General features: G+C 19.1%; 50 protein-coding genes and 1 other RNA gene (2 of these 51 only partly in view). 32 read left to right on the forward strand and 19 right to left on the reverse strand.

The window, feature by feature from the left end:
* From tyrA to GJT85_RS01980, 5 genes are all read left to right on the forward strand, one after another.
* On the forward strand, nucleotides 1-1021 hold the 3' portion of the coding sequence (tyrA, locus tag GJT85_RS01960) for a bifunctional chorismate mutase/prephenate dehydrogenase (RefSeq protein ID WP_208754537.1). Its footprint begins 98 nt before the window's first position; the window shows 1021 of its 1119 coding nt (coding positions 99-1119); its start codon lies beyond the left edge, outside the window; it ends in the stop codon at nucleotides 1019-1021.
* A gap of 114 nt (nucleotides 1022-1135) precedes the next feature.
* Complete coding sequence (locus GJT85_RS01965) at nucleotides 1136-1345, forward strand: S4 domain-containing protein (protein ID WP_208754538.1); 210 nt, start codon at nucleotides 1136-1138, stop codon at nucleotides 1343-1345.
* Between the two features lie 14 nt (nucleotides 1346-1359).
* Nucleotides 1360-2070, forward strand: coding sequence for an RluA family pseudouridine synthase (locus GJT85_RS01970; protein ID WP_246212342.1), 711 nt, complete (start codon nucleotides 1360-1362; stop codon nucleotides 2068-2070).
* 202 nt (nucleotides 2071-2272) lie between these two features.
* On the forward strand, nucleotides 2273-2908 hold the full coding sequence (locus GJT85_RS01975; protein WP_208754539.1) for a thioredoxin domain-containing protein: 636 nt from the start codon (nucleotides 2273-2275) through the stop codon (nucleotides 2906-2908).
* Nucleotides 2909-2939: 31 nt separating this feature from the next.
* On the forward strand, nucleotides 2940-3728 hold the full coding sequence (locus tag GJT85_RS01980) for a 5'-3' exonuclease (protein WP_208754540.1): 789 nt from the start codon (nucleotides 2940-2942) through the stop codon (nucleotides 3726-3728).
* Nucleotides 3729-3750: 22 nt separating this feature from the next.
* Here the strand turns inward: GJT85_RS01980 and yihA are convergent, their stop codons facing one another.
* Nucleotides 3751-4350 carry a ribosome biogenesis GTP-binding protein YihA/YsxC gene (gene yihA, locus GJT85_RS01985; protein WP_208754541.1) on the reverse strand — a complete coding sequence of 200 codons (600 nt, stop codon included), beginning with the start codon at nucleotides 4348-4350 and terminating at the stop codon, nucleotides 3751-3753.
* 84 nt (nucleotides 4351-4434) lie between these two features.
* Here yihA and typA point away from each other — a divergent pair, with 84 nt between their 5' ends.
* Entirely contained in the window at nucleotides 4435-6267 is a 1833-nt protein-coding gene (typA, locus tag GJT85_RS01990) for a translational GTPase TypA (protein ID WP_208754542.1), read from the forward strand.
* A 53-nt stretch (nucleotides 6268-6320) separates the two neighbouring features.
* Here the strand turns inward: typA and ssrA are convergent.
* Together ssrA and smpB are read right to left on the reverse strand one after the other, a co-directional pair.
* Nucleotides 6321-6682: a transfer-messenger RNA gene (ssrA, locus tag GJT85_RS01995) on the reverse strand.
* A gap of 9 nt (nucleotides 6683-6691) precedes the next feature.
* Nucleotides 6692-7159: an SsrA-binding protein SmpB gene (gene smpB, locus GJT85_RS02320; protein ID WP_208754611.1), complete on the reverse strand. Its 468-nt coding sequence runs from the start codon at nucleotides 7157-7159 to the stop codon at nucleotides 6692-6694.
* A 218-nt stretch (nucleotides 7160-7377) separates the two neighbouring features.
* Here smpB and grpE point away from each other — a divergent pair, with 218 nt between their 5' ends.
* The 3 genes from grpE (at nucleotide 7378) to rpmG (ending at nucleotide 8517) form a co-directional block, all read left to right on the forward strand.
* Nucleotides 7378-8016: a nucleotide exchange factor GrpE gene (grpE, locus tag GJT85_RS02005; protein ID WP_208754543.1), complete on the forward strand. Its 639-nt coding sequence runs from the start codon at nucleotides 7378-7380 to the stop codon at nucleotides 8014-8016.
* A gap of 84 nt (nucleotides 8017-8100) precedes the next feature.
* On the forward strand, nucleotides 8101-8313 hold the full coding sequence (rpmB, locus tag GJT85_RS02010; RefSeq protein ID WP_208754544.1) for a 50S ribosomal protein L28: 213 nt from the start codon (nucleotides 8101-8103) through the stop codon (nucleotides 8311-8313).
* 36 nt (nucleotides 8314-8349) lie between these two features.
* Nucleotides 8350-8517, forward strand: coding sequence for a 50S ribosomal protein L33 (rpmG, locus tag GJT85_RS02015; protein ID WP_208754545.1), 168 nt, complete (start codon nucleotides 8350-8352; stop codon nucleotides 8515-8517).
* Between the two features lie 94 nt (nucleotides 8518-8611).
* Here the strand turns inward: rpmG and rpmE are convergent, their stop codons facing one another.
* Nucleotides 8612-8827, reverse strand: coding sequence for a 50S ribosomal protein L31 (rpmE, locus tag GJT85_RS02020; RefSeq protein WP_208754546.1), 216 nt, complete (start codon nucleotides 8825-8827; stop codon nucleotides 8612-8614).
* Between the two features lie 111 nt (nucleotides 8828-8938).
* On the opposite strand from rpmE, the gene priA reads away from it, so the two are divergent.
* The 4 genes from priA (at nucleotide 8939) to nrdB (ending at nucleotide 16867) form a co-directional block, all read left to right on the forward strand.
* Nucleotides 8939-11065 (forward strand): replication restart helicase PriA, encoded by a 2127-nt coding sequence (gene priA / locus GJT85_RS02025; protein ID WP_208754547.1) that lies wholly within the window; start codon nucleotides 8939-8941, stop codon nucleotides 11063-11065.
* A gap of 37 nt (nucleotides 11066-11102) precedes the next feature.
* Nucleotides 11103-12986 (forward strand): tRNA uridine-5-carboxymethylaminomethyl(34) synthesis enzyme MnmG, encoded by a 1884-nt coding sequence (mnmG, locus tag GJT85_RS02030; RefSeq protein WP_208754548.1) that lies wholly within the window; start codon nucleotides 11103-11105, stop codon nucleotides 12984-12986.
* Between the two features lie 424 nt (nucleotides 12987-13410).
* On the forward strand, nucleotides 13411-15696 hold the full coding sequence (gene nrdA, locus GJT85_RS02035) for a class 1a ribonucleoside-diphosphate reductase subunit alpha (protein ID WP_208754549.1): 2286 nt from the start codon (nucleotides 13411-13413) through the stop codon (nucleotides 15694-15696).
* Between the two features lie 40 nt (nucleotides 15697-15736).
* The gene (nrdB, locus tag GJT85_RS02040; RefSeq protein WP_208754550.1) at nucleotides 15737-16867 is read left to right on the forward strand and encodes a class Ia ribonucleoside-diphosphate reductase subunit beta; all 1131 of its coding nucleotides are present in this window, start codon (nucleotides 15737-15739) and stop codon (nucleotides 16865-16867) included.
* Nucleotides 16868-16946: 79 nt separating this feature from the next.
* Here the strand turns inward: nrdB and GJT85_RS02045 are convergent, their stop codons facing one another.
* Both GJT85_RS02045 and GJT85_RS02050 read right to left on the reverse strand, forming a co-directional pair.
* Nucleotides 16947-18341, reverse strand: a complete 1395-nt coding sequence (locus GJT85_RS02045) for a basic amino acid/polyamine antiporter (RefSeq protein ID WP_208754551.1) — start codon at nucleotides 18339-18341, stop codon at nucleotides 16947-16949.
* Between the two features lie 52 nt (nucleotides 18342-18393).
* A complete protein-coding gene (locus tag GJT85_RS02050; RefSeq protein WP_208754612.1) occupies nucleotides 18394-19137 on the reverse strand; it encodes a Nif3-like dinuclear metal center hexameric protein in 744 nt (247 codons plus the stop codon).
* Between the two features lie 182 nt (nucleotides 19138-19319).
* Here GJT85_RS02050 and GJT85_RS02055 point away from each other — a divergent pair, with 182 nt between their 5' ends.
* From GJT85_RS02055 to rplS, 5 genes are read left to right on the forward strand one after another with little or no spacing between them, the layout of a single operon-like run.
* The gene (locus GJT85_RS02055) at nucleotides 19320-20690 is read left to right on the forward strand and encodes a signal recognition particle protein (protein ID WP_208754552.1); all 1371 of its coding nucleotides are present in this window, start codon (nucleotides 19320-19322) and stop codon (nucleotides 20688-20690) included.
* A 37-nt stretch (nucleotides 20691-20727) separates the two neighbouring features.
* The gene (rpsP, locus tag GJT85_RS02060) at nucleotides 20728-20952 is read left to right on the forward strand and encodes a 30S ribosomal protein S16 (RefSeq protein WP_208754553.1); all 225 of its coding nucleotides are present in this window, start codon (nucleotides 20728-20730) and stop codon (nucleotides 20950-20952) included.
* A gap of 6 nt (nucleotides 20953-20958) precedes the next feature.
* Nucleotides 20959-21477: a ribosome maturation factor RimM gene (gene rimM / locus GJT85_RS02065; RefSeq protein WP_208754554.1), complete on the forward strand. Its 519-nt coding sequence runs from the start codon at nucleotides 20959-20961 to the stop codon at nucleotides 21475-21477.
* Between the two features lie 32 nt (nucleotides 21478-21509).
* The gene (trmD, locus tag GJT85_RS02070; RefSeq protein ID WP_208754613.1) at nucleotides 21510-22253 is read left to right on the forward strand and encodes a tRNA (guanosine(37)-N1)-methyltransferase TrmD; all 744 of its coding nucleotides are present in this window, start codon (nucleotides 21510-21512) and stop codon (nucleotides 22251-22253) included.
* Between the two features lie 18 nt (nucleotides 22254-22271).
* Entirely contained in the window at nucleotides 22272-22622 is a 351-nt protein-coding gene (gene rplS, locus GJT85_RS02075; protein WP_425482946.1) for a 50S ribosomal protein L19, read from the forward strand.
* 21 nt (nucleotides 22623-22643) lie between these two features.
* Here the strand turns inward: rplS and recD are convergent, their stop codons facing one another.
* The 3 genes from recD to GJT85_RS02090 are packed head-to-tail and all read right to left on the reverse strand — an operon-like array spanning nucleotide 22644 to nucleotide 31140.
* A complete protein-coding gene (gene recD / locus GJT85_RS02080; RefSeq protein WP_208754556.1) occupies nucleotides 22644-24491 on the reverse strand; it encodes an exodeoxyribonuclease V subunit alpha in 1848 nt (615 codons plus the stop codon).
* Between the two features lie 9 nt (nucleotides 24492-24500).
* On the reverse strand, nucleotides 24501-28016 hold the full coding sequence (recB, locus tag GJT85_RS02085) for an exodeoxyribonuclease V subunit beta (protein ID WP_208754557.1): 3516 nt from the start codon (nucleotides 28014-28016) through the stop codon (nucleotides 24501-24503).
* 13 nt (nucleotides 28017-28029) lie between these two features.
* On the reverse strand, nucleotides 28030-31140 hold the full coding sequence (locus tag GJT85_RS02090; RefSeq protein WP_208754558.1) for an exodeoxyribonuclease V subunit gamma: 3111 nt from the start codon (nucleotides 31138-31140) through the stop codon (nucleotides 28030-28032).
* A 177-nt stretch (nucleotides 31141-31317) separates the two neighbouring features.
* Here GJT85_RS02090 and GJT85_RS02095 point away from each other — a divergent pair, with 177 nt between their 5' ends.
* Nucleotides 31318-31980 (forward strand): MutH/Sau3AI family endonuclease, encoded by a 663-nt coding sequence (locus tag GJT85_RS02095; protein ID WP_208754559.1) that lies wholly within the window; start codon nucleotides 31318-31320, stop codon nucleotides 31978-31980.
* 10 nt (nucleotides 31981-31990) lie between these two features.
* Here the strand turns inward: GJT85_RS02095 and lysA are convergent, their stop codons facing one another.
* On the reverse strand, nucleotides 31991-33259 hold the full coding sequence (lysA, locus tag GJT85_RS02100) for a diaminopimelate decarboxylase (RefSeq protein WP_208754560.1): 1269 nt from the start codon (nucleotides 33257-33259) through the stop codon (nucleotides 31991-31993).
* Nucleotides 33260-33686: 427 nt separating this feature from the next.
* Between lysA and GJT85_RS02105 the strand changes: the two genes are divergently transcribed.
* The 3 genes from GJT85_RS02105 to GJT85_RS02115 all read left to right on the forward strand — a co-directional run bounded on the left by GJT85_RS02105 (nucleotide 33687) and on the right by GJT85_RS02115 (nucleotide 36348).
* Nucleotides 33687-33941, forward strand: coding sequence for an HPr family phosphocarrier protein (locus GJT85_RS02105; protein WP_208754561.1), 255 nt, complete (start codon nucleotides 33687-33689; stop codon nucleotides 33939-33941).
* A gap of 146 nt (nucleotides 33942-34087) precedes the next feature.
* Nucleotides 34088-35797, forward strand: coding sequence for a phosphoenolpyruvate-protein phosphotransferase PtsI (ptsI, locus tag GJT85_RS02110; RefSeq protein WP_208754562.1), 1710 nt, complete (start codon nucleotides 34088-34090; stop codon nucleotides 35795-35797).
* A 29-nt stretch (nucleotides 35798-35826) separates the two neighbouring features.
* Nucleotides 35827-36348, forward strand: coding sequence for a glucose PTS transporter subunit IIA (locus GJT85_RS02115; protein WP_208754563.1), 522 nt, complete (start codon nucleotides 35827-35829; stop codon nucleotides 36346-36348).
* Nucleotides 36349-36421: 73 nt separating this feature from the next.
* Here GJT85_RS02115 and ruvC read toward each other — a convergent pair whose 3' ends face one another.
* From ruvC to aspS, 3 genes are read right to left on the reverse strand one after another with little or no spacing between them, the layout of a single operon-like run.
* Nucleotides 36422-36892, reverse strand: coding sequence for a crossover junction endodeoxyribonuclease RuvC (ruvC, locus tag GJT85_RS02120; protein ID WP_208754564.1), 471 nt, complete (start codon nucleotides 36890-36892; stop codon nucleotides 36422-36424).
* 2 nt (nucleotides 36893-36894) lie between these two features.
* Nucleotides 36895-37635 (reverse strand): YebC/PmpR family DNA-binding transcriptional regulator, encoded by a 741-nt coding sequence (locus tag GJT85_RS02125; RefSeq protein ID WP_208754565.1) that lies wholly within the window; start codon nucleotides 37633-37635, stop codon nucleotides 36895-36897.
* A gap of 12 nt (nucleotides 37636-37647) precedes the next feature.
* Nucleotides 37648-39381 carry an aspartate--tRNA ligase gene (gene aspS / locus GJT85_RS02130; RefSeq protein ID WP_208754566.1) on the reverse strand — a complete coding sequence of 578 codons (1734 nt, stop codon included), beginning with the start codon at nucleotides 39379-39381 and terminating at the stop codon, nucleotides 37648-37650.
* Nucleotides 39382-39680: 299 nt separating this feature from the next.
* Between aspS and argS the strand changes: the two genes are divergently transcribed.
* From argS to potC, 5 genes are all read left to right on the forward strand, one after another.
* Nucleotides 39681-41411, forward strand: coding sequence for an arginine--tRNA ligase (gene argS / locus GJT85_RS02135; RefSeq protein ID WP_208754567.1), 1731 nt, complete (start codon nucleotides 39681-39683; stop codon nucleotides 41409-41411).
* 8 nt (nucleotides 41412-41419) lie between these two features.
* A complete protein-coding gene (gene mnmA, locus GJT85_RS02140) occupies nucleotides 41420-42553 on the forward strand; it encodes a tRNA 2-thiouridine(34) synthase MnmA (RefSeq protein WP_425482949.1) in 1134 nt (377 codons plus the stop codon).
* Nucleotides 42554-42693: 140 nt separating this feature from the next.
* Nucleotides 42694-43815 (forward strand): spermidine/putrescine ABC transporter ATP-binding protein PotA, encoded by a 1122-nt coding sequence (potA, locus tag GJT85_RS02145; protein WP_208754569.1) that lies wholly within the window; start codon nucleotides 42694-42696, stop codon nucleotides 43813-43815.
* Complete coding sequence (gene potB / locus GJT85_RS02150) at nucleotides 43799-44674, forward strand: spermidine/putrescine ABC transporter permease PotB (protein WP_208754570.1); 876 nt, start codon at nucleotides 43799-43801, stop codon at nucleotides 44672-44674. The genes potA and potB overlap by 17 nt, the downstream gene beginning before the upstream one ends.
* Entirely contained in the window at nucleotides 44667-45452 is a 786-nt protein-coding gene (gene potC / locus GJT85_RS02155; RefSeq protein ID WP_208754571.1) for a spermidine/putrescine ABC transporter permease PotC, read from the forward strand. Before potB ends, potC begins: the two co-directional genes overlap by 8 nt.
* 21 nt (nucleotides 45453-45473) lie before the next feature.
* On the opposite strand, the gene mutM is transcribed toward potC, so the two are convergent.
* The 5 genes from mutM to rpmH all read right to left on the reverse strand — a co-directional run bounded on the left by mutM (nucleotide 45474) and on the right by rpmH (nucleotide 49891).
* Complete coding sequence (gene mutM / locus GJT85_RS02160; protein WP_208754572.1) at nucleotides 45474-46286, reverse strand: bifunctional DNA-formamidopyrimidine glycosylase/DNA-(apurinic or apyrimidinic site) lyase; 813 nt, start codon at nucleotides 46284-46286, stop codon at nucleotides 45474-45476.
* A 23-nt stretch (nucleotides 46287-46309) separates the two neighbouring features.
* Nucleotides 46310-47677 (reverse strand): tRNA uridine-5-carboxymethylaminomethyl(34) synthesis GTPase MnmE, encoded by a 1368-nt coding sequence (gene mnmE / locus GJT85_RS02165; protein ID WP_208754573.1) that lies wholly within the window; start codon nucleotides 47675-47677, stop codon nucleotides 46310-46312.
* A gap of 18 nt (nucleotides 47678-47695) precedes the next feature.
* On the reverse strand, nucleotides 47696-49315 hold the full coding sequence (yidC, locus tag GJT85_RS02170) for a membrane protein insertase YidC (RefSeq protein WP_208754574.1): 1620 nt from the start codon (nucleotides 49313-49315) through the stop codon (nucleotides 47696-47698).
* A gap of 68 nt (nucleotides 49316-49383) precedes the next feature.
* Nucleotides 49384-49731, reverse strand: coding sequence for a ribonuclease P protein component (rnpA, locus tag GJT85_RS02175; RefSeq protein ID WP_208754575.1), 348 nt, complete (start codon nucleotides 49729-49731; stop codon nucleotides 49384-49386).
* Between the two features lie 16 nt (nucleotides 49732-49747).
* A complete protein-coding gene (gene rpmH / locus GJT85_RS02180; RefSeq protein WP_208754576.1) occupies nucleotides 49748-49891 on the reverse strand; it encodes a 50S ribosomal protein L34 in 144 nt (47 codons plus the stop codon).
* Nucleotides 49892-50075: 184 nt separating this feature from the next.
* Here rpmH and dnaN point away from each other — a divergent pair, with 184 nt between their 5' ends.
* Both dnaN and gyrB read left to right on the forward strand, forming a co-directional pair.
* Nucleotides 50076-51200, forward strand: a complete 1125-nt coding sequence (gene dnaN, locus GJT85_RS02185; RefSeq protein ID WP_208754577.1) for a DNA polymerase III subunit beta — start codon at nucleotides 50076-50078, stop codon at nucleotides 51198-51200.
* Nucleotides 51201-51269: 69 nt separating this feature from the next.
* Entirely contained in the window at nucleotides 51270-53675 is a 2406-nt protein-coding gene (gene gyrB / locus GJT85_RS02190) for a DNA topoisomerase (ATP-hydrolyzing) subunit B (RefSeq protein WP_208754614.1), read from the forward strand.
* Nucleotides 53676-53754: 79 nt separating this feature from the next.
* Here gyrB and rpoZ read toward each other — a convergent pair whose 3' ends face one another.
* Entirely contained in the window at nucleotides 53755-54012 is a 258-nt protein-coding gene (rpoZ, locus tag GJT85_RS02195; protein WP_208754578.1) for a DNA-directed RNA polymerase subunit omega, read from the reverse strand.
* A 144-nt stretch (nucleotides 54013-54156) separates the two neighbouring features.
* Here rpoZ and ppa point away from each other — a divergent pair, with 144 nt between their 5' ends.
* The 3 genes from ppa to GJT85_RS02210 all read left to right on the forward strand — a co-directional run.
* Nucleotides 54157-54690: an inorganic diphosphatase gene (gene ppa, locus GJT85_RS02200; protein ID WP_208754579.1), complete on the forward strand. Its 534-nt coding sequence runs from the start codon at nucleotides 54157-54159 to the stop codon at nucleotides 54688-54690.
* Nucleotides 54691-54791: 101 nt separating this feature from the next.
* A complete protein-coding gene (eno, locus tag GJT85_RS02205) occupies nucleotides 54792-56051 on the forward strand; it encodes a phosphopyruvate hydratase (protein ID WP_208754580.1) in 1260 nt (419 codons plus the stop codon).
* A gap of 120 nt (nucleotides 56052-56171) precedes the next feature.
* On the forward strand, nucleotides 56172-57671 hold the 5' portion of the coding sequence (locus GJT85_RS02210; protein WP_208754581.1) for an ATP-binding cassette domain-containing protein. It continues 189 nt past the right edge of the window; 1500 of the gene's 1689 nt are visible here — the first part of the coding sequence; its start codon is at nucleotides 56172-56174; its stop codon lies beyond the right edge, outside the window.

Below are 57671 nucleotides of genomic sequence, written 5' to 3' on the forward strand. Positions count from 1 at the left end.
TATTTTATCTAAAAGATATAATTTGGTTAAAAAAATAGGAAAAATTAAACAACAACATGGATTACCAGTTTATATACTTGAAAGAGAAAAGTATGTTATTAATTTAAGAAAAAAAGAAGCAAAAAATATAGGGTTGTCTGCTAATTTTATTGAAAAAATTTTAAATAATATAATGTATGAATCTTATATATATGAAAATATGGAAGGATTTAAAAAATTAAATATAAATTTAAAAAAAATACTCATTATAGGCAAAATATATAATACTGGATATATATTTAAAAAATTATTAACATTATCAAATTATGATGTATCGATGATTAATCATGATTTTTGGTTAATAAAAAATTTTCATTCTTACTTTATAGATGTAGAAATGATTATTTTAAATATATCTATAACATCATTAAATGATGTATTAAAATATCTTCCAAAATTATCTAATAATTGTATTTTAGTAGATATTACACCTATTAAATATATTTCTATAAATAAAATTTTAGATCAATATAGTGGTCCTGTATTATATATATATCCTATATTACCTTCTAATAATATATCTATTTTAACTAAACAAAAAATTATATATAGTCATGGACGTTTGTCTAATATGTATAATTGGTTTTTAAAACAAATAAAATTATGGGGTGCAGAATTAGTGCATATAAAAGATCATAAAAATTATCAATATATATCTATAATACAAGCATTACAATATTTTAATATGTTAACTATGAATGCTTTTTTATTAAAAGAAAAATACCAAAAAAAAATATTTAAAAAATTAATACCATTATTTAATGATCTAGAATATAAATATTATAAAAATTTTTTCACAACTGATATAGTATTATATCAGCAAATATTAATATCAGTTCAGAAAAAATTTAATTTATATGAACAATATATAAATCATTTAAATAATATTTTATTTTTAATAAAAAACAAAAATATTAATGATATTAATAATATTAATCATAGAATAAAAGAATTTTATAATATAAATGATCATCAAAATTAATATATAAAAAAATAACATTATAATATGTTATATAAATTATTATTTCATTATTTTTGTAAACTTAACATATTTTTTATGTTAAGTTTTTTAATAATATACATAAAAAATACATTAATGATAAAATTTAAATATAAAATTATAGTTAATAAAATAGAAAAAAATATTCGATTAGATTATTTTCTTTCTACAAAACTAAAAAGTTTTTCTAGAAATCAAATTAAAAGTTGGATTATAAATAATTATATAACAATTAATAATCATATTATTAATATACCTAAAAAAAAATTTTATTATATGATAAAATTGAAATTAATGCTTATATAAATAATAATAATACCATATGGAAAGCACAATATCTTCCATTAAAAATTATTTATGAAGATGCTTATTTATTAGTAATAGATAAATCTATAAATATTGTTGTACATCCTGGCAACAAAAATAGAGATAATACAATATTTAATGCATTATTATATAATTATCATTTTTTAAGAGATTTGCCAAGAGCTGGTATTATACATAGATTAGATAAAGATACTACAGGATTAATGTTAGTAGCTAAAGATATGTTAACATATATATATCTAAAAAATTTATTAAAAAAACATAAAATTATTCGAGAATATGAAACTATTGTATATGGTATTATAAAAAATGATCAAATTATTAATTTACCTATAAAAAAAGTATATTTTAATAATATAATTAAAATGATTATTCATTCTACAGGCAAAGAATCTATTACTAAATTATTTGTAAAAAAACATTTTGTTAAATACACATATCTAAGAGTACAATTATATACTGGTAGAACACATCAAATTCGCACTCATCTATCTTATATAAAACATGGCATTATAGGTGATCCTTTATATAAACAATTAAATATATCAAATAATATGTTATTTGATTTAATTAATCGTCAAGCATTACATGCATGTTATTTAAAATTTAGACATCCTGTTTTTAATAATATATTGACTTTATATTCTAAGTTACCTAAAGATATACAAAATGTATTAGATTTTTTAAAAAAAATATCATATTAAATTATATAAAATAATTTTTAATATAGAAAAAATTATTTTTTTATAATACAATAATAATCATAATATTAATTATTATATTTATTACTATAAATAGTATAGAATACTTAAAAATTGTATTTAAATTATTTATTAAATTTTTTGTAAAATAATTAATATTACATATAAATAATATTACTTACATTATTATAGAGTTATACACATTATGAATATCAAAAAAAATGTATTATTAATAATATTGTTTATTACTACTTTAATACCTAATTGTATACAAGCTAGTATTAATCAAAATATTAATAATGTTTCTCAACAACATGTTACACACAAAAAACATATAATAGAATTTTTTTCATTTTTATGCCCACGTTGTTATAAATTTTTTATTATTACTAATAATAAAAAAAGTATTAGTAGTAAATATATCATTACTAAATATCATGTTAGTACAACAAATTCAGAATTAAATATGTTAGCAAGTTATAATTGGGTTATTGCACAAGCATTAAATGTTGAAGATCAGGTTATACAACCATTATTTGAAGGTATTCAAAATAATACTATTTATGATTATCCAACAATGAAAAAAGCATTTATTAATGCTGCTACTAATATAAATGAACAACAATATGATGCTGCTTGGGATAGTTTTTTAATTAAAGGATTATTTATGCAGCAAGATAAATTAATTGAACATTATAAAATATCTAATTTGCCTGCTTTTGTTATTAATACAAATATAATTAGTATGAATAATATATTAAATAATTGTAAAAAAAATTGTTTGGCAAATATTTTAAAATTAATTAATAAATCTTATACATATAAAAATATTAATATATAATATTTTTATGTAAAAGTTGTATATAAAATATATGAATAATAATCTAATTTTAATAGATGGATCTTTATTATTATATCGTGCTTATTATGCATTACCTTGTTTATTTAATAAACAAGGTCATCCTATGAATGCAATATACGGTTTTATTAGTATATTTAAAAAAATTATTAATTTATATGTTAATAGTAATATTGTTGTTATTTTTGATTCGCCAGGCAATTCTTTTAGAAAAAAAATATTTAATCAATATAAACAACAAAGAAAAAAAATGCCTAATAATCTTATTATACAAAAACAAAAATTATATAAAATTATTCAATATATGGGCTATCAAGTTATATCTATAAAAAATGTAGAAGCAGATGATATTATTGGTACTTTAGCATTAACATATATAAAATATAATTTTTTAGTTTTTATTGTAAGTTTAGATAAAGATTTTGCACAATTAGTATCTAATTATATTTTTTTACTCAATCCTATAACTTTTAAAATATTAAAATCCGAAGATGTTTATCATAAGTATGGTGTATATCCACAATTAATTAGTGATTTATTAGCATTATCTGGTGATTATACAGATAATATACCTGGAATTCCTGGCATAGGTATCAAAACAGCACAATTATTACTTAATAATTTTGGCAATTTAATTTCTATTTATAAAAATATAGATCAAATATTTATTCCTAGAAAAAAAAACATACATATTCAATTAATGAAATATAAAAAAAAAGTATTTTTTTATCATCAATTAACTAAAATCAATACTAATATTTATTTAGAAAAAAAATTTTTAATTAATATTAAAAATTCATAATGTTTAATAATTATTACATAAACTACAACCAACCATTAATAGTGTTTTTTAATATCTTGATATTATTTTTTTTTATAGAAGAAAATACTAAAATATTCATATAATAATTATTAATATTAGTTAACTTAATAATTTGTTGTTTTAATAAAAAAGTCTGTTTTTTTATATTATTTAAGGATAATTTATCAGATTTATTTAGTATTAATAATACTGGCTTATTATAAAATAATATTTTTTTTAAAAGAATAATATCAATTTCTTTTAATAGTCGTCGAATATCAACTAATAATAATATTCCTTTTAAAGAATTTCTATGTATAAGATATTTTTTTAAAAAATTAAAATAATGGTATGATATATGTTTTTTAAATTTATTATATCCATAACCAGGCATATCTAAAAAACATAAATGTTTATTACAAAAAATATTTATTTTTTTTGTGTTTCCTGGTAATTTACTAATTCTAGATATATTTTTATTTGATAAAGTATTAATAATAGTTGATTTACCTACATTAGAATAACCTATTAAAATAATCTCATTGTAAATATCATAATGTAATTCATGTATATTAGTAATACTATAAGAGTAATTAATATTATTAAAATTTTTTATGGACATAGTATTTTTATAAAATTTAACAAGTTATTTTACTTTAAATAAAATTATAAAATATATAATAAATATTTATATTGAGAAAAATTTATGCAAAAAATACGTAATATAGCTATTATAGCACATGTTGATCATGGTAAAACCACTTTATTAGATAAATTATTAGAACAATCTGATTCATATAATAATAAAAAAATTATAAATTATAAACATCAACAAAGACTAATGGATACTAATTACTTAGAAAAAGAAAAAGGAATAACTATTTTTTCTAAACAAACTACTATTTTTTGGAATGATTATCAAATTAATATTATTGATACCCCTGGGCATACAGATTTAAGTGCAGAAGTTGAAAGAATATTATCAATGGTGGATTCTGTATTATTAGTTGTTGATGCTATAGAAGGACCTATGCCACAAACTAGATTTGTGACACAAAAATCTTTTGAATATAATTTAAAACCTATTATAATTATAAATAAAATTGATAGAAAACCAAATAGAATTGACTGGGTAATAAATCAAATATTTGATTTATTTATCGAGTTAAATGCTTCAGATATACAATTAGATTTTCCTATTATATATACTTCTGCCATTAATGGTACATCTGGATATAAAACAAATTTAATAGAAAAAAATATGGATGCTGTATTTAATAGTATTATAAAATATACACCTCATCCTAATGTAAATATACACGGTCCTTTTCAAATGCAAGTTTCACAAATTAAATATGATAAATATTTAGGTAATGTCTGTTTTGGATTAATTAAAAGAGGTCATATAAATATTAATGATTTTGTAACTACAGTTGATAAAAATAAAAAAAATATAAAAATAAAAATATTATATTTAATACAAAATATAGGACTTAAAGAACAATATTTAGATTGTGCTTATGCAGGTAATATAATTGGTATTGCAGGAACAAATTTACATGATATTCATATTTCTGATACTATATGTAATAATAATTATTATGAAGCTTTACCTGCATTGAAAATTGATCCTCCTAAAATTAATATATTATTTCATGTTAATAATTCGCCATTTGCTGGTCAAGAAGGACAATATGTAACATCTACAAAAATATTGAATAGATTAACTAAAGAATGTTTATATAATATATCATTAAAAGTAAAATCAACAAATGATAATATTTTTTGTGTATCTGGTAGAGGAACATTACATTTATCTCTGTTAATTGAAAACATGCGTAGAGAAGGTTATGAATTTGCTATATCTAAACCTAAAATTATAGAATGTATAATAAATAATGAAAAACATGAACCTTTTGAAATATTAATTTTAGATTTTCAATCTAATAAAAAAGGAAAAATTATAGAATATATAAGTAATAAAAAAGCTATTATTAATAATATTTTATTAAGTAAAACCAATAATAGAATTATTATTGAATGTATCATATCTAGTAGAGCATTAATTGGTTTTAGAACAGAATTTATGAATATAACTGCTGGTACAGGTATTATGAATTCATTCTTTAGTCATTATAGTAAAAAAAATAATGGTTTTATAAATAAAAGAAATAATGGAGTACTCATTTCTAACAGTACAGGTTATGCAGTATCATTTGCTTTATCACATTTACAATCTAGAGGTATATTATTTATAAAACCAGGAGAAAAAATTTATGAAGGACAAATTGTAGGCATACATAATAAATCTAATGATCTTACAGTAAATTGTTTACAAAATAAAAAATTAACAAATATGAGAGCTTCTGGTAGTGATAATGCTATTATTTTAGTACCTAATAAAAACATATCTCTTGAATATGCTATAGATTTTATTAATGACGATGAATTAATAGAAATTACACCTACATCCATTAGATTTCGCAAACAATTTTTAAAAGAAAAACAAAGAAGAATACATAATAAAAACCAAATATAATATGATATATAATATCAATTAATTATTTTATTAAAAAATAATAAAAAAATTATTTATGGAGCTGGGGGGATTCGAACCCCCGTCCAAAAATACTACACTATTAGCAACTACATGTTTAGTTTCATACTAATAATTCAATAATATTAACTGATGAACAAAGTTATAATATTACCTAAGTCTATTAATAATTTAACATATAATATTAGACTTATTATATGCGATCTCTTTTGTTATGACTTGTATTTTATATCAAAGAGCAAATAATAAAATACAAGACGCCTTCAGTGTTTTAAGCTGCTAAAGCGTAATTGTTGTTTTTTGCATTTATTATTATACGGTTTTTTTACAAGGCCTACCGTATTACCTTGACATGCTCTTCAAGTTTCATAATTTTGTCGAATCCAAAATCAGCCCCAAAATAAAATTATTTATATTTTTTTATACGTAATTTATTAATATTCCATTCTTTTAATTTTAATAAATTTCTTTTATCAAAATTTTTCTTTCCTTTAGCAATAGCTATATTTGCTTTACAAAAAGATTTTTTCCAATATAAACCTATAACTACAATAGTAAAACTTTTATTTTTTATATAAGTTTGTAAAAATTCAATTTCTTTTTTATGTAAAAGTAATTCCTTATTTCTATCACATATATATTTTACATGACTACAATGCGTAATTAATGGTGTTATTTTGGTATTAAGCAGATATATTTTACCATTAGGTAATATATTTACATAACTATTATTAATAGTAACATTTCCTAATCGTAATGATTTTACCTCCCATCCTTGTAAAATTATCCCAGCCTCTATATTTTTTTGTATAAAAAAATTATGATAAATTTTTTTATTTAAAACAATATATTTTTTTTTTTCATTTTTATTAATATAAGTCTATAATATACAAATATTATATATTTGAAAATTAATTTCAAATAATAAATACATATAATAAAATAATTATAGTTTAATATAAAATTATATTAATTTAAAGTATTTTTTATAATTTATAATTATTTATTTTTACATTTATTTGTATTTTTTTATATTATATTAATTATAAAAACATATAATAAATATTTTATATTATTAATGAGGTTATTTAAATGAATAACATGAAAAATATCCAAGATGAAACAATAACAAATACAAAACAACATGAACATGATAATGAACATGAAAATATAGATATAAAAAATAAAAAAAATCATAAAGATAAAAAAAAAAATGTTTTACAAAATAATGAAATACAAGTTTTAAAGAGTGAAAACGATCAATTACAATCTGAAAATTTATTATTAAAAGATAATATTCAAAAATATGAAAAAACTATATGGAATATTAAATTAAGTAATCAAGCTGAAATAGAAAATATTAGGAAAAGATCTGCTTTAGACATAGAAAATACTTATAAATTTTCTTTAGAAAAAATTATTACAGAACTATTACCAGTAATTGATAATTTAGAACGTGCAATAATTTTAGAAAAAAATAATGATAATTTTAATTCAATTGTAGAAGGTATTAATTTAACCTTAAAATCATTTATTAATACGATTAAAAAATTTGGTGTAGAAATTATTGATAAAATTAATATACCTTTTAATCCTTTACAACATCAAGCTATGTCTGTTGTTAAATCTGATACAATACAAGACAATTACATTATAGAAGTTTTACAAAAAGGTTATATGTTAAATGGCAGATTATTAAGACCTGCTATGGTAATTATCTCACAAAATTAAAAATTAATAATTATTTGTATAATAAATGCATATATTATTTATTATAAAATATTTTATAATAAAATATTAATTAAGGAAATATAAATGTCTAAAATATGTCAAATAACAGGGAAAAAAACTATAAAAGGTAATAATCGTTCTCATGCTATGAATGCTACTAAAAGAAAGTTTATACCTAATTTACATTATCATAAATTTTGGGTAAAAAAACAAAACAAATTTATTAAATTACGCATATCTACAAAAGGTATAAGATTAATTAATAAAAAAGGTATAGAACATATTTTATCAATATAATTTCAATTATTAAAATTAGGATATTAAAATTATTTTATGGCTAAACATTCTCGTAATATAATTAAATTAGTTTCTACGGCAAATACTGGACATTTTTATACTACTACTAAAAATAAAAAAAATAATACAAAAATAATAGAAATTAAAAAATTTGATCCCATTATTAGAAAACATGTTTTATATAAAGAAAAAAAAATTAAATAAATATATAAATTATTATAATTATATAACATAGTATTTAATCAATAATGTTATTTTTTTTATAACATTATTGATTATTTAGAAAATAATATTTACCCTAAAATTTTATATTTTTAAATTTCTTTTTAAAACGTTCAACACGTCCTTTAGTATCAATAATTTTTTGTGTGCCTGTATAAAAAGGATGGCAAAGATTACAAACATCTAAATTTAATTCTTTATTATTTTGTAAAGTTGATTTAGTATAAATAATATTCCCACAAGAACATTTTGCTGTAATACAATTATAATTGGGATGAATACCTGTTTTCATAATAAATCCTTAATATATTATATTACTAAAAAATAAATAAAGTAATTATATAAAATTGTAATTTCAATTACAAGAATAATTCGTTTACATATTAAATAATAAATATTAATTATGAGAATTGCACAAGTTGTTTTTAATAATATTTTTTTATATGAACCTTATGATTATTTATTACCAAAATATATGATTGTAAATATTGGTTATAGAGTTATTGCACCTATTAAAAATAATAAACATATAGGTATAGTAATCAATATTACAAATAGTACAAATATAAAAATAAAAAAATTAAAATTTTTATATAAAACATTAGATAATCAATCACAATTTAATAATATATTATGGAATATTGCAAATAAAATATCAAAATATTATTTATGTCCTATTGGTGTTATTTTATTTAAGATGTTAATTATAAATAAACAAAATAAATATTATAATATAAATAATAATATTAATATTAAATATGTTAAATCATTAACACCTAAAATTAATATTCAAAAATTTAAAATATTAAAAAAATATGGTGTTTTAGTAAATAATATTTATTATTATGATTTAAATAAAAATATAATATTTAATTTAAAAAAAAAAATTTTTTATATATTAAATAAAATAAAAGATAGGACTATTAATTTACATACAAATCTAATTAATAAAAATATTATTAATTATAGTATTAATATACCCATAAATATATTTAATATATGGGTATCAAATAGTAGTTTCGTTTTTTTTAATGAAATGAATATATATTTATATCTTATAAATAATATTTTACTAAATAATAAACAGATATTAGTAATAACATCACAACAATATTATATATATTATATATATAAATATTTTACAAATACATTTAATGTACCTATATGTTTATTATGTTCAAATTTATCTGTAAAACAAAAATTTTTATTAAGTAATAATATTAAAACAGGTAAAATATTAATAATTATAGGTAACCAACAATCTATCTTTATGTCATTTAATAATTTAGGATTAATTATTATTAATGAAGAGCATGATTATACATATAAAAAAAAATATGGATTAAGATATAATACAAAAAAAATAGCTATTTTACGTGCTAAAATAGAAAATATCCCAATTATATTAAATTCAAAAACTTTATGTTTAGAAACATTATATAATATTAATATAGATAAATATAAATTTTTACATATAACATCTGACAAATATATATATAATAATTTTTATTTCAAAATTATTAATACAAATAATCAATTATTAAAATGTGGTATATCACCAAAACTCATACAAAATATTAATATACATATTAAAAATCAAGGACAAGTTATAGTATATTGTAAAAACACAGGATATGCACAAGCTATTTTATGTAATACTTGTAAAAAATGTATAAAATGTTTTAAATGTAATAAAAATTATATTTTTTATAAAAAAAATCGTCAATTATATTGTAAATATTGTAATACTATAATAAATATGTTTAAAATATGTCAGCATTGTAAATCTAATAATTTTATTCCTCTTGGTATAGGCACAGAACAACTTAAAGAATTTTTACAAAAAATATTTTTTAATATTCCTATATTATTAATTAATAAAAGTTATTCATTAAATACATTATCATTATATATTTATGATAAACCAATAATTGTAATTACATCAAAAATATTATATAAAAAATATTTTACTTTTTTAAATAATACATTAATTGTATTTTTTAATACAGATTATATTTTTTTTTCTAATAATTTTCGTACCACAGAATATTTTTTTCAAAATTTTTTTAATATATTAAATAATCATTTTGAAAAAAATAAAAAAAAAGTTGTAATATTACAAACTTGTTATATACAACATCCTTTTTTTGATACTATTATTAATAGTACAGATAAATATAATGATTTAGTAAATATGATTTTGTGTGAAAGAAAAAAATTAATTTTGCCACCATTTAGTAGGCATATATTGTTAATATTTGAATCTGTAAAAAAACATATATTATTAGAATTTTTATCTATTTTAAAAATAAAAATTATATCAATAATTAAAAATGATAAAAATATTTCTATAATTGATCCTTTAGAATTTATAATTAATAAAACACAACTAATATTTCGCACACAAATAATATTACAATATACTTGTAATAAACAAATAAAATATATTAAAAATAATATTTTATACTTTATAAAAAATATTAAAAACTCTAATAAAATTAAATTTATGATTGATATCGATCCTATTTAATTTATTAATATATAAAACTCATGTAGGATATTAATATATGTCTAACATAAATAGATTTGATATTATAATTGTAGGTGGTGGTCATGCTGGTACTGAAGCCGCTATTGCTAGCACTCAAATGAAAAAAAAAACTTTATTAATTACAAATAATATAGATACTATAGGACAGATGTCTTGTAATCCTGCAATTGGCGGGATAGGCAAGGGACATTTAGTAAAAGAAATAGATGCTCTAAATGGTTTAATGGGTACTGCTATTGATCATTCAGGAATTCATTTTAAGATACTAAATAATAGTAAAGGACCTGCAGTTAGAGCAACTAGAGCACAAGCTGATCGTGAATTATATCGTCGTAATATTAAATATACTTTAGAAAAAAAAGAATTTTTATCTATTTTACAACAAGAAGTAACAAAATTAATAATAAAGAAATATGTTGTACAAGGTGTTATTACAAAAAATAATGATATATTTTATGCAAATGCTATTATTTTAACTAATGGTACATTTTTAAATGGATTAATTTATATAGGTTTAGATAATAAATTCGCAGGTGGTAGAATTAATGATTTATCTTCTATAAAGTTAGCACATTTTTTACAAGATTTACCTTTAAAAACAGGTAGATTAAAAACAGGTACACCACCACGTATTAATAAAAATAGTATTAATTTTTCTCAATTAGAAAGTCAACATAGTGATAATCCTTTGCCACATTTTTCTTTTATAGGAAATAATAAACAACATCCTAAACAATTACCATGCCATATTACTTATACTAATCATAACACACATCAAATTATATTAGATAATATTAATAATAGTCCTCTATATAATGGAATATTAACAAGCAAAGGTCCAAGATATTGTCCATCTATTGAAGATAAAATAATAAGATTTCCTAATAAAAATAAACATCAAATTTTTTTAGAACCTGAAGGATTATATAGTAATGAAATATATCCAAATGGTATTTCTACTAGTTTGCCTTTTAATATACAATTATTAATTTTAAGATCTATTAAGGGATTAGAAAATGCACAAATAACACGTCCAGGATATGCTGTAGAATATAATTTCTATGATCCTAAAGATCTTAAACCTACGATGGAAAGTAAATATATACAAAGATTATTTTTAGCAGGACAAATAAATGGTACAACAGGTTATGAAGAAGCTGCATCACAAGGATTATTAGCTGGATTAAATGCATCTCTAATAATAGATGATAAATCTACTTGGTTCCCTTTAAGAAACCAAGCATATATAGGTGTATTAATAGATGATTTATGTACTTTGGGTACTACAGAACCATATCGTATGTTTACTTCTCGTGCTGAATATAGATTAATTTTACGAGAAGATAATGCTGATATGCGTTTAACAGAAATTGGCTATAAATTAGGTTTAGTCAATAATGAAAGATGGATAATATTTAATAAAAAAATAGAAAACATAGAAAAAGAAAAACAAAGATTAAAAAATCTTTATGTTTCTTATAAAGATATTAATATCAATAAACAATTAAATTATTTATTAAATAATCCTTTAAAAAAAAATATGAATGGCATTGATTTATTAAAACGTACAGAAATATATTATGATGATTTAATTAAATTAGACACTTTTAGTCCAGGATTACATAATAAAGAAATTACCACATATATTGAAACTGAAATAAAATATGAAGGATATATTAAAAGACAAACAGAACATATAGAAAAACAAAAAAAATATGAAAAAACATTAATTCCTATTAATTTAAAATTTAATATTATTAAAGGGTTATCTAATGAAGCTATTGATAAATTTAATTTATATAAACCCTATACTATAGGACAAGCTTCTAGAATTGCGGGAATTACAAATTCTGATATCACTATATTATTAATATATATATTAAAAAATAGATATAAATAATAAATATATATTATTATATATTTTCATTATTTATTATTATAAATAAAACTATCAATATAAATTATACATAATAATATATTGAGAACATATTAATTATTTTATTAATAAAACTTATTGGTATAATTGTATATAACTAAAAAGAATAAAATATATTATTTTATATCAAAAAATATTATATATATAATAAAAATAATATTTTAAATAAATAATATATTTATTTGATTTATTAAACATTATAAAATCTCATAATATAATCATAATTATTAATTTTAAATATTAAAAAAAAATAAATAATATATACATTAATATATATTGTTTTTTTATATAATTATTTTTTAATCTAAATTAACATACTATTTCATATTTTAAAATTTTAGTATTTTGCTATATGTATAATTAATTTAATATATTTTAAGGTTCTAATATGAATAAAACTATATTCGTTATAAAAAAAAATGGTAATAATGAAATACTAAATTTACAAAAAATATATATAGTATTATCATATGCGTCACAAAATTTAAACAATATATCTATAAAAAAAATAATAAATAAATTACATCTACATATTTATAATAATATTAGTACTACTATTATACATGATATTTTAATAAAAATTACAGCAGATTTAATTTCAGAAAAATATCCTAATTATCAATATATAGCTGCTAGATTAGTAATTTTTAATTTAAGAAAGAAGGCATATGGACAATTTGTACCGCCAAATTTATATAATCATGTTAAAAATATTATTAAATTAAATAAATATGATCCAATAATATTAAAATATTATTCAAAAGAAGAATTCCAATATATGAATGATATATTAGATCATAATCGTGATATGTTATTTTCATATGCTGCTGCTAAACAATTAGAAGGTAAATATTTATTACAAGATCGTGTTACAGGACAAATTTATGAAAGTGCGCAATTTCTTTATATTTTGATATCTGCTTATTTATTTGCAAAATATAATACTAATATAAGAATGTATTATATAAAAAAATTTTATAATGCTATTTCAACATTTAAAATTTCTTTACCTACCCCAATTATGTCAGGTGTGAGAACACCAACTAAACAATTTAGTTCATGTATTTTAATTGAATGTGATGATAGTATTGATTCTATTAATGCAACTGCTAGTGTTATTATGAAATATGTTTCACAAAAAGCAGGTATAGGCATTAATGCTGGACGTATTCGTGCTGTAGGCAGTCCTATAAGAAATGGTGAAGCATATCATACTGGATGTATACCATTTTTTAAACATTTTCAGACTGCAATCAAATCTTGTTCACAAGGTGGAGTAAGAGGTGGAGCAGGGACTTTATTTTATCCATTATGGCATTTTGAAATTATGAATTTATTAGTATTAAAAAATAATAGAGGGATAGATTCTAATAGAATTAGACATATTGATTATGGAGTACAAATTAATAAATTATTATACCAACGTTTAATTAATGGTGATAATATTACATTATTTAGTCCATCAGATGTTCCTGATTTATATGAGGCATTTTTTAAAGATCAACATACATTTGCTACATTATATAAATATTATGAAAATAAAAAAAATATTAGGAAAAAAAATATTAGTGCTATAAATTTATTTACATTAATGATGCAAGAAAGAACATCTACAGGTAGAATTTATATACAAAATGTCGATCATTGTAATACTCATTCAGCGTTTAATGCTAAAATAGCACCTATAAAACAATCTAATTTATGTTTAGAAGTTACTTTACCTACAAAAATATTAAATAATGTTAATGATCCTGAAGGTGAAATTGGTTTATGTACATTAGCGGCATTTAATTTAGGTAGTATTAAAGATTTAAATGAATTACAAAGTTTATCTGATTTAATCGTAAGAGCTTTAAATTGTTTATTAGATTATCAATCTTATTTATTACCAGCAGCTAAAAAATCAGCACTAGGGCGTAGATCATTAGGAATTGGTGTTATTAATTTTGCTTACTATTTAGCTAAAAATAATGTTAAATATTCAGATTATAGTGCTAATAATTTAACTCATAAAACTTTTGAAGCTATACAATATTTCTTGTTGAAAGCATCTAATAATCTTGCTAAGCAAGAAGGACCATGTCCTTTATTTAAGGAAACAAATTATTATCATGGTATATTGCCAATTGATCATTATAAAAAATCAGTTGATAATTTACATACAGAATGTTTACATTATAATTGGGAGAAATTAAGAAAAAATATTAAAAAATATGGATTACGTAATTCAACATTATCAGCATTAATGCCATCTGAAACATCTTCACAAATATCTAATGCTACTAATGGTATTGAACCGCCTAGAGGTTTTATGAGTATAAAAACATCAAAAAATGGTATTTTAAAACAAATAGTACCAGAATTTGATTTATTAAAAGACAAATATGAATTATTATGGGATATTCCTCATAATTATGGTTATCTACAACTTGTAGGTTTAATGCAAAAATTTATTGATCAATCTATTTCAACAAATTTAAATTATGATCCTAAACGTTTTAAATATGATAAAATTCCTGTACAACAACTTTTAAAAGATATTTTAATAGCTTATAAATTAGGTATTAAAACTTTATATTATCAAAATACTCGCGATGGTGCTCAAAATATAAAAGATCAAAATATTCTATTCCAAAAAAATAGTCATTGTACAGATGATTCTTGTACTATTTAATTCATAATAAAAGAATAATTATTAAAATTTGGATAATAAAATGAGTTATACTACTTTTTCTCATAAAAAAAATAATCAATTAAAAGAACCAATGTTTTTTGGACAAAACGTAAATATATCTCGTTTTGATCAACAAAAACATCATATTTTTGAACACTTAATTGAAAAACAATTAAGCTTTTTTTGGCGTCCAGAAGAAATAGATATATCTTGTGATAGAATTCACTATCAAAAATTACCAAAACATGAACAACACATATTTATTAGTAATTTGAAATATCAAACTTTATTAGATTCTATTCAAGGACGTAGTCCTAATATTGCATTATTACCTTTAATTTCTATACCGGAGTTAGAAACATGGATAGAAACGTGGTCTTTTTTTGAAACCATTCATTCTCGTTCATATACTCATATAATTCGTAATATTATTAATGAACCATCTTTAATTTTTGATGATATTATAACAAATAAAAATATTATTTTAAGAACACAAGATATAATCAAATATTATGATGAATTAATTAATGCAACATATTATTGGCATATATTTGGTGAAGGAATTCATTATGTTAATAATAAAAAAATTGTTGTAAATTTATATGAATTAAAAAAGAAATTATATCTATGTTTAATGAATGTTAATATTTTAGAAGCCATAAGATTTTATGTTAGTTTTGCTTGTTCTTTTGCATTCGCAGAAAGAGAACTTATGGAAGGAAATGCTAAAATTATTAGATTTATAGCAAGAGATGAATATTTACATTTGATAGGCACACAATATATTTTAAATATTATGCAAAAAGGTATTGAAGATAAAGATATGGCTAAAATAGCTATAGAATGTCAAGATCAATGTTATCAATTATTTTTAAACGCAGTACAACAAGAACAACAATGGGCAAATTATTTATTTCAAAATGGTTCTATTATTGGATTAAACAAAAATATATTATGTCAATATATTGAATATATTACAAATATTAGGATGAATAATGTAGGGTTAGGAACGCCATTTAAAATATTAAAAAATCCTATCCCATGGATGGATTCATGGTTAATATCAGATAACGTACAAATGGCACCACAAGAAGTTGAGGTAAGCTCTTATTTAGTTGGACAAATTGATTCAACAGTAAATATTAAAGATTTTAATAATTTTAAATTATAATTTAAATATTATTTTTATATGACTGTTTTATATAACAGTCATATAAATACATAAAAAAATATTTTTTATATAAAAAAATTTATTTTATTACTAAATATAAAGCTAATAACGATCCAAATAATAAAATAATAAAAATTATTTTTTCTTTTTGGTTAAAAATTAATATTGTAGGATTATATATTTTAGTTAATAATAATAATATTAATCCAGGAATATATAAAATTAAAGATAATAATAAATGTATAAATCCTGCAGCATATAATAACCATAATCCATAAATACAAGATCCTAAACCAATAAAAATATTAGTTATACTGATTTTATTTTGTAAAGATATTTTTAATAAATAAGCTCCTACTAAAAAATATGGAACTAATATCATTTCTGATGCTAATGTTAATAAATAATTATAATCTATAGCAGTTAACCAAATGAATATTAAAAATATTTGCATACTACTACTGGTTAACCATAAAGCATTAACAGGTGTATGATACATATTTTGTTTAGATAAACATTTAGGAAACATATTATTTTTCGCAGCTATCCAAGGTACTTCTGCAGCCATAATAGTCCAACTCAAATAAGCACCACAAACAGATATAATCAATCCTAATGCAATAAAAATATTTCCCCAACTACCAATAAAAATTTGCATTAATCCTGCCATAGAAGGATTTCTCATACTAGATAAATCTATACGTTTCATAATACCAAAAGATAATAAAGTTACTGATAAATAGATACATAATGCAATTATTACAGCTAGTAATGTAGCTTTTTTAACATCATTTTTATTCTTAGCTTTAGATGATAATATAATTGCTCCTTCAACACCAATAAATACCCATAATGTTATTAACATAGTATTTTTAACTTGGATTAATAATGATGTATCTAATGTTTGACCAATTAAATCAAAATTAAATTGTTTAAAATTAAAAGATATAATAGCTAAAATAATAAATATTGTTAAAGGAAATAATTTTCCAAATGTAGCAATAATATTAATAATAGAAGCAGTTTGTGTACCTTGTAATAATAAAAAATGAATTAACCATAATAATAAAGAAGAAAATAATAATGCTTGCCATGTATTACCATTACCAAAAATAATATGTTTAGAATTATCAGTAAAAAAACTTAATGCAGAACAAACAATTACTAAATAAGAAACATTAGCTATAACAGCACATAGCCAATACCCCCATGCAGAACAAAATCCTATTAATTCACCAAAACCATCTCTTGCATATGCAAATATACCTCCAGTAAGATTAGGTTTTAACTTATGTAATAATAACATTGATGTTGATAAAAAAATAATTCCTATACCAGTAATAATCCAACCAATAATTAAAGCTATTGGGCTAGCAACAACTGCCATATTTTGTGGTAAACTAAATACTCCAGCACCTAACATAGAACTTATAACTAATGCTGTTAATGACAAAAGATTTAACTTTTTATTCAAAATAATTCCTTTATAATGATGATATAATTTAAAAATATAAATATTTATTAATTTAGACAGGGTTGTTTATATCAAGAAAATAAACATCTAAATTATATTTGTATTTTAACCAATCACTTAACATTATTATGCCTCCTCTTTCTGTAGCATGATGACCTGCTGATATAAAATGTACTTTATATTCTTTAGCAAGATGAAAATTCATTTCAGAAACTTCTCCTGTAATAAAAACATCAATGCCAAAAAATATTGCTTCTTCAAAAAATTTTTGACCAGCACCACTACACCATGCAATATTTTTAATTTGATTATTTATATTAGGTCCTAAATGTAATGGTATACGATTTAGTTTTTGTGTAATATTTTTTATAAGTTCTTGTATTGTTATATTTTGTGTAAAACTACCATAAAATACAAAAGGATTAATATTGCCATGAACATTTATATTTAATATTTTAGATAAATAAATATTATTACCTAAAGTAGGATGGATATCTAAAGGAAGATGCCAAGCATATAGATTAATATTATTATTTAATAATATATTTAATCTTTTTTTTTTTATACCCTTAATAGATAAATTATCATTTTGCCAAAATAAACCATGATGTACAATAATAGCATCTGCTTTATATTGTATAGCAGATTGTAATAATTTTTGACATATACTTACACCAGTAATAATTCTTTTTATACTTTTTTTACCTTCTACTTGTAATCCATTAATTGTATAATCATCTATTTTAAGTATTTGTAATTTTTTATTAATAATTAATTCTAATTCATTGTTATTTATCATTTTATTTTTTTAAAAATTATATATAATATATTAAGATGTAAAACATATAATGTATTTATATTAAAATAGTTTATTAAAACGAATAATATAATCATATATTATTGAAAAATTAAAATAAAGAATAAAATATATAAATTATATATTATTAAATATTTTTTTTAAATTATACGGTAATATAAATGTTTGAAAATTTAAGTCAAAAATTATATAAAATATTTTCTAAAATTAGAAATTATGGAAGATTGACAGAAACTAATATTCAAAATACTCTTGATGAAGTTTATACAAGTTTATTAGAAGCTGATGTGTCAATTAAAATCATTAAAATTATTTTACAAGATATAAAAAGTCAAGCTATTGGTAAAAAAATCAATAATAGTTTTACTCCAGGACAAGAACTTTTAATGTTAGTACAAAAAAGTTTAATTAAATTAATGGGTACAACAAGTGTAAATATTAATTTATCATCGCAACCACCTGTTGTAATTATGTTAGTGGGATTACAAGGTTCTGGTAAAACTACTAGTGTAATTAAATTAGCATATTTTCTAAAAAAAAAATATAAAAAAAAGGTTATAGTAACATCTGTAGATATATATAGGCCTGCAGCAAGAGAACAATTAAAAATTCTAGCACATAAAATAAAAATTGATATTTATGAAAATAATCATCATAATAAAGTTTTTCAAATCATAAAATTTGCATTACTTCATGCTAAAATTAATTTTTATGATATACTCATTATAGATACTGCAGGAAGATTACATATTGATAATGTAATGATGAATGAAATTAAAAATATATATAATATTTTAAAACCCATAGAAAATTTGTTTGTTATAGATGCTATGACAGGCCAAGATGCTATAATTAGTGCACAGGAATTTAATCAATATGTACCTATTACTGGTATATTTTTAACTAAAGTTGATAGTGATACTAGGGGTGGTGCTGCTTTATCTGCTAAATATATTATTAAAAAACCTATAAAATTTATAGGTACTGGTGAAAAAATTAATAAGATAGAAATATTTGACCCAAAAATAATTACTAATAGAATATTAGGTATGAAACAAGATTTTTTATCTATTAAAGATATTAAAAAAAAACTTAATGATATAAAAAATCAACAAATTATTCAAAATATTAATAAGAGGAAATCTTTAAGTTTATATGATTTTTTAGAACAACTACAACAAATTGAAAAATTTGGCAGTAATAATATTATAAATATTCTAAATAAATTTAAAATTAATCAACAACAATATTTACATCATCCTATAATGAATATTATTCACGTAAAGAAACAAACTATTAGAGACACTAAAATTATGATGGATTCTATGACACATTTAGAAAAAATAAATGTTGAAATTTTAAATATTTCTAGAAAAAAAAGAATTGCTTTAGGGTCTGGAATATCTTTAAATAATATTAATAATATTCTTAAACAATATAATCAAATAAAATTAATGACTAAAAAAATTAAAAATAATAATAAAATTAGATCTATGTTAAATAATATAACAAATTTTTTTTCTACAAAATAATTATAAATATTAATTTAATAATCAGGTATATAAATACATGCTTAAAATTCGTTTATCTAAAAAAGGTATTAAAAAAAAACCTTGTTATAAAATAGTTGTAACTGATAGTAGAAATCCTAGAGATGGTCGTTTTATTGAAAAATTAGGTTTTTTCCATCCTTTTAATATACATAATAAAACTAAAGTTAATAAAAAAAGAATGGATTATTGGATTTCTAAAGGTGCTATATTATCTAAAAGAATATATTCTTTATTAAAATAATTTTTTATGAATAAAAAAAAAACTAATTTTAATAATAAAATATTAATTATAGGTAAATTTGGTAAGTTTTATGGAATACATAAATGGATTAAGTTATTTTCATATACAGAAAATACAAATGATATTTTTTTATATAAAAACTTATTTATTTTATATACAAACAAAGAAAAATATTTTATAAGTTTTCAACAATATAAAAAAAAAAAATATTTTTATATCACAAAACTAGATAATATTAATTATCAATATATTAACTTAGTTAATCAATATATATATATAAAATATAATGATATTATTACATATAAAAAAAATAATGAATATTATTGGTATGATATTATTGGATGTAATATTATTAATAGCTTTAATCAATTAATTGGTGTAGTTATAAATATAATTGCAACAGGTTCTAATGATGTAATGATTGTCAGATTATATAATAAAAAAAAAATTATAACTATACCTTTTATTTTAAAACAAGTTATTATAAAAGTAGATTTAAATAATCATATTATACAAATTAATTAGAAACATAATGATTTTTATACAGCAATATTATGATGAAAATAAGTGTAATTAGTTTATTTCCTAAAATGTTTGAACCAATTTTAAATTATGGCATTATTCGTCAGGGAATAAAAAAAAAATTATTAAAATTAAATTTTTGGAATCCTAAAGATTTTACTAAGTATAAAAAATATAGAACAGATGAAGCTATATATGGTGGTGGTGGTATTATATTAAGGCCAGAACCTTTAATAGAAGCAATTTGTGCCGCAAAAAAAGAATTAAATAATATACAAACAATTTATTTATCGCCTCAAGGAAAAGTTATTAATATTACATATATTAATTCATTATTAAAAAAAGATATAATTTTAGTATGTGGTAGATATAAAGGAATAGATGAACGTGTAATAAAACATTATATTGATGAAGAAGTTTCTATTGGTGATTATATTCTTAGTGGTGGTGAATTACCAGCTATGATTATTATTGATATAATTACAAGATTAATACCTGGAGTTCTTAATAATATACAATCTAATAGAACAGATTCATTTTATAATAATGGATTTTTAGATTGTCCTAATTACACAAGACCAAAAAATATTAAATATTTACAAGATATTCCTCCAATATTGCTGTCAGGAAATCATAAAAAAATTAAAGAATGGAGATTAAAACATTCTTTAGGTAATACATGGTTAAAAAGACCTGATTTATTAAAAAATAAAAAGCTAACAGATACAGAAATATATTTGTTAAATAATTTTAAAAAAAAGTTTTTAAATTATGAATAATTTTATAGAGATATGTTAATGAATATTATAAGTCTTATAGAAAAAGAACAAATAAAAAAAATAAGTATTCCTAATTTTAGAGTAGGTGATACATTAATAGTAAAAGTTTGGGTAGTAGAAGGTACAAAAAAAAGAATTCAATTATTTGAAGGTATTGTTATTGCAAGAAGAAATAGAGGGTTAAATTCTTCTTTTACGGTAAGAAAAATTTCTAATGGAATTGGTATAGAACGAGTTTTTCCATTATATTCTTATATAATTGATTCTATTATTATTAAAAAAACAGGACAAGTACATAAAGCAAAATTATATTATTTACGCAAATTAACTGGTAAAGCGGCACGCATTAAAGAACGTTTAATAACTTAAAATATAATATATATGTTTTATTTAAATTAATAATTTATAAATTATATTAGAATATTTTTTAATATTATGTTCTATAGCTTTAAATAATATATTATTAGGACTATAAATATATAATTTATTTTTTGTTCTAGTAACAGCTGTATAAATTAATTCCTTATTAAGTAAATGTGAGAATTTATCAGGTAAAATTAATGAAATATTTGTAAATTCTGATCCTTGTGATTTATGTACTGTTATAGCATAAGCAATATCATATGGTGGTAAATTTACTATATCTATAATATTATTTAATGGAAATATTATTTGAAATTTTTTTTTTTCATCATTCCAAATAGTTATTCCTATGTCTCCATTAAATAAATTTAAAAAATTATTATTTTGTTTAATAATTATAGGTCTACCTAAATACCATTCTGTTTCAAAGGCATTATAATGTAATATTAAATTTTGATTAAAAAATTCAGTTTCTAACCTATTATTAATAGTTTTAGTACCAAATAATCCATTTTGTAATACACATAATATTTGATATTTTTTTAATTCTTGAAAAAGATTATGAAAATCTATATTTTTAATATTTTTTTTTAAAAAATATAAATAATTTTTAAATTGAATAATTAAATTTTTTATCATAAATTCATAATCTTTAATATTTAAAATATTATTATATATAATATTATTATATTTATTATTTAATAATATATCTTTAATGATATGTTTTTGATTATATTTTATTGATATAGCTAATTGATGTATACCTGATGTAATTTTATAACGATAATTATTTTTTAATGAGAAAATACAATTTTTTAAATAATATTGTATACTAGATTTATGATATACATATGATATTTTTAATATAGTAGATAACCATATATTATATTTTATAGTTTTACTAAATTTCATAAAATAACATAAATCTTGAAATACATAACCAGGTTCTATAGGTGATAATTGAAAATTATCACCTAATAAAATCAAAAAACTATCATGAGATAAACTTTCTAAAATAATGGTCATTAAATGTAAATCTATCATTGATGCTTCATCTATAATTAATAAGTTTACATTTAAAGGATTTTTTTTATTGAAAATTGTTGTTTGATTATACATATTAATTTTTAATAAATTATGTATAGTAACAGCATTTTTAGGAATATTATTTTTTTCTTGATTATTTAATAAAGGAATAATATCAATAGAGTTAAAAAAAATAGATAATGATTCAGTTAATCTATGTGATGCTTTACCAGTAGGTGTTGCAACTTTTATTTTAAATGATTTTGTAAAACATTTTATAAAAAATAAAATTAGTTTAGATATAATACTAGTTTTACCTGTTCCAGGAGATCCTGTAATAATACTAATTCTATGAGTTATTGACATTAAGGCTATTTGTTTTTGTATTATATCTTGTTCATTAAATATTAAATTTAGTATAGGTATTATACTATCTATATTTATCATGGTATTATTAAATTTATTTTTTATAAAATGTTTTACTATTATGTTTTCTGCTTGCCACATTTTATATATATACAAACATTTATTATATATAATAAATGGTGTTATATATTTCCCAGTATTTACTTGTGGATATGATAATAATTTTTTTTCCCAATCTTCAATACTATTTAATTTAATGATATTAGTATATTTTTCTAAAAATACTTTTTTATTATGAAAAATTTTATTTAAATTAAGTTTTTTAATTGGCAAACAAACATGACCTCTACGCATCATTTTATTTAAATAAGCTATAGCTAATATTAATTCTGGTTGTGTTATATCAGACATAATATTAGCAAATTGTAAATCAATTTCTTTAAAAATTTTACTTTTATATAAAATATTTAATATATTAAACATGTTATTAATTTAATTAAATAATTTTTCTAATGCATGAATTAATTCAAATTTTGGTTTAGTTATCCAAATTCCATTATAATTATCTATTTTTTTATTTATACCTCGTACATATAAATATATAATCGCACCAAAATATTTATTATAATTATAATTAATAATTTTACTACTTAAATATTTATGTAATGCAACAGTATACAATTGATATTGTATATCATAACGATTATAACAAATATTTTGTTTCATATTTTTTATATTATATTTATAAACATTTGATCCCAACCAATGTGATTTATAATCAATAATATAATATTTATCTTCCCATATAAATATTAAGTCAATAACACCATGTATAAAACCTTGAAATTCATTAAAATTAATTAGTGGAAGATAATATGAAATATTATCATATTTTTTAATAATATTATTAAATTTTTGACTAGAAATATTATTTTTAATTGATAAATAGAATTCAAATTCTGTTTGTTTATTTTTACTATTAATATTTTTAAGAATAATATTTGTATAACTTAAGGATTTATTAATAATATTATTAATCCAATTAGTTAACATAATATCCCAAGATATATTTATATTATTTTTAATTAATTCATTTTTAATAAATGATTTTGATACTGGATTTTGAAAATTTATTTTTTCTAAAATAGAATGTATTAATAACCCAGTTGTTTTACCTATAGGAAAATTATGTTGTGTTTTTTTTATATATTTTTTTTTATTTTGTATAAAATAAAAATTATAAAAATATTTTGTATCATTTGTATTATATAATTGTTGTTTTTTTATTTTTGTATAACTTATAATATCTAAATTTTTATATTTTATATTATATTCTTTATAATCATTAATATTATTTAAATTATTTAGTGTTTGATATTGTACATAATAATTTTTTGTTTGTAATAATTTTACATTATCATTAATAATAACTTTAATGTCATCTGTAATTAATTTATTGACGTTATTTTTTAAATCTTCTGTAGTGCTATTATTTTTATTTTTAATTAAATAATGTAAAGCATTAAAATAATTAAAATATTTTTTATATTGACAATGATTTTTAAGATTAGCTATACCAATACTACAATGAAAAATAGCTCTAGTAATAGACACATATAATAATCTTATATGTTCGGATAATGATTCTTCTAATGTATATTTTATATAATTTATATTTTTATTAAAACTTATAATTTTATTAAAATTACTACGATTATGATAAATAACACCATGATCATGTATTAAATCAACAAAATTACAAATAATAAATGGCAACCAAACAATAGGAAATTGCAACCCTTTTGATTTATATATTGTCATAATTTTTATTTGATTTTTTTGATTATCTAATCTAATTTGTTGATTTTCATCTTGATTATTTGGATATGTAATTTGTTTTTTTAACCATTGTATTACATGTACTACATTAGTAGTATTATCTATAGAATTTTGTAATAATTCTCCTATATGTAAAATATTTTTAATTTTTTTTTTATTAAAAAAATATAATATATTTTGTTTATCATAAATATTTTTATTTAAAAACATATATTCTAACATATTTAAAAAACCATATTTATTCCAAAATTTTTTATATATAAAAAATTGTTCCATAGTTTTTAAAATGAGCTTATATTTATTTGGATAATCAAAAAATATTAAATTAATTTCAAATAATGTACTAGATAATAATTTTATAATTAAATATTTATTGCTTGGTTTTATAATAGTTTTTAATAAAATAATTAATTCTTTTGCTTCAATAGTTTCAAAAACACTAATAGTATTAGATAAATATATAGATGGAATATTAAATTTAATAAATTCTTTTTGAATAATATATGCTTCATATTTATTACGTACTAGTATAGTAATATCATTAATATTAACTATTTTCTTGTTTGTACCATATAAAAAATAATTATTATTACTTATTAAATATTTATAAATATTACTAACACATATATATGCTATTCTTTGTTTGAATTTATTTATATTTGTTTCATATAAATCCAACCATAAATTTATACCAGGTTGTATATCATTATTAAATATAAATTTATAATTAATTTTATGTTGTACATATGTAGCTTGATTAAAAATAATATTTTTTAAAACAAAGGTTTGTGACCTATTAGAAAATAATTGATTAATACTTTTAACTATTGTACTAGATGAACGCCAATTATTTTTTAATGTATAACAATTTTTAATTTCTTTAGTAGCTTGTATATAAGTAAAAATATCAGCATCTCTAAAAGAATAAATTGCTTGTTTAGGATCGCCAATAAAAATAATTGGATTAGTAGATTTATTATAAATTTTTTTAAAAATATTATATTGTTGTGTATTAGTATCTTGAAATTCATCTATGAAAGTAATAGGATATATTTTTCTAATGTCTTGAGCAATTTTAACACCAAATTTACTATTCAACCTTTTTAATAAAAGATTTAATAAATCATTAAAACTAATTTTATTGTCTTTTTTTTTTTTAATTTGTATAAAATTAACAACATATTTTAATGCTTGTAATATAATTATATTTTTTAAACTTATTATATTTTTAATACATATATCTATTTTATTAAATAAAATATGTTTAGGAGGATATTTTATACTATTATTTATTAGTATTTGTCTAGAAAATTTTTTTAATTGTGTTGGATAAGTATCATATATATTATTATTTGCCCACACATTAACAATATTAATCCATTTTTGCATATTTCGTTTATTATACATATGTTTATTAATATCACTATTATTAATAATAATAATTATATCTTGATGATATTGTATCCAATATTTTTTAATAATAATTAAATTTTTTTTATTATTATCATATTGCTTACATACATTTATATTATCTGTATGATATTTTATTATAGATGTGGAATAATGATTTATAAATGGTAATATACTTTGTAGTATTTGTTGAGGTGTTCTAAAATATATAAAAATAATTATTGATATATATTCAGGTAATTTATTAATATAATCATGCCAAAATTGTATAATAGCTTCATTTAATAAATAAAACTCATTATTAATAATATTTGTTGTAAAAATATTATAATGATACATATTTAATATTTTTTGACAAAATGAATGAATTGTAAAAATAGAAGCTTTATGAAAATTTAATTCTGCTTGTAATAATAAAGTTTTAGCTTGATTTAAATTTTTAATTTCTTTTATTAAAAGATTTATAATATTATTTTCACTTGTATTATTTATGCATGCTTGACGTAATAAATAAATACTATTTTTAATTCTTTTTCTTAAATGTTTAACAGATATTTCTGTAAATGTTACAACAAGAATTTGTTCAATTTTTAGTGGTGTATTACAATTATTATAGGTTATTAAACCTAATATTAAACGTAAATATATAATAATTATTGTAAAAGTTTTACCTGTACCAGCAGATGCTTCAATTAAATATTTACCTGTTAATTTTTTTATAAATAAATCAAATTCTTTTATACATTTATAATTTATCATAATTTTTAAATGCTTATATTATTTTAAAAAATAAAATATCTAACATCCATTTTTTAATTAAATTTTGAATATTTAAAAATTCTTGTTTATCAATTATATAATTTATTTTTTTAAAATAAAGATCACTATTTTCTTTAACAAAATAACAATTTTCCCAATAATAGAAAAATAATTTTTGTGCTTGTTGTTGTATTTTATTATCATAATTAATATTATTAGTATGTATATCAAAACAACAATTAATCCATATCCAAGAACTTTTCATAGGCAGAATTAATGGATTATTCATACCAGAAATATAACCTTGAATATATTTTGTTAATAATAAACATGCTTGTTTATAAGGAATATATTTTAAATGATATTTAGTATTATTAAATCCTATAATTAGTGCATCTTTTTTATATTTATTATCATGTGCACATAAAATTATATGTTGTATCCATAATGACATAATATCTTTCACATCTATAATTTTAGGTACAAATTTTAATAAATTATTTTGATTAAAAATTAATTTAATTTTACCATATAACTGAATATTATTTAATTTTAAATTAAAAATTTTTGTACTAACAATACTTTTATCAAAATATTGATAAAATATTATACTAATTTTCTGTACTTTTTCTGACCACCAAAAATTACCATAATTACCATATGGTAATATATTACAATTTAAATAATATTTATATAAATAATTTAAATCATCATATTTTATAAATGTATCAAATATTTTTTTATTTATTAAATATTCTTGTAAATAATTTACTAAAAAAGGGTCCACAATATGAAATTGTGTATGATATATATCTTGTAAGTAAATTTTTAATCTTTGATTAAAAAACCCTTTTAATGGATGTTTCCAAAAATTAATAAAATTATTAATATTAATCTTATTAATATCAAGTAATATAAATTGATTTGGTTGTTTATTATTTTTATAATGTAATATAGTATTATTATCTTTTTTAATATAAATATTATTGTCAGAAATTGAATTTAATACAATTTTTATAATACTATTTTTATCTATAATATATTTTTCTTTAATATGATTTATTATCATATTTATAATAGGTGATCTACATTTAGTATTTTCTTGTTTATCATCTATAATATAACTTATATATATTTTTTTTTGAGTTAAAATAAATAATTGTAAAAAATTATATTTATCTTTTTCTGTTTGGTTACAATCATATTGATTATTAAAATATTTTAATAAATTAAATATAAATTGCTGAGATTTTCTTGGAAAATATTCATTATTCATACCAATAATAAAATTAATTTTACAATTTAATGGTTGAAAATTATATAAAGAATAAAAATTAATTGAATTAATTTTAAATCTTTTATATGTTAAAGATTTTAATTTAAATAAAATTAAATCTAATATTATATTAACATGAACCATTTTATTATATTGTGCCATTATTCCATTTTGAATACATGATTTAATTTCTGATAAAAATTCTTGTATATATTTGTATTTTAATGTTGTAGAAGAAAAAAAATCTAAATATAATTTATTAATTATTTTTATCCATTTTGGTAAAATATATTTTTTATTTAAAATTTGTTGCCATTTATATAATGTTAATAAAAATTTTGTAAAATTACCTAATAAAATACTGGATGAATTATTTATACTTGTATATGGAATAACATTATTCCATAATATTTTTTTATCATTTATTGCATAACCTAAAAACATACGATGTAATCCTAATTTCCAAGTATATTGATCTTCAGGAAAAATAATATTTTTAAAATTTGTAAAATTTAAATTATGTTTAATACCAATTTCTTTAATCCAATATTGTAAATAATCAATATCTGTTAGTTGTATATGAAATTTTCTTAAAATATATTTATTTTCTAATAAAAAAAAAATATCTTCAGGTGTTATGTTTGTACTAGATAATTTTAATAAAAATATAAATTTATCTTTAATATTAATTAAATATTCATTATGAAAATCATTAAATATATTAAATGCTAATGTTTTTTTACTAAAAATAGTTTTAATGAAAGATTTATATAATTTTATATTAGGAGTAGTAACAATAATATCATGTAATAATAAATTTTTATCTTTAGATAAAAGCTCTAAAATATTATTATATAATAATTCTATTTCTGTTTTAATACTTTCACATGAAAATATTTGAATAGATTGATCTTTACTTAATATTGTTTTTTTTTTATTAAATGATTTTGCATAAAAAATATCATTTTGTATCTCAGTTAATAAATTTACTGAATTAATAGGTACAAATGTTTCAATAATTCTAGATGGTATTTCAATAAATTTATCTATATTATATAAACCACATTTTCCTAATTGATTTAATAAACTACTATTTTTTGTTAAATATTTCCAATAATATTTACATGGATTAAATATTAGAATATGTATTTCGATATATTTTTCTACTAATTGTAATAATTTAAGGTATATTATAGGAATATCATGTATAAATAATATAAATATCTTTTGTGGTATAATATTATTAAATTTGATATTATGACATGTTTTTAAGTAATTATATAATTTGCCATGATGCCATAATGTTTTTTTTGAAATATTATGATAATTAATAATTTTATACCATAATATAGCTTGCCAAACTTCATTTAAATTATTTTTATTTAAATATTGTTTATTATCCCATGTTAATAATAATTCTGGTTTATATTTTTGATATTGATCATATATATATGCAATTTTTGTTGATAAATTAAAAAAAGAATAAAAATCATCCATTTTATGAAAATATTTTGTTAAATAAATAAATTCAGGTGAATTAATTAATTTTGGCAAAAATTTCATTATATACCAAATACAATAATTTTTATCTAAAAATATATCATATTTTATTTCAGGAAAAATATTAGTAAATAATTCTATAATAAAATTATCTATAAAAAAATATTTTATATTCGCATGTATACCAGTATGTTTTGCAAAAAATAATTTGAATCTTTGAATAATATTTGATTGATTTATTAATATAACTTCCGGTTGAAATATATTGTGTATTGTTTTTTTTTGAATTTGTAATTGAATGATATAGAATAAATGTTCTAAATTATTGGAATAATATATTGTAAACATGTTTTAATAAGAATTTTATGATATATTAAATATATACTTAATATAGTTATATTGTTCTTATTATATATAAATTAATAGTTTAATTATATAATTATTTATATTTTTTTTAAAAACAATATATTTACTTTTAGTTAGTTGTAATGTTTTTATAAAAAAACATTATATATAAATAAAATAATGCATACAAATATTCATAGTATAAAAATTTTAATATTAAAATTAAAATTAATTATAGGATATAGTATTACTGATATAGCAAAATTTTTAAATTATCCTATTCCTATAAATATAAAATATAATAAAGGTTTTGCTGGACAATTAATAGAATATTATTTAATAGGACGACATATAAATAATAAATATCATCAAGATTTTGAACATCTGGGTATAGAAATTAAAACTATTACTATAAATAAAAATTTTAATGTATTAAATGATAGCTATATTTGTACATGTTCTTTATTTAAAAATAATAATATGTTTTGGAATACTAGTATATTATATAAAAAATTATCCATAATTTTATGGATACCTATTATTACAAATAGTATTAATACTCCTTTAAAAGAAAGAATTATTGGTCATCCTAAATTATGGAGTCCAACAGTAGATGAAAAAAAAATTTTATATAAAGATTGGTATAATTTAATTCAATTATTAATTCTAGGTCAAATACAAGAATTAAATAATTATTATGGTTCTATATTAATTATTAAAAATAAATCGAATAAAAAACAAAATACTAAATTTATAGATTATTTAGGAAATGTTTGTTATACATCTCCTAAAGCATTTTTTTTAAAAAAAACTTTTTTTAATAATACAAATTTTTTTATGTAAATATATATATTTAATATACTTGTTCTAATGAAATTAATTCTTGTATTGTTTGTTGACGTCTAATTTGATGTATTTTATTATTATAAATAAATATTTCAGGTATTAATGGTCTACTATTATAATTTGAGGACATTGTAGCACCATATGCTCCTGTATCATGAAAAATTAAATAATCATAAATTTTTATATTTATAGATAATAAAATCGTAGTAATATCTCCATTATTTAACTGTGTAAAAACATCTCCAGATTCACATAAAGGACCAGCAATAATAGTTGGTATTTTTATATCTTGTGAAAGATCTAATCCTTCATAAGAGATTGCTGATACATGATGAAAACTACCATACATAGCAGGTCTAATTAAATCATTAAAACCAACATTAACTAATATAAATCTTCTATTATTTATATTTTTTATAGCATGAACTTGACAAATTAATATACCTGATTCAGCTACTAAAAAACGTCCTGGTTCAATTTCTAGTGTTATATTTTGTTTAAAATAATTTTTAATTATATTCCTAGTATGATCCCATATATTAAAATAATTATTAATATTAATAGGTGTATCATTATTTTTATATGGTATGGGCAATCCACCTCCTACAGATATAGCACATATTTTAGGCATATATGGTTGTGTTACATTATATAACATAGCATTACATACTTTTTGTAAATGATGATAATTTACACCAGAACCTATATGCATATGTATACCAATTAAATTAAATTGATATTTTTTAATAATATTAAGTGTTTGTTCTATTTCAGAATACCATATTCCATGTTTACTATTTATACCTCCTGTATTAGTTTTTTTATTATGTCCATAACCAAATCCAGGATTAATACGTAACCATATATTATGCTGTTTTTTTAATTTTCCTAATTGATGTAACATATCAATAGATCCAATATTAACAGTAATATTTAATTCAATCACACATTTTAATGTATTTTTTTCAAAAATATCTGCAGTAAATATAATATCTTGATTAGGATTATATCCAGCATATAAAGCTCTTTCTATTTCACCTAATGATACTGCATCAATTTTAACTTGTTGTTTTCTCATAAATTTTAATATGTGAATATTAGAACATGCTTTTTGAGCAAATCTAATAATATCAAATTTTTTTAATTGTAATATTTTATTTTTAATATTATTTGCATAATATACCCAACAAGGAGTGTAATATTTTTTTATAATTTTTTGTATAATTTGAATAGATAATTTATTTTTATTATTTTTGTAATCAAATATTATATTCATAATAGAATTATTCTATTGTTATTTAATATTATTAATATAATTAATATTACTAGTATTTGCATAAAAATGCTTTATATTTTTTATATAATATATATACTTTTATAAATAGAATAATTAAAATGATATAATTTATATGTTTTTTTAATATAGTAAATCATATTATCTTATTAATATTTAAAAATTAAAATTATAAATTTCATATTATTTAAATTTGTTTTTTTTATTAAAAATCAGTATCATAAGTAAAAATTTAAAAAAATATAATATTTATTATTAATTATAATTTTAATAATATAAATATTATATTTTATATTATTATTTACCAAATACTTATATTTAATAAAATAAATCAATTATATTGATGTATTGTAAAATATTTGTATGGCTATATAATAATTTCAAATATATAAAATTTTAGGGAAAAATAATGGTACAAAAAGAAGTTATGATTAATAACCAACATGGTTTACATACTCGTCCAGCAGCTTTATTTGTAAAAGCAGCTAAATCCTTTAAATCAGATATTACTATTACATATAATAATGTTACAGTAAATGCTAAAAGTTTATTTAAAATTCAAACATTAGGTTTAGTTAAAGGAACTATTATTACTTTAACTGCTTCAGGACTAGATGAACAAAAAGCTATAGATCATTTAGTAAATATTATTAAAACATTATAATATATATAATATAATTATAAAATAAATTCTAAATATATTAAGTAAGTTTTATTAGAAATAAAATATTATTAATATAATAATTTTTAGCTAAAACTTAAAAATAATTTAATAAAATTATTAAATTATATAATTATTGAGGTAAATATATGATTTCAGGGATTATAGCTTCTCCTGGTATTACTTTTGGTAAAGCTTTTTTATTAAAAGTTAATAATATTATTATTAATCATAAAAAAATTAATAAATATCAAGTTAATATAGAAATTAATAAATTTATTAATGGACAAAAAGAATCTATAAAACAATTAAAAAATATTCAAAATAAAAAGAATATAGATAATAATCATTGTACAAAACAAACAATCATTGAAAGTCACATATTATTATTGCAAGACGATGAAATGATAAAAGATGTAATTATATTAATAAAAAAATATTTATTGTCTGCTGCTGCTGCTGTAGAAAAAATTATAAATAAACAAATAAAATTATTAGAAAAATTAAATGATCAATATTTAAAAGAAAGAATAATTGATATTAAAGATATTGGTAGTCGTTTAATTAAAAATATATTAAATATTAATATTAATGATTTTAATGATATAAACAAACAAGTTATTTTAATTGCAAAAGATTTAACACCATCTGAAACTGCACAGTTAAATTTAAAAAATATTCTTGGTTTTATTACTGATTTAGGTAGTAGAACTTCTCATACTGCTATTATGGCTCGTTCATTAGAAATACCTGCTATTGTTGGAACAGGTAATATTACAAAACAAGTACAAAATGATGATTTTATTGTTTTAGACAGCATAAGTAATAAAATTTATATTAATCCTGATAATAATATTATTAAAAATATTAAATTAAAACATAATAAATATATTCAAGAAAAAGAAAAATTAGTAAATTTAAGTTTTTTACCATCTTATACTAAAGATCATTATAAAATAACAGTTGGTGCTAATATTGGTTCCATACAAGATTTAAATAATGCAAAAAAAAATGGTGCTGAATGTATTGGTTTATACCGTACTGAATTTTTATTTATGAATCGTATTTCCTTACCAACAGAGGAAGAACAATTTAATGCATATAAAAATGTAGCAGAAAAAATGAATAATCAATCTGTAATTATTAGAACATTAGATATAGGAGGTGATAAAAATATACCATATATGAATTTACCTAAAGAAGATAATCCTTTTTTAGGATGGCGTGCTATTAGAATTACTATGGATCGTAAAGATATTTTACATACACAATTAAGAGCTATACTTAGAGCTTCTATTTTTGGTAAATTATCTATTATGTTTCCTATGATTATTTCTTTAGAAGAAGTTTTATTATTAAAATCAGAATTAAATTTTTTAAAAAAACAATTATATAAAGAAAAAAAAGATTTTAATTCAAAAATATTAATAGGTATTATGATTGAAACACCAGCTTCTGCTATTATTTCAGAATCCTTAGCTAAAGAAATTGATTTTTTTAGTATAGGTACTAATGATTTAACACAATATACATTAGCGGTTGATCGTGGTAATGATTTAATTTCACATTTATATAATCCTATGCATCCAGCAATATTTTATTTAATAAAAAAAGTTATTGATGCTTCTCATGCTGAAGGAAAATGGACAGGAATGTGTGGTGAATTAGCAAGTGATGAAAAACTTATTCCAGTATTATTAGGGATGGGATTAAATGAATTAAGTATGAGTGCTATTTCTATACCAAAAGTTAAAAATATAATCCGTAATATTAACATGTCACAAGCTAAAGAATTAGCTAATAAAATTTTATCAGAATCCACTGCAAAAAAAATTAATCAATTATTAAATAATAATTAATATTTATAAAATAAAAGGATAATTATAGAATGTTATTTAACAAAATTTTTAAAAAAAATACAGAAATAAAAAAACATATTTGTACACAAATTTTTACACCTATTACAGGAACAATTATTGATCTTAAATATGTTCCAGATCCAGTTTTTGCTGATAAAATTGTTGGAGATGGCATAGCAATAAAACCTACTGGTAATATTATTGTTGCACCAGTAGACGGGATTATTGGTAAAATTTTTGATACTAATCATGCTTTTTCTATTATTACAAAAAATAATATAGAATTATTTGTACATTTTGGCATTGATACTATTAATTTACAAGGTAAAGGTTTTAAAAGAATTTTCAATTTTACTACAAATAATAATACAGTAATAAAAGGTGATAATATTATAGAAGTAGATTTAGAATATTTAAAAAAACATGCTAAATCTATTTTAACACCTGTAATTATTTCTAATATTGAAGACATCAAACAAATAGTAAAAGTTAAAAAAAATAAAACCAATGTAATAGCTGGCATGGATATAATATTACAAGCATACAAATAAATATATTTTATTTTTTATAAAAAATAATATTTTAAAATTGCAAATAAAAATTTTATATATAAAATATAATAAATTAATTAATAATTATACGACTATGTGTAATAGCAACAGCTAAAGCATCTGCAGCATCTTGATTAGGTATATCGGATAAATGTAATATTATACGTACCATATTTTGTATATGTATTTTTTTTGCAATACCAATACCTCCTACTACTAATTTAATTTTAGTATTAGAATATTCAAAAATAGATAAATTATGATTAATAGCAGAAATTATGACAGCACTGCTAGCATAACTTAATTTTAAAGCAGAATTTATATTTCTAGCAATAAAAACTTTTTCTATCGCACAATCTGTAGGTTTAAATGTATTAATAATATCACTTATTTTAGAATAAATTATTTTTAATCGCATAGGGAAATCTTTAATTTTGGTTTCAATACATCCACTATTAATGTAAATTAATTTATCTTTATTTTTTTTAATTAAACCATATCCTGTTATTCTTGAACCAGGATCAATACCTAGTATAATAGACATAATTATTGATCTATAATAAAATCAGCATTATGATAGACTTTTTGTATATCATGATTAGATAGTAAATCTTTTATTAAAAATAATATTTGTTTTTTTACACATTGATTTACTTGTTTTTTTATATATGGCACTATATTAAATATGATTTTTATAGGCTTTATATTAAATGTTTTAGATTGTAATAAAATATTTTTATATTTATTTTTTAAAAAAATCATTTCAATAGTATCATGATTAATTATAAAATCTTCAGGAACTAATTTTTCAGCAATATCCATAATTAGATCAATATTATGATTAATTTGATATATAAAAGATACTAAATATTTAAATATATGATTTACTATGTTATAATTTTGTAGTGTACCACCATATTTATATAAAGTATGACGTATAAAACTTACAGTACGATTACAATTATCAGTTAAACAATTAATCATAAATGTTATATTATTCATATACCCATAATATATAAGATTTTTCATATGTATATTTTGTGTTGTTTTAATATTTTCTTTAAAATATTTTGATATAATTTTATTAATCATTATACGATTCATATTATATGATAATGCTTTACTTATAACTAATTTTAGTCGATTATTATATTGTGGGTTTATATTATTATTTAATTTAATTGCTGTATGCAATTCTTTAATTATTTTAGAAAAAATTTTATCTTTTTTACGATCTTGTAAAGCTTTACGATAACGTGTATTAACCCATTTACTATGTCCAGACATAAAATAACATTCCTATTTTATATTGTTAATAATCCATCCTACATCATGTAAAATATTATTATTGAAACTATTAGGTGCATTAGTTAATAAACAAGAAGCAGATGTTGTTTTAGGAAAAGCAATTACATCTCTAATATTATTAGTATTTGTTAATAACATTACTAATCTATCTAATCCTAATGCTATTCCTAAATGTGGTGGTGTTCCATATTGCAATGCTTCTAAAAAAAAACCAAAATTTTGTTGTTGCATTTTATCATTTAATTTTAATAAATTAAAAATAATTTTTTGTATATTATAATCATGAATTCTTTTAGAACCACTACCAATTTCGTATCCATTTATTACAATATCATATGAATCAGATATAATTTTTTCAGGTTTTAAGGTTAATACTTTCAGATCTTCTATTTTTGGTGATGTAAATGGATGGTGCATAGATGTTAAATTACCTAATTTATCTTTCTTAAATAATGGAAAATTTATAATCCATAATGGGCACCATATATCATGTTTAATGATATTGAAATCATGACCTAATTTTGTTCTTAACATACCCATAGAATATATATGACCTAAATTTTTATTAGAACCAATAAAAATAATATCATTATTATTTAGATTAAATTTTTGAATAATATATTTTGCTTCTGTATTATCTAAATTTATTAAAGAATTATTATATTCTATTATACTAATAAGATTTAAATGTTTCACTTTAAAAATATTTAAATCATAGGTTCCATATTTTTTCATATAAATATGATATTTATAAAATGAATCTTTATATGATATTTTAAAATCTTTTTTATTTATAATAATAGCAGTTATTAAAGAATGTTTCCTATTATTTATATACTGTGTTATATCAATTAATTTTAATGGATTTCGTAAATCAGGTTTATCACTACCATAATATTTCATTGCCTCATGAAATGTTAAAACATCAAATTTTTTTAATTGAACATTTAATATTTTATTCCATACATAAGTTATCATTTCTTCAATAAAATTTCTAAATATATTAGAATGTACAAATGAAATTTCTATATCAATTTGTGTAAATTCTGGTTGACGATCTGAACGTAAATCTTCATCACGAAAACATTTAGCAAATTGATAATAACGATCTACTCCTGCAATCATTAATAATTGTTTAAAAATTTGTGGAGATTGCGGTAAAGCATAAAAACTATTTTTATGGATTCTACTAGGCACTAAATAATCTCTAGAACCTTCAGGAGTAATATGTGTTAAAATTGGAGTTTCAATATTTAAAAAATGATGTTTTTCTAAAAATAATCTAATTATATTACTAATATAAGATCTATATTTAATAATATTAATCATTTTATTTTGTCTTAAATCTAAATATCGATATTTTAATCTATTTTCTTCTATATTAATATTATTATTATCTATAGGTAATTTTTTTGATTTATTAATTATTAATATTTTAAAAACAATTATTTCAACTTTACCAGTATAAATATTAATATTTGGTTTTTTTCTTGGAACTATTTTCCCAGTAATTTTTACACAAAAATTATTACGTAATGTTTTTGCAATATTATATACATCACTATTTTTAGAAGTAAATACTGATTGTATAATACCTTCTCTATCTCTTATATTAGCAAAAATTAACTTTCCTAAATCTTTATAATTTTCAATCCATCCATAAATAGTAATAATTTTATTAATAAATTGTTCATTAATTTTCCCACAATAAATTCTAAATTGCATAACATATTTTCCTTATTAATGTATAAAATATTTAATAAGTAATTTATAAAAATCATATTTTTTATATTAAATAAATATTATATATATTTATTAACAAATATTTTTTTTAAAAATTATTATGTAATTCGTTTATTAAAACATATAAAATTATTTTAATAATTATAAAATATAATCTTTAAATTTAATTAAATAAGTTTGTTTTTATATTGTAAAATTATTAAAAAATAAAACATTAACATGTAATTATTTAATAATATAGTATTATTAATTATTACATAATATTTATATTAGGTAAAATTATGAATATCAAAAAAATACTGTCTAAATATATATATAATGCTATGATACAAGCTAGTATACCGGATAGTTATAATGTTGTTTTACGTAAATGTAAACAAGTAACATTTGGACATTATCAAGTAAATGGTATTATTACTGCTGCTAATAAATTAAAATTAAATCCAAAACATTTAGCTATAAAAGTTATTAAAAATATAAATAATATTGATATTATTAAAAAAATGGAAGTTTCCCAATTTGGGCATATTAATATTTTTATTAATGAAATATGGTTATCAAAACAAATGAATATGATTTTAATATCTTCAACATTAGGATTTAATAAAAAAATTAAAATAAAAAATATAGTAGTAGATTATTCTGGTCCTAATATAGCAAAAGAAATGCATGTGGGTCATTTAAGATCAACAGTTTTAGGAGATGCTATAGTACGTATTTTAACATTTGTAGGACATAATGTTATTCCAGTAAATCATATTGGAGATTGGGGTACACAATTTGGCATGCTTATAGCTTTTTTAACAATATATAAACAAAATATTAATAAGGAATTAAGTATATCAAATTTAGATATATTATATCAACAAGCACAAAAAAAATATATTAATGATATTAATTTTGCTAAAAAATCTAGAAATTATGTAGTAAAATTACAAAATCAAGATCCATTTTGTTTAAAAATATGGAAAAAACTTATAAATATTACTATGGAAAATAATTATCAATTATATAATACATTAAATATTTTATTAAATTCTGCACATACTATGGGTGAAAGTACATATAATAATATGTTACCAGATATTATTAATGATTTACAAAAAAAAGGATTAGCTATTATTAGTAATGGTGCAGTTATTATACCAATTAAATATAATGATCTTATTTCTGATAATATTATTATAATTAAAAAAAGTGATGGAGCATATTTATATGCTACTACAGATATAGCTTGTATAAAATATAGAGCAGAATATTTACATGCAGATCGTATTATCTATTATATAGATGCAAGACAAAGTCAATATTTGAAAAATATATTTTATATTGTAAAAAAAGCTAAATATGTAAAAAAAAATGTTCAGTTAGAACATCATGTATTTGGAATGATATTGAATAAAAATTCTAAACCATATAAAACAAGGGAAGGACATAATATTAAATTACAATATTTAATTAATGAAGCTATTTCTAGATCTAAAACAATTATTTTAAACAAACAACCTAATATTAAACAACATAAATTAAATAATTTAGCACAAATTATAGGTGTAGGAGCAATAAAATATAATGATTTATCAAAAAATAGAATGTCTAATTATATTTTTAACTGGAATGAAATATTAAATTTTGAAGGTAATACATCTTTATATATACAATATGCATATGTACGTGCTATTTCTATATTAAATAAATCTAATATGAGTATTAAAAATATAAAAGATTATACAATTATATTTACAAATCAGAATGAAATTAATTTAGCTATATTGTTTTTAGAATTTGAAGAAATTATATTACAGGTTATTGAAAAAGGCTTACCACATATTTTATGTAATTGGTTATATAAAATTGCAGTATTATTTTCTACTTTTTATGAAAATTGTAATATTTTAAATAATACTAATAATAATACTAAAATTAGTAGATTAAAAATAATATTTATAACATCACAATTTTTAAAAAAAGGTTTAAATATGTTAGGCATTCAAACTATTCAAAATATGTAAAATACACAATAATATTTATGATTAAAAAAAAAGTCATTATTGCTATGTCTGGTGGTGTGGATTCTTCTGTTGCTGCTTGGTTATTAATTAAACAAAATTATCAAGTAGAAGGATTATTTATGAAAAACTGGGAAGAAGATAATACCAATAATTATTGTCATGCTAAACAAGATTTACATGATGCTATGAGTATATGTCGTCAATTATCTATTCCATTGCATAAAATTAATTTTTCATTTGAATATTGGGAATATGTTTTTAAACATTTTCTTCATGAATATAAACTAGGACGAACACCTAATCCTGATATCTTATGTAATAAAATTATTAAATTTAAATATTTTATGAATTTTGCATTTAATTATTTGAAAGCAGATTTTATTAGTACTGGGCATTATGCACGTTGTAAAAAAATAAAAAATCAATTTTATTTATTAACTAGTATAGATAAAAATAAAGATCAAAGTTATTTTTTATATACATTAAAATCACAACAATTAAAAAATATTATATTTCCTATTGGTGGATTAAATAAATATGAAGTTAGAAATATAGCAAGAAAATTGAATTTTACTAATGCAAAAAAAAAAGATTCTACAGGTATTTGTTTTATTGGAGAAAGAAAATTTGTTACTTTTTTAAATAAATATCTTAAATCTAATATAGGTAATATAACTGATATATATGGTAATATTTTAGGACAACATAAAGGTCTGATACATTATACTATAGGACAAAGAAAAAATATAGGTATAGGAGGATTAAAAAATTATTGTGGCGGTGCTTGGTATGTTTATAAAAAAGATTTATTAAATAATACTTTAATAGTAGTACAAGAAAAAAATAATTTATATTTATTTTCTATAGGATTAATAGCAAAAGATATAAATTGGATTAATAAAATATTAGATATTTCTCAAAAACTAACTATAAAAACAAGATATAGACAAAAAAAAATATCTTGTTATATTATTTCTTTTATAAAAACAAAAAAAATTAAAGTTTATTTTAAAAAACCTATATCTAGTATTACACCAGGACAATCAGTAGTATTTTATTTACGTCACGTATGCTTAGGTGGAGGAATTATCGAAAAATCTATTCCACTAATTAATTTTTCTAATAATAGAATTGATTATTAATGTTTTTATTATATTTAGATATAAAGCAATTTTTTGTAAAAAATACATTTTTATATATAAACATATGAAGTTAATTATTATTAATTTATATAATTCATGATATAAATATATTTATTAAATATGTTTATGAAAATTTAATTATGTTAAAAAATAATATAAAAAAACCAATAGTTAGTTTAAATAATATTAGTAAAAAATATTTTAATAAAATAATTTTGTCTAATTTTAATTTAACAATAAATCATGGAGAATTTATTACTATATTAGGTCCTTCTGGATGTGGTAAGACTACTATTTTAAGATTAATTGCTGGATTAGAAAAAGTTGATCAAGGTTCTATTATTTTAGATAATATAGATATTACTTATACACCGGCTGAAAATAGACAAATTAATACTGTATTTCAAAGTTATGCATTATTTCCACATATGTCTGTGTTTGATAATGTATCTTTTGGTTTAAAAATGCAAAAAAAAAAAAAGAAAGAAATTTATAAAAGAGTTAATAAAATTTTACATATGGTACAATTACAACAATTTATGTATAGTAAACCGCATGAATTATCTGGTGGTCAACAACAAAGAGTAGCTATTGCAAGAGCAGTTGTCAACAAACCTAGAATATTATTATTAGATGAATCACTATCAGCTCTAGATTATATATTACGTAAAAAAATGCAAAATGAATTAAAAGCTTTACAAAGAACATTAGGTATTACTTTTGTTTTTGTTACACATAATCAAGAAGAAGCATTAACTATATCAGATCGTATTGTTTTGTTACGTAATGGAAAAATAGAACAAGATGGTACACCTAGAGAAATTTATGAAGAACCTATTAATCTATTTGTTGCAAAATTTATAGGTAATATTAACATATTTGATGCTATTATTATAAAAATAATAGATAATCAACAAGTACAAGCAAATTTAGAAGGATATATATGTAATATAAAAGTTTTATTTCCAGTATCTCCGGGAGATAAAATACATGTCTTATTACGTCCAGAAGATTTACGTATTAAAGAAATTAATCAATATGATGATTATATCAATAAAGGATTAATAGGATATGTAAAAGAAAAAAGTTATAAAGGTATGACACTAGAATCTACTCTAAGATTACAAAATGGTAAAATTATTACTGTAAATGAATTTTTTAATGAAGATGATCCTTATTTTGATCATTCATTAAATCAAAAAATGCTAATTAATTGGGTAGAAACATGGGAAGTAACATTGCCTTATGAAGAAAATAATTAAATACATTAAAAATACAATAATATTTATAATTATTAATTGGTTAATATTATTTATATTATTACCAAATGTAATAATCATTATAGTAAGTTTTTTAAAAAAAAATAATGTTCATTTAATACAAATACATTTTAATTTTACAAATTATCTAAGATTATTAAATATTATATATATTAAGATTTTTTTACATTCTTTATATATATCATTAATTACTACTATTTTATGTTTAATTATTGGTTATATGTTTTCTTGGTTTTTAATACAAATGACATATAAAAAACAATCTATTATGTTAATGTTTTTATTTTTACCATTTTGGATTAATTCTATAATTAGAATATATTCATTAAAAATTTTTCTTAGTATTAATGGATGGTTTAATAAATTTTTAATATATTTACATATTATTAAGCAACCTATACATATTATATATACTCCTTTAGCTGTTATTTTAGGTTTAATATATATCTTATTACCTTTTATGATTATACCTATATATAATAGTTTAAATAAATTAGATAAATATTGTATAGAAGCAGCAAAAGATTTAGGAGCACCATTTTGGAAAACTTTTGTTTATATAATTATTCCTTTAACTAGTCCTGGTATTATTTCTGGATGTTTACTAGTATTTTTACCATCAATAGGTATGTTTTCAATTAATGATTTAATGGGCGGGACACAAAATTTATTAATAGGTAATATTATTAAAAACCAATTCCTTAATATTAGAGATTGGCCATTTGGTTCTGCACTAAGTAGTATAATAATTTTTATAACAGGAGTTTTACTAATATTATATTGGAAAATTATATATTTTTTAAATGGTAAAAATTATAAGGATTTTACAAATAATGTGTAAAAATTTTTTTAAAAATATATTATTATATATAATTTATAGTTGGTTATATATACCAATTATTTTATTAATAATTAATTCTTTTAATTCATCTATTTTTGGTGTAGAATGGCACGGATTTAGTTTGAAATGGTATACATTATTATTAAATAATTCACTGTTATTACAATCAACATATCATTCAATTATTATTGGTATATTATCTGCAACAATTACTACATGTATAGGATTACTAACTGCATTATTTTTATATCATTTACATAATTATATAAAATATTTTATTAGTACATTATTATTTATAGTTATAATGTCTCCAGATATTGTTATGGCAATTTCTTTATTATTATTATTTATGTTATTACATTTTCCTTTGGGTTTTTTTTCTTTATTATGTGCACATATCACTTTTTGTTTGCCTTATGTTGTTATAATAATGTATTCAAGATTAAATAATTTTGATAAACTTATGTTAGAAGCAGCAAAAGATTTAGGAGCTAATGATATTATTATTTTTAATAAAATAATACTACCACTCATTTTACCTGCTATTATTTCTAGTTGGCTATTAAGTTTTGCTTTATCAATTGATGATATTACAATATCATCATTTGTTAGTAGTCCTAGTTATGAAACGTTACCATTAAGAATTTATTCAATGGCAAAAATCGGTGCCACACCAGAAATAAATGCATTGGCAACTATATTAATAACTATATCAATAATATTAGTTTTTTTAAGTAAAAAATTTTTAGATAAATATTCTAAAGATATTGTGTTATAATTTTTTTACAATAAATAAAATTTATTTTTGACAATTAGGACAATAAAAACTACTTCTATTTCTTTGATATATTTTTATAATCATTGTATTACATATATAACATGGTTGATTAGCTTTATTATAAACATGTAAGTATTGTGTAAAATTACCCAAAATATTATTTGGTTGTTTGTAATTATTAATAGTTGTACCACCGTATATAATAGATTGTGTTAAAATATATTTTATATTTTTTACTAAGTTTGTTATTTCTATAAAAGATAAATCCTTTGCAACTCTAAAAGGTAAAATTTTAGATAAAAATAAAGACTCATTAGCATATATATTACCTACTCCTGTAATAATATTATTTTCCATGAGTAATACTTTTATTGGTATTTTTTTTGTTTGAATAATATTATACATATATAAATTATTAAATTCTACATGTAAAGGTTCTAAACCTAATTTACTTAAAAAAATATTTGTTTTATATTGTAATGATTCCCATAACCAAAAACCAAATTTTCTAGGATCATTATAACGTAATACAAATTTATTATTAATTATTAAATCAATATAATCATGTTTAGTAGGCAGTATATTTTTTTTAATAATAGTTAAACTGCCTGACATACCTAAATGTATAATAATAGCATTATTTAATAATATTAAAATAAGATATCTACCTCTACGTTTTACATTAATAATTTTTTGATTATATAATGTAAATATTTCAGAAGGAATATTATATCTTAATTTATTTGTTCTAATAATAGCATAATTAATTATATTATTTTTGATTTTGTTTTTAATAATAGTTTTAATAACTTCCACTTCAGGTAATTCAGGCATATAATTTCACTTATATAATAATATTATTTACCAATACAAAATTGTGAAAAAATATGATCTAACAAGTTTTGTGATGTAAATTTACCAGTAATTACATCTAATTCTATTTGTATTAATCTTAAATTTTCAGAGATTAATTCTAAATTTATATATTTTTTAGAATAACATTTTTGTAGGCAATCTTGTAAAAAATTATATATCTTATTAAAAGAATCTATATATCTTTGTTTAGATGTAAATTCATCTTCAGTATTATTATGAGGAATAATATTATTACTAATAAAATCTTTTAATAAAGATAATCCTTGTTTAGTATGTATAGATATTCTAATACTAATTATATTATCATTTTTAATTATTTCTGGTTGTTTTTTTGTTATATCTATTTTATTTCTAATAATAATAATTGGAGTATTATTTTTAATAAATTTTTGTAAATAATTTTTTATTTCATATAATTTTTGTTTATTAATATTATCTTCTACTACTAAAAAAACATAATTTGCCATACTAATTTCTTTTAAAGCTTTATTAATACCAATATTTTCAATATAATTATTAGTTTTTCTTATACCGGCTGTGTCAATAATTTTTATTGGTATGGATTCTATATATATGTGTTCATATATAATATCTCTAGTAGTGCCAGGAATATCTGTAATAATTGATACATCTTTTCCTGATAAAAAATTAATTAAACTAGATTTACCAGAATTTGTTGGGCCAACTAATATAATTTTAATACCTTCTTGTGTTTTTAAATTATATTTTAAATATTCTACAATTTTTTTACTATCTTGTAATAAAATTTGTAATTTTATAAAAATTTTTTGATATATAACATCTGAATGATGAAATGAAAATTCAATTAATGATTCTATTTTAGTTCTAATATTAATTATTTGTTTATTAAATGGTTTAAAAAATTTTGATAAATAACCATTCATTAAATTCATGGCAGAAAAAATAGCTGATTTACAATCAGCATTAATAATATCAGAAATAGCTTCTGCTTGTGTTAAATCAATTTTATTATTTAAAAAAGCACGTTCTGTAAATTCACCAGGTTTAGCTATTCTAATATGAGATATATTATTAATAATATTATTAATTAATAAATCTAATAATATATTATTACCATGACAATGTAATTCTAAAACATCTTCACCAGTATATGAATATGGTTTAGGAAACCATAATGCTATACCCTTGTCTATTATTTTATGTTTATAAAAAAAAGGTAAATAATTAGCATATCTTGGTTTTAAAGAATTAATCTTTAAAACATATTTAATAACATGTAATGTATGCACACCAGATATACGAATCACACCAATACTACCCCTACCTGATGGTGTTGCTTTTGCAATAATTGTATCTATATTTTTCACTATTATATATTTATTTAATTAATGTATATGTTTTATATTTGTATATATTTTATCATAAATAAAACCTTGTTGTATAATTGTAATTATATTACTAATTATATAATATAAAACTAATCCAGATGGAAACCATAAAAAAAATAAACTAAAAATACAAGGTATAATATATATAAATAATTTTTGTATAACATCTTGTTTTTCATAATTGTTAACAGATATTTTTTGCATAAAAAATATTGTTATACCCATAATAACAGGAAAAATATAATATGGATCTTCAGCAGATAAATCTTTTATCCATAAAAAAAATGGTGCATGACGTAATTCTACAGAATTTATTAAAATATAATATAAAGATAAAAAAATTGGCATTTGTATTATAAATGGTAAACATCCTGATAAAGGATTTAATTTTTCTTTTTGATATAAATTAATAATTTCTTTACTTAAACGATTTTTGTCATTATTAAATTTTATCTTTAAACTTTTAATTTTTGGTTGTAACATACGCATTTTTATCATAGTTATATATTGCATTTTTGATAAAGGATATGTCACAATTCTTACAATACAAGTAATAATAATAATAGATATTCCCCAGTTTCCTATTAAATTATATATATAATTTAATAATTGAAATAGTGGTTGTGCTAAAAACCATAAAATACCATAATCTATAGTATAATCTAAAAATGGTGCAACAGTAGCCATATAATTAGTAATTTTAGGACCAGCCCATAATTTAGTAGTAAAATAAGCATTTCCTCCTGGTACAATCATATGATTTATAGAATAAAATCCTATTCTTATAATATTATTACTAACTTTTTGTGTGTAAATATAATAATTATTATGAGGTACAATCCAAGCAGTAGCAAAATATTGTTGTATTATTGCAATCCAACCCTTGTTTGTATAAATTTTAATATTATTATTTTGTAAAATTTTACGGAATGGATATTTTTTATATTTAATATGTGAAGTAGAATAAGCAATACCTCTAAATGTCTTAGTAGCAAAATTAATATGTTTTCTATTTAAAAATGGTAAAATATTATTTGTTTTTTGATTTAATTCATTATTTATTTTTATACAAATAGGTTGTTTAGTATAATTAAAAATTTGGTGATTAACATTAATAACAAAACTACCTTTTTTAATAATAAAAGTTTTAACATATAAAATATTTTTACTAACAAATAATAAGGGTACTTTTAATATAGTAGTATTATTTTTCAATTGATAAATAGACATAGGAGTAAAAAACTTTGGTTTATCAAAAATATGGTCAATTAAATTAAATTTATTTGTTTTAATAATATTACTATTTGCTTGATATATATATTGTTTATTATTATTTAATAATGTTAAATGTTTTTTAGAATATAACTTATTTTTATAATTAATTAATTCCATTTTAGTAATATTACCACCATTTAAATCAATATATAAGATTAATTTATCTGTTTTAATAATAATATTGTTACGATTTAACTTATCTGATAATTTTTCATGAATATTATTATTAATATGAATAATATTGCTTTTTATATGATAATTACTTATATTTTGCCAATTTTTTATTATAAAAAAACTTAATAAAAAAATAACAATTAAAAAAAGTTTTTTTTTAACATCCATTATTTTATATTCTCTATATTTATATTTAACAAAATATAAAACTTTAGTCATTATTAAATAAAAATAATTTATGTAAGTTTATATATTTGCCATAATTTTTCTAAATAAATATTTAATTCTTTTATGTGTATATTTTTAATTTTATTATTAATAATAATAACATAATCCATTATTTTTAATATATTTTGGTTTAAACGGAAATGTTCTCTAATTATTCTTTTATGTTTATTTCTAATATATGCATGTAAAATATATTTTTTAGATATAATAATACCAATTCTAGAATATTGTAATTTATTTGAACAACTTAATAAAATATAATATTTATTACTAATTTTATGTGATTGTTTAAATACAGTATTATATTGTGACCAAGTACATAAACGTTTTTTTTTAGATAATTTAAACTGTGACACTAATTTATTTAATTCATTACTTATGTGAAATACTTAACGATGTACGTTTTTTCGATCTTCTGCAATTAATGATATGTCTGCCATTTTTAGTTTCCATACGTTTTCTAAATCCATGAGTACGTTTTTTTTTTAAAACAGATGGTTGATAAGTACGTTTCATAACTATTTTCACTTTATATATATAATAAAAATATTATCTATAATAAAGTTTTTTATATAAAATTTCAACTATAATCAATTCTTAAAATAAAGTAGAATATTAGTTTTTTGAATGAAAATTAATGTATAATATATTATATGTTTATAATACTATTTATTTAAATATTAATAAATAATTAAAAATTATGGAATATCATATTATTATTAATCGTGAAATTTTAATAAAACCGTTAAAATATATAACTCATATTATTAATAATCGCAATATATCTATTATGCAAAATATTTTAGTGGATATTAAAAGAAATGGCAAAATTTTATTTAAAGGTTCAGATTTAGAAATTGAAATAGAAATAAATATTATTTTAAATAATCACCATAATTTAGCAAATTATAATATTACAATACCAGGGAAAAAATTTTATAATATATGTCGTGCATTACCTAAATCAGAAAATATTAATATATCATTTTTTAAAAATAAGGTCATTATATCTTCTAAAACATGTAAATATACGATTACTACTATGTCTTCAGAAAACTTTCCACATATAATGCCTTGGAAAAGTGATATTAGTTTTAATTTAACACATAATATTTTAGGAAAATTATTTAGTAGTACTATATTTTCTATAGCACATAATGATTCACGTGAATATCTAAATGGTATGTTTTTACATATAGAAAATAATATTTTACAAGTTATATCTACTGATGGATATAGATTATCTATTTATAATGTTAATATAATTATTAGTATGCATAATATAATTTATAAAATTATTATCCCGCGTAAAAGTATAATAATACTATTACGTTTATTAAAAAATACTAATGAATTAGTTAATATTAATATTAATATGAATAATATTAGTTTTACTATAAAAAATTTAAAAATTACATCAAAATTAATTAATAGTAATTACCCTAATTATAATAAAATTATTCCAGAAAAATTTTTAAAGACAATTAAAATTAATAAATTAAATTTTAAAAATGCTTTAGAAAGAATTTCTATATTAGCTGACGAACGTACAAATAGTGTTACATTAATTATAAAAAAATGTATACTAAAAATGATAACAAAAAATATTAATAATGAAATAGCAGAAGAAATATTAAATATAGAAGAAGATAATCTAAAATATATAATAAATATATCATTAAATATAAAATATTTATTAGATGTTCTTAATGTGTTAGAGCATGAAGAAATAAAAATTTCATTTATTAATGCTAATTCCAGTATTAAAATAGAGGATAATAATGATACAAATAAAATGTATTTAATTATGCCTATGCGCATTTAAATATTTTTGTTGTATGATTATTATTAATTTGTCAATAGTAATTTAATATATAAATGAGAGCAAGATTTGATTAATAATTATTATAATTCATCTAGTATCCAAATTTTAAAAGGATTAGATGCTGTTAAAAAAAGACCAGGAATGTATATTGGAGATACTAATAATGGAACAGGATTACATCATATGGTGTTTGAAATTGTAGATAATGCTATAGATGAATCTATTTCTGGATTTTGTAAATCTATAAAAGTAATCATACATACAGATAATTCAGTTTCTGTTATAGATGATGGTCGTGGTATACCTACTGGGATACATAAAGAAGCTAATATTTCTGCTGCAGAAGTTATTATGACTGTATTACATGCTGGTGGTAAATTTAATAATAAATCTTATCAATTATCAGGTGGTTTACATGGTGTAGGCGTTTCGGTAGTAAACGCTTTATCTAATAAATTAGAATTAATCATAAAAAGAAATAATAAATTATATAAACAAATTTATAAAAATGGGATACCAATAAATAAATTAAATATTATTGGATATAGTAAAAAAACTGGTACAAGTATACGTTTTTGGCCTAATTATAATATTTTTACAAATATTCAACAATTTAATTATAAAATTTTATCAACTAGGTTGCGAGAATTATCATTTTTAAATCCAGGAATTAGTATATCAATAATAGATAAAAATAATAATATATTTGATAATTTTTTATATACAGGAGGTATTATAGAATATATAAATTTTTTAAATAAAAATAATAATATTATACATAATAATATTATTTATTGTAATGACAAACAAAAAAATATTAATATTGAAATTGCTATGCAATGGAATAATTCTTTCAAAGAAAAAATATATTGTTTTACTAATAATATAAGACAAATAAATGGTGGATCACATTTATCTGGATTTAAATCAGCAATAACAAGAACATTAAATACTTTTATTATAAATGAAAAATTAAATCTTAAGCATAAAATTAATACTATTGGAGAAGATACAAGAGAAGGATTAAGTGCTATTATTTCAATTAAAATGTCAGAACCTAAATTCTCTTCACAAACAAAAGAAAAGTTAATATCATCAGAAGTTAAATCAATTATAGAATCTTATGTAAGTAAAAAATTATTATCTTTTTTATTAGAAAATCCTAATGATACTAAACATATAGTAGATAAAATAATTCATGCAGCTAAAGTTAGAGATGCCGCACGTAAAACACGTGATATTACCAGACGTAAAAATATTATTGAAATATCTAGACTTCCTGGAAAATTAGCTGATTGTCAAGAAAATAATCCTAAATTATCAGAAATTTATTTAGTAGAAGGAGATTCTGCTGGTGGTTCTGCTAAACAGGGACGTAATAGAAAAAATCAAGCAATTTTACCATTAAAAGGTAAAATATTAAATGTTGAAAAAGCAAAATTTCATAAAATTATTTCGTCTCCAGAAATAATTACTTTAATAACAGCATTAGGATGTTTTATCAGTAATAATCAATATAATATAAATAAGTTAAGATATCATCATATAATTATTATGACAGATGCTGATGTTGATGGTGCTCATATTAGAACCTTGCTTTTAACATTTTTTTATCGTCAACTTCCTGAAATTATTAGACAAGGATTTGTATATATAGCACAACCACCATTATATAAGATAAAAAAAGGAAATAAAGAATTATATATTAAAAATGATGAAGAAATGGAATTATTTCAATGGAATATTGCATTACATTCAGCTAAATTTATTTTTTTAAATAATACCAAACAATTATCTGGTTTAAACTTAATTAAATTAATTAAAAAATATAATAATACTATAAAAATATTAAAATATAATAAAGAGATATTATCATATAATATCTTGCATGCACTAATTTATAATAAACCATTAAAAATTGTAAATAATATAGATTATTTACAATCTTGGTTAAATAATTTAATAATATATTTAAATAATTATACAAAAGATATAGAATATATAGGATATGTTAAATATCAAAACATAAATATATTTAATATTATTATTCATGAAAAAAAATATGGGAATATTAATATATATAAACTTAATCAAGATTTTTTTACAAGTAAAGAATATAATAATATTTGTTATATAACTAATAAATTTTATGATTTAGAAATTAATAATATTACACATATAAAATATAAAGAACAATATAAAAAAATTACTTCATTTGAGCAAGGATTATCATGGTTAATAAAACAATCTAATAAAAGTTTTACTATACAAAGATATAAAGGATTAGGTGAAATGAATCCTAAACAATTATGGGAGACAACTATGAATCCTATAACACGTAGTCTGTTAAAAGTTAATATTCAAGATGCTATAATAGCAGACAAATTATTTTGCACATTAATGGGTGATGAAGTAGAACCTAGAAAAAATTTTATTCAAAATAATGCATTAAAAGCTATCAATATTGATATTTAATAATTTATAAAATATTTTTATTTAAATAATAGCTATTATATATTTTTTAGGCATGTTAGAAAGTTATCATATTTTATTTTTAATTATTGCAAAATGATATTGATGTAGAGTTAAAATTTTTATTTATATTTAATTCATTATTTTTTAAAATATTTTGATTAATTAATCCTTGTTCAATTTCTCTTAATGCCAATACTGTAGGCTTATCTTTATTATTAGATACTAAAGGATTTTTACCTTTTATTTGTATTTGTCTTGCTCTAATTGAAGCTATTAAAACTAAATCAAAACGATTACCAATTTGTTTTACTGCATCTTCTACAGTAATTCTAGCCATATTTATATATCCTATTTATATTATAAATTATAGGAAAAATATTAATTATTTATAAAATTTATATTTTAAACATATTATTGCTATAATAGCATAATATTTTTTTTATACTAATAAAAATTATATATTAATTATATAAGGAAAATTATGAATTTAAATAATATACCTGTTGGATGTGATGTGCCTCATAATATTAATGTGATAATAGAAATACCTATACAAACTTATCCAGTAAAATATGAAGTAAATAAAAAGTATGGAGTACTTTTTGTAGATCGTTTTATACCTGTTGCAATGATGTATCCATGTAATTATGGATATATAAATAATACTTTATCATTAGATGGAGACTGTTTAGATGTATTAGTAATAACGCAATATTATATTTATCCTGGCACAGTAATTAAATGTAGACCTGTAGGATTATTAACAATGTTAGATGAATCAGGCAAAGATAAAAAAATTATAGCTGTGCCATGTAATTCTATTACAACTGAATATGAATATATACAAAATATTACAGATGTATCTCCTTTATTAAAAAAACAAATAAAACATTTTTTTCAACATTATAAAGATTTAGAACATAATAAATGGAGTAAAATTGATAATTGGCAAGATATTAATTATGCAAAGCAAGAAATACTTATATCTATACAAAGATTTAATGATAAATCATAAATAATCATTATATATTTGATATATAATAAAATAATATTATACAAATTAATAATTTTAAAAATTTTATTCACAACATTAAAAATATAAGAGATTTAAAATTTATGCCAAAAATTAAAAAAATTATAGCAAGAGAAATTATTGATTCTAGGGGTTATCCTACTATCGAAGCAGAAGTACATATAGATAAACATAATATAATTGGGAGAGCTTCAGTTCCATCTGGTGCTTCTACAGGATCAAGAGAGGCTTTAGAATTAAGAGATCATGATACTAAAAGATTTTTAGGAAAAGGTGTATTAAAATCTGTAAATATCATTAATACAATAATTAATAAATATTTATTTAATCAAAATATATTACATCAAACTAATATTGATGAAATTATGATTAATTTAGATAATACAGTTAATAAAGAAAAATTTGGTGCTAATACTATTTTAGCTGTATCATTAGCTAATGTAAGAGCTGCTGCAATGTATAATAAAATGCCATTATTTAAATATATAAAAAATATATATGGTAATTTAAATAAATATATTATGCCATTACCAATGGTTAATATTATTAATGGTGGCAAACATGCAAATAATAATTTAGATATACAAGAATTTATGATACAACCTGTTAGTGCTACTAATATTAAAGATGCTATTCGTATGAGTGCAGAAATTTTTCATCATTTAGCTAGTGTTCTAAAATCTTATAATATGATTACATCTGTAGGAGATGAAGGTGGTTATGCACCTAATTTAAATAATAATAGTGAAGCTTTTGATATGATTATTAAAGCTATAAATAAATCAGGTTTTATCTTAGGAAAAGATATTACTTTTGCTATAGATTGTGCTGCTTCTGAATTATTAAAAAATAATAAATATTATTTAACAGGAGAAAAATTAATTTTAACTTCAAAACAATTTACAAAATTTTTATTAAAATTAACACAACAGTATCCTATTACTTCTATTGAAGATGGTTTATATGAAAATGATTGGGAAGGATTTATATATCAAACTAAAATTTTAGGTGATAAAATTCAATTAGTTGGTGATGATTTATTTGTTACTAATATAAAATTTTTACAAAAAGGTATTAATAATAATATTGGTAATGCTATTTTAATAAAACCAAATCAAATTGGTACATTAACGGAAACATTTAAAACAATTAAAATGGCACAAGATGCTAATTATAAAGTTATTATTTCTCATCGTTCTGGAGAAACAGAAGATACCTTTATAGCTGATCTTGCTGTTGGTGTTGGTGCTGAACAAATAAAAACAGGATCTATGAGTCGTTCTGATAGAATAGCTAAATATAATAGATTAATTAGAATAGAAGAAATATTAAATAATAATTAATATTATATTATTGATAAACTTTTTAAATAGAAAATTAATTTTTATATACAAAACTATGTTGTGTAATATATAAAAAACTCAACATAGTATTAAAATGAAAAAATTATTATATGATGATATATGGACAATAATAAAGAAAAAACTATTATTAATTGGTTAACTAAACAAAGTAAACCTTTTAAATATTTATTAAATATATCGTATATATTTAATTTATTAAATATATTTATTAGTATTATACAAAGTTTTTTGTTATCTATACATATAGACTTATTTTTACATAATAAACAACAACAACAAATGTTTAGTTTTTATACTATATTTAGTTTATGTTTTATAATAAGATCATTAATTTCTATACTAATTAATCGTTGTAATTATTTTTATAGTAAATTTATTAAATTAAATATAAGAAATAAAATTTTAAATAACATTATACAAACTAATAATATAAATAATAATATTGGCTGTAATACAACTATTATTATAGAACAAATTGAAAGTATACAAGAATATTATAACAAATATGTACCACAGTTATTTATATCAATTATTGCACCGTTTATAATTATTGCCATTATTTTTTATATTAATTGGATATCTAGTATAATAATAATTATTATTAGTATAATAATAGTATTATTTATTAATATTATTGGGCATAAAGTTATAGATAAAAATAAACAAAATTTCCAAATATTATCATATTTAAGTGGATTATTTTTAAATCGATTAAAATGTATTGAAATTATTAGATTATTTAATTTTGCTGATATTGAAATACAAAAAATAAGTAAATATATTGAAAAATTTAGAATAAAAAATATGGAAATTTTAAAAATTGCTTTTTTAACTTCTGCTATTTTAGAATTTTTTCATTCTATTGCGATTGCATTTATAGCTATGTATTTTAGTTTTACATATTTACATATTATTAATATTAGTTTATATAAACAAAATATTAATATATTTCATAGCTTTTTTATACTAATTTTAGTAACAGAATATTTTCAATATTTTAACAATTTAGGTATATTATACCATATTAAAGCCAAAGCAGTTGGTGCGGCTGAACTTATTATAAAACTTATAGATAATAATAATGTAATTTCACATCATAAAAATATCTTATTATTTAATCAAAATAATTTATTAATATATGCTAAAGATTTAGTAGTTAAAGATAATATAGGCAATAAAATAATAGGGCCCTTATCTTTTAAAATATATATTGGACAACGTATTATTATTACTGGTCCTAATGGATGTGGTAAATCAACATTATTAAATGTTATATTAGGTTTTATACCATATGAAGGTATATTAAAAATTAATAATATAAATTTAAAAGATTTAAATATTAATCATTGGCATCATGCCATATCATGGGTTAAACAAAATCCAAGTCTTCCTGCAAAAACAATTAAAGATAATTTATTTTTTCACCATAATCTTAATTGTATAAAAATAAATAAAATAATTAAAATAATAGGAATAAAAGATTTTGCAGATAAATTACCTAATGGTTTAGATACAATAATTAATGTACAAAATACAAGATTATCTATTGGGCAAATACAAAGAATAGCTATTGCCAGAGCATTAATTAAAAATAGTATG

The sequence above is a fragment of the Enterobacteriaceae endosymbiont of Neohaemonia nigricornis genome, assembly GCF_012571795.1.
GTDB lineage: Bacteria > Pseudomonadota > Gammaproteobacteria > Enterobacterales > Enterobacteriaceae.

Excerpts from the sequence above, each read along its gene's own strand:
- GJT85_RS01965 (WP_208754538.1), top strand. The coding sequence starts at position 1,136 with ATGATAAAATTTAAATATAAAATTATAGTTAATAAAATAGAAAAAAAT.
- GJT85_RS01975 (WP_208754539.1), top strand. The coding sequence starts at position 2,273 with ATGAATATCAAAAAAAATGTATTATTAATAATATTGTTTATTACTACT.
- GJT85_RS01980 (WP_208754540.1), top strand. The coding sequence starts at position 2,940 with ATGAATAATAATCTAATTTTAATAGATGGATCTTTATTATTATATCGT.
- yihA (WP_208754541.1), bottom strand. The coding sequence starts at position 4,350 with ATGTCCATAAAAAATTTTAATAATATTAATTACTCTTATAGTATTACT.
- typA (WP_208754542.1), top strand. The coding sequence starts at position 4,435 with ATGCAAAAAATACGTAATATAGCTATTATAGCACATGTTGATCATGGT.
- grpE (WP_208754543.1), top strand. The coding sequence starts at position 7,378 with ATGAATAACATGAAAAATATCCAAGATGAAACAATAACAAATACAAAA.
- rpmB (WP_208754544.1), top strand. The coding sequence starts at position 8,101 with ATGTCTAAAATATGTCAAATAACAGGGAAAAAAACTATAAAAGGTAAT.
- rpmG (WP_208754545.1), top strand. The coding sequence starts at position 8,350 with ATGGCTAAACATTCTCGTAATATAATTAAATTAGTTTCTACGGCAAAT.
- rpmE (WP_208754546.1), bottom strand. The coding sequence starts at position 8,827 with ATGAAAACAGGTATTCATCCCAATTATAATTGTATTACAGCAAAATGT.
- priA (WP_208754547.1), top strand. The coding sequence starts at position 8,939 with ATGAGAATTGCACAAGTTGTTTTTAATAATATTTTTTTATATGAACCT.
- mnmG (WP_208754548.1), top strand. The coding sequence starts at position 11,103 with ATGTCTAACATAAATAGATTTGATATTATAATTGTAGGTGGTGGTCAT.
- nrdA (WP_208754549.1), top strand. The coding sequence starts at position 13,411 with ATGAATAAAACTATATTCGTTATAAAAAAAAATGGTAATAATGAAATA.
- nrdB (WP_208754550.1), top strand. The coding sequence starts at position 15,737 with ATGAGTTATACTACTTTTTCTCATAAAAAAAATAATCAATTAAAAGAA.
- GJT85_RS02055 (WP_208754552.1), top strand. The coding sequence starts at position 19,320 with ATGTTTGAAAATTTAAGTCAAAAATTATATAAAATATTTTCTAAAATT.
- rpsP (WP_208754553.1), top strand. The coding sequence starts at position 20,728 with ATGCTTAAAATTCGTTTATCTAAAAAAGGTATTAAAAAAAAACCTTGT.
- rimM (WP_208754554.1), top strand. The coding sequence starts at position 20,959 with ATGAATAAAAAAAAAACTAATTTTAATAATAAAATATTAATTATAGGT.
- trmD (WP_208754613.1), top strand. The coding sequence starts at position 21,510 with ATGAAAATAAGTGTAATTAGTTTATTTCCTAAAATGTTTGAACCAATT.
- rplS (WP_425482946.1), top strand. The coding sequence starts at position 22,272 with ATGAATATTATAAGTCTTATAGAAAAAGAACAAATAAAAAAAATAAGT.
- recD (WP_208754556.1), bottom strand. The coding sequence starts at position 24,491 with ATGTTTAATATATTAAATATTTTATATAAAAGTAAAATTTTTAAAGAA.
- recB (WP_208754557.1), bottom strand. The coding sequence starts at position 28,016 with ATGATAAATTATAAATGTATAAAAGAATTTGATTTATTTATAAAAAAA.
- GJT85_RS02090 (WP_208754558.1), bottom strand. The coding sequence starts at position 31,140 with ATGTTTACAATATATTATTCCAATAATTTAGAACATTTATTCTATATC.
- GJT85_RS02095 (WP_208754559.1), top strand. The coding sequence starts at position 31,318 with ATGCATACAAATATTCATAGTATAAAAATTTTAATATTAAAATTAAAA.
- lysA (WP_208754560.1), bottom strand. The coding sequence starts at position 33,259 with ATGAATATAATATTTGATTACAAAAATAATAAAAATAAATTATCTATT.
- GJT85_RS02105 (WP_208754561.1), top strand. The coding sequence starts at position 33,687 with ATGGTACAAAAAGAAGTTATGATTAATAACCAACATGGTTTACATACT.
- ptsI (WP_208754562.1), top strand. The coding sequence starts at position 34,088 with ATGATTTCAGGGATTATAGCTTCTCCTGGTATTACTTTTGGTAAAGCT.
- GJT85_RS02115 (WP_208754563.1), top strand. The coding sequence starts at position 35,827 with ATGTTATTTAACAAAATTTTTAAAAAAAATACAGAAATAAAAAAACAT.
- ruvC (WP_208754564.1), bottom strand. The coding sequence starts at position 36,892 with ATGTCTATTATACTAGGTATTGATCCTGGTTCAAGAATAACAGGATAT.
- GJT85_RS02125 (WP_208754565.1), bottom strand. The coding sequence starts at position 37,635 with ATGTCTGGACATAGTAAATGGGTTAATACACGTTATCGTAAAGCTTTA.
- aspS (WP_208754566.1), bottom strand. The coding sequence starts at position 39,381 with ATGCAATTTAGAATTTATTGTGGGAAAATTAATGAACAATTTATTAAT.
- argS (WP_208754567.1), top strand. The coding sequence starts at position 39,681 with ATGAATATCAAAAAAATACTGTCTAAATATATATATAATGCTATGATA.
- potA (WP_208754569.1), top strand. The coding sequence starts at position 42,694 with ATGTTAAAAAATAATATAAAAAAACCAATAGTTAGTTTAAATAATATT.
- potB (WP_208754570.1), top strand. The coding sequence starts at position 43,799 with ATGAAGAAAATAATTAAATACATTAAAAATACAATAATATTTATAATT.
- potC (WP_208754571.1), top strand. The coding sequence starts at position 44,667 with ATGTGTAAAAATTTTTTTAAAAATATATTATTATATATAATTTATAGT.
- mutM (WP_208754572.1), bottom strand. The coding sequence starts at position 46,286 with ATGCCTGAATTACCTGAAGTGGAAGTTATTAAAACTATTATTAAAAAC.
- yidC (WP_208754574.1), bottom strand. The coding sequence starts at position 49,315 with ATGGATGTTAAAAAAAAACTTTTTTTAATTGTTATTTTTTTATTAAGT.
- rpmH (WP_208754576.1), bottom strand. The coding sequence starts at position 49,891 with ATGAAACGTACTTATCAACCATCTGTTTTAAAAAAAAAACGTACTCAT.
- dnaN (WP_208754577.1), top strand. The coding sequence starts at position 50,076 with ATGGAATATCATATTATTATTAATCGTGAAATTTTAATAAAACCGTTA.
- rpoZ (WP_208754578.1), bottom strand. The coding sequence starts at position 54,012 with ATGGCTAGAATTACTGTAGAAGATGCAGTAAAACAAATTGGTAATCGT.
- ppa (WP_208754579.1), top strand. The coding sequence starts at position 54,157 with ATGAATTTAAATAATATACCTGTTGGATGTGATGTGCCTCATAATATT.
- eno (WP_208754580.1), top strand. The coding sequence starts at position 54,792 with ATGCCAAAAATTAAAAAAATTATAGCAAGAGAAATTATTGATTCTAGG.